This is a genomic window from Streptomyces sp. NPDC058741 (assembly GCF_042746715.1).
Taxonomy (GTDB): domain Bacteria; phylum Actinomycetota; class Actinomycetes; order Streptomycetales; family Streptomycetaceae; genus Streptomyces.
The window spans coordinates 24,380-80,452 of sequence record NZ_JBHYQH010000005.1 but is presented as its reverse complement, the minus strand read 5'-3'; the positions used below and the strand labels follow the sequence as shown (position 1 = coordinate 80,452).

Here is a 56,073-nt window from a genome sequence, read left to right as displayed (position 1 = left end):
GATCGCGGCCGGCATCAAGGTGCAGAACGGGCAGCTGGCGATTCCGCAGCTGTTCGAGACGATGTTCCCGGACTGGTTCGCGGGGGTGGCCTTCGCGGCCATCGGCATCGGCGCGCTGGTGCCGGCGGCCATCATGTCCATCGCGGCCGCGAACCTGTTCACCCGCAACATCTACAAGGACTTCCTCAAGCCGGACGCCACGCCCGAGCAGGAGACCAAGGTCTCCAAGCTGGTGTCCCTGCTGGTGAAGGTGGGCGCCCTGGCCTTCGTCCTCACCATGGACAAGACGGTCGCCATCAACTTCCAGCTGCTCGGCGGCATCTGGATCCTGCAGACCTTCCCGGCCCTGGTCGGCGGCCTGTTCACCCGCTGGTTCCACCGCTGGGCGCTGCTCGCGGGCTGGGCGGTCGGCATGGTCTACGGCACGGTCGCCGCGTACGGGGTGGCCTCCCCGACGCAGAAGCACTTCGGCGGTTCGGCGAAGGAGATCCCGGGCATCGGCGAGATCGGCTACATCGGCCTCACGGCGTTCGTGCTGAACGTGGTGGTGACGGTGGTGCTGACCTTCGTCCTCAAGGCCGTGAAGGCTCCCGACGGCGTCGACGAGACCAAGCCGGAGGACTACACGGCGGACGCGGGCGACCCCGGGGTGCAGGTCGAACTGCCGCCCGCCACCGCCGGTTCCTCGCACTGACCCCGGGCGGTTCCCCGCACCGACCTCAGGGGCGCGGGGAACCGCGTGACACACCGCCGGCACCTCCCAGCGGGCCGCCGTGAGAACGCGTCACGGCGGCCCGCTGCCGTATCCGACACAACATCTGGGGGTGCGGCCGGAACCCGACACAAGATGTATGCTCATGCTCGCTGTCGCCGCAGGGGAATCCGGTGCGAATCCGGAACTGTCCCGCAACGGTGTACCGAGGCCTGTTCCCACGGGCCCGGGCCAGTCCGAGGACCTGCCGACAGCGCACCCGGCCGACCGGCCGGTGTGCCCAGACGTCCGGGCCTCGTGGAATGGGCCGGTGGACGCGACGCCGCGTGCGCTCGTGTGCTGCCCCCTGCCCTCGACGAGGCCTACGTGCCGAGCGAGGGAGAGCCCCACGTGACCATCGCGCCAGCCGATCCGGTCTCAGCCGCCGAAGAAGAGCCCGACGCTCCCGGTGCCGCGCTGCTGCGGACCCTGACCGAGCTGACCGCCGACCTCCCCGACGCCGACCCCGGCCGGGTCGTCGCCGCCGCGCTGCGCGGCCGGTCGGCGGAGGCCGACGAGGCGGAGTTGCGCGAGCTGGCCACCGAGGCGGCCGCCGGACTGATCTCCGAGGACCCCGCCTACTCCCGGCTTGCCGCCCGGCTGCTCACCCTCGGCATCCGCGAGGAGGCCGCCTCCCAGGGCGTCACGTCCTTCACGGAATCGGTCGCCGTCGGCCACCGCGAGGGCCTCATCGCCGACCGCACCGCGGAGTTCGTCCGGCTGCACGCCGCCCGGCTCGACGCCCTGATCGACACCGGCGCCGACGACCGCTTCGGCTACTTCGGACTGCGCACCCTGCACAGCCGCTACCTGCTCCGGCACCCGATCACCCGCAAGGTCGTCGAGACGCCCCAGCACTTCATGCTGCGGGTCGCCGCGGGCCTCGCCGAGGACGACACCGGCCGCTCCGTCGACGAGGTCGCCGACCTCTACGGGCTCATGAGCCGCCTGGACTACCTGCCCTCCTCCCCCACCCTCTTCAACTCCGGCACCCGGCACCCCCAGATGTCGTCCTGCTACCTCCTCGACTCCCCCAAGGACGAGCTGGACTCCCTCTACGACCGCTACCACCAGGTCGCCCGCCTGTCGAAGCACGCCGGCGGCATCGGCCTCTCCTACTCCCGGATCCGCGCCCGCGGTTCGCTGATCCGCGGCACCAACGGCCACTCCAACGGCATCGTCCCGTTCCTGAAGACCCTCGACGCCTCGGTCGCCGCCGTGAACCAGGGCGGCCGCCGCAAGGGCGCCGCCGCCGTCTACCTGGAGACCTGGCACGCCGACATCGAGGAGTTCCTGGAGCTGCGCGACAACACCGGCGAGGACGCCCGCCGCACGCACAACCTGAACCTGGCGCACTGGGTCCCGGACGAGTTCATGCGCCGCGTCAACGCCGACGCGCGGTGGTCCCTCTTCTCGCCCTCGGACGTGCCCGAACTGGTCGACCTGTGGGGCGAGGCGTTCGACGCCGCGTACCGCGCCGCCGAGGCGAAGGGCCTGGCCCGCAAGTCCCTGCCCGCGCGCGAGCTGTACGGCCGGATGATGCGCACCCTCGCGCAGACCGGCAACGGCTGGATGACCTTCAAGGACGCCGCCAACCGCACCGCCAACCAGACGGCCGAGCCGGGCCACGTCGTGCACTCCTCCAACCTCTGCACGGAGATCCTGGAGGTCACCAGCGACGGGGAGACGGCGGTCTGCAACCTGGGCTCGGTGAACCTCGGCGCGTTCGTCGACACGACGACCGGCGACCTCGACTGGGAGCGGCTGGACGCCACCGTCCGCACGGCCGTGACGTTCCTCGACCGGGTCGTGGACATCAACTTCTACCCGACCGAGCAGGCGAGCCGCTCCAACGCCCGCTGGCGTCCCGTCGGCCTCGGCGCGATGGGCCTGCAGGACGTCTTCTTCAAGCTGCGCCTGCCCTTCGACTCGCCCGAGGCGAAGGCCCTGTCGACCCGCATCGCGGAGCGCGTCATGCTCGCCGCGTACGAGGCCTCCGCCGACCTCGCCGAGCGCCCCCAAGCACCTACGACAAGCTCCGGTGCAGGGGGGACCCCCATCGGCCCGCTGCCGGCCTGGGAGAAGACCCGCACGGCCCGGGGCGTGCTGCACCCCGACCACTACGACACGCAGCCGACCTGGCCGGAGCGCTGGGCGGCCCTGCGCGAGCGCATCGCCGCGACCGGTCTGCGCAACTCCCTCCTCCTCGCCATCGCGCCCACCGCGACCATCGCCTCCATCGCGGGCGTGTACGAATGCATCGAGCCGCAGGTGTCCAACCTGTTCAAGCGCGAGACGCTGTCCGGTGAGTTCCTCCAGGTCAACTCCTACCTGGTGGACGAGCTGAAGCGGCTCGGCGTGTGGGACGCCCGTACCCGGGAGGCCCTGCGCGAGGCGAACGGCTCGGTGCAGGGCTTCGCCTGGATCCCCGAGGACGTCCGCGCGCTCTACCGCACGGCCTGGGAGATACCGCAACGCGGCCTGATCGACATGGCGGCGGCCAGGACCCCGTTCCTGGACCAGTCCCAGTCCCTGAACCTCTTCCTGGAGACGCCGACCATCGGCAAGCTCTCATCGATGTACGCCTACGCCTGGAAGTCCGGGCTGAAGACGACGTACTACCTGCGCTCGCGCCCGGCGACCCGCATCGCCCGCGCCGCCCGGGCCACCGTCCCCGTGCAGGCCACCCCCGACCCCGACGCGGTCGCCTGCTCCCTTGAGAACCCCGAGTCCTGCGAGGCCTGCCAGTAATTCCCGACCGCCACCCGACCGCAACCGCTGGAGGACGGCGCTTCGCGCCGACTGCTATGACTCAGAACCTTCTCGACCCCGGCTTCGAACTCACCCTGCGCCCCATGCGCTACCCGGACTTCTACGAGCGCTACCGGGACGCCATCAAGACCACCTGGACCGTGGAGGAGGTCGACCTGCACTCCGACGTCGCCGACCTCGCCAAGCTGTCCCCCGCGGAGCAGCACCTGATCGGCCGGCTGGTCGCCTTCTTCGCGACGGGCGACTCGATCGTCGCGAACAACCTGGTGCTGACGCTGTACAGGCACATCAACTCCCCCGAGGCGCGGCTGTACCTGAGCCGCCAGCTCTTCGAGGAGGCCGTGCACGTCCAGTTCTATCTGACGCTGCTCGACACCTATCTCCCCGACCCGGAGGACCGCGCGGCGGCCTTCGCGGCGGTGGAGAACATCCCGTCCATCCGCGAGAAGGCGGAGTTCTGCTTCAGGTGGATGGACTCGGTGGAGAAGCTCGACCGGCTGGAGACGCAGGCGGACCGCCGCCGCTTCCTGCTCAACCTCATCTGCTTCGCCGCGTGCATCGAGGGCCTGTTCTTCTACGGCGCCTTCGCCTACGTCTACTGGTTCCGCAGCCGGGGCCTGCTGCACGGTCTGGCCACCGGCACCAACTGGGTGTTCCGCGACGAGACGATGCACATGTCCTTCGCGTTCGACGTGGTCGACACCGTCCGCAAGGAGGAGCCGGAGCTGTTCGACGACCGGCTGCGGCAGCAGGTGACGGACATGCTCCGGGAGGCCGTCGAGGCCGAGCTGCAGTTCGCGCGCGACCTGTGCGGTGACGGCCTGCCGGGCATGAACACCGAGTCGATGCGGCAGTACCTGGAGTGCGTCGCCGACCAGCGGCTGACCCGCCTGGGCTTCGCCCCGGTGTACGGCTCCGAGAACCCGTTCTCCTTCATGGAGCTCCAGGGGGTTCAGGAGCTGACCAACTTCTTCGAGCGGCGGCCCTCGGCGTACCAGTTGGCGGTGGAGGGCACCGTCGACCTGGACGAGGACTTCTGAGCCGCGGCGCCTTCGCGGGCCTCCTGGGCCTCCCGGATCCGACGGTCGATGCGCCGGTCGCGCACCAGGCCGATCACGGACGGGAGGACCAGGAGGACCAGCGTGCCGAGGACGGCGCTCATTCCGACGAGTGCTTCCATCTGGTTCGTGTTCATGGACACCACTGTCGCGCCGATCGCTCCTCACGGTCAGTGGCAGTACTGCCGTAGACCCTCGAATTACTGCCAGCGGCGGGGCACACTGGGGACATGCTGCAGAACGTGGCCGTCGCTCTGCTCGACGGTGTGAACCCCTTCGAACTGGGTGTGGTGTGCGAGGTCTTCGGCACCGACCGCAGCGACGACGGCCTGCCGGTGTACGACTTCGCGGTCGCCTCGGCCGAGGGCCCGTCCCTGCGCATGAACTCGGGCTTCTCCCTCCAGGTCGAGCACGGCCTGGAGCGGCTGGAGTCGGCCGACCTGATCGCGGTGCCGGCCGGGCAGGGCTTCGCGTCCCGTGCGTTCCCGCCGGAGCTGCTGGACGCCCTGCGGCGCGGGGTGGACCGCGGTGCCCGGGTGCTCAGCGTCTGCTCCGGCGCCTTCGTACTGGCCGCCGCCGGGCTGCTGGACGGCCGCCGCTGCGCCGTGCACTGGAAGCACGCCGAGGACCTCGCACGGCGGTACCCCCGGGTGGCCGTGGAGCCGGACGTGCTCTACGTCGACGAGGACCCGGTGATCACCTCCGCCGGCACGGCCGCCGGCATCGACGCCTGTCTGCACCTGGTCCGCAAGGAGCAGGGCAGCGAGGTGGCCAACAGGATCGCCCGGCGCATGGTGGTGCCGCCGCACCGCGACGGCGGCCAGGCCCAGTACATCGAACGCCCGCTGCCGCGTACCGCGGCGGACACGATCGGTGAGGTGCTGGCGTGGATGGAGCGGCATCTCGACGAGGAGGTCACCGTCGAGCAACTGGCCGCCCACGCCCACATGTCCCCGCGTACGTTCGCCCGCCGCTTCCAGCAGGAGACGGGGACGACCCCCTACCGCTGGATCCTGCGCCAGCGCGTGCTGCTGGCCCAGCGGCTGCTGGAAGCCACGGACGAGACGATGGACGCGATCGCCGGCCGGACCGGGTTCGGCAACGCGGCCGCGCTGCGCCACCACTTCGTCCGGGCGGTCGGCACCACGCCGAACACCTACCGGCGGACCTTCAGGGGCCCGGAGGCCGCCTGACGGTCACGGTCGCCCGGCGCTCATCTCGGCACCGCGCGCACCCGCAGGTCGTGCGGCCTGAGCGTGATGCCGACCCGGGTGACGTCCTTGGACCCGGGCACCTGCTCGAACCGGTACCTGCCGGCCAGCGCCGCCGTGACCAGCGTCAGCAGGGCCATCGAGAAGTGGTCGCTCGGGCACTTGCGGTTGCCCACGCCAAACGGGGTCATGGCGAATTTCGGGATGTCCTTGGCCCGCTCCGGCAGCCAGCGGTCGGGGTCGAACTCCAGATGCCGGTCGTACGACCCGGCATCGCGCTGGATGGCGTACGGGCTGTAGATGATGTCCGCACCGGCCGGAATGCGGTGTCCGCCGAGTTCCGTGTCCCGTACCGCCCGGCGCGTCAGAATCCAGACAGCCGGACTCAGACGCATGCACTCGATGATGACATTGTTGGTGTGCCTGAGTGCTCGGACGTCTTCGAATGCCACCGGCCGCCCACCGGTCACGGCTTCCACTTCGTCACGCACCCGGTCGCCGTGTTCGGGATGTTGCGCGAGCGCGTGCAACAGCCACATGATCATGGAGGCCACGGTTTCGCTGCCGGGGGTGAGGATGGCGACGACCTGGTCGTGGATCTCCTGTTCCCCGATGGGGTCGCCATTCTCGTCCTTCGCCTCCAGCAATGCCGTCAGCAAATCGTCCGGCTTTTGACCGGATGTGCGGCGTTCGGCGACGATCTCGTCGACCAGGAGATGCAAATCGGCCAAAGCCCGGTTGAATTTCCGGTTCGCCGGGAGGGGCAGCCTGTGGAGCGGTCCGAGCGGGACCACCATCCGCCGGTACATCCCGCGGAAGACGGTCGCGAGGGCCCCGCCCAGCCGCTCGGCCCGTTCGTCCATGAAGTCGCCACGCAGCAGGCAGCGGGCGGCGATGCGCACGGCCACCCGGAACGACTCGGAGGTGCAGTCGATGGTCTCCCCCGCCTTCCACCGCTCGGTGAGGGCGTGCGCCTCCTCCTCCATGATCGGGCCGTAGGCGGGGATGGCGTCGAGCCGGAAGGCGGGCTGGATGGTACGCCGCTGGCGCCGGTGGAGCGGGCCGTTCGCGGTGGCCACGCCCTCCTTGCCGAGCAGGTCCTCCAGTGACTCCCACAGCGGCCCGGAGATGATGTAGTCGTTGCTCAGCGCCAGCGCGCCGGTGAGGTCGGGGGTGGTGACGGCGTAGACCGTCTTCGGCCCGAGCTTCAGGCGCACCACGTCCCCGTGCGCGCGCAGCCCGGACATGAACGCCAGCGGGTCGCGCGCCAGCTTCCAGCCGTGTCCGAGACCGGGCATCCCGCCGCCCGCCCGGGGCGGCTCGCGCAGCTCGGCGGCCGGGGCGGTCTCCGGCTTCACAGACTCGACGGTCATTTCTCACCTGCCGCTTCGTTGTTGACGTACGGGGGCGTGGACCGGTCGTCCCAGCTGTCGACCATGTACCGGCCGGACTCGTGGTGGAACCAGTAGACGGAACTGAACCAGTTCCGCATATTGCTCAGGCAGGCCCGCACGGCGGCGCTCAGTTCCTTTCCCCGGACGCTGCCGTCTTCGAGTTCGTCGGCGAACCGCAATGCCTCCCGCTCCCGGTCGAGGAATTCCGTGATGCATTCCTCGACCCGGTGCCTGACTTCCGCGACTGCTTTTTCCAGGGTCAGCTCCTCATGGGTGATGAGGCTGATTCCGAGATTGTGCACCTCGTCGCCCGCTATTTCCTTCGGGAGCGAACAGAGGTCGTTGTACCAGGCGGCGAATTCCTGGCTGAGCAGGGCCGCCCGCCGGTAGGCCGGGTGTTTTCGCACCGCGTCCGGGAGTTCGTATCCGGCGGTCGGCTCCAGCAGGTCCGTCCAGATCCAGTGCGCGAAGGTGAGCCGGCGCAGTCGGAGGTACTCGTCGACCGTGGGGACGATTCCGTGCGTGCGGTTGTGGAACTCCCGGTCGTAGGCGTCGATCACGTCGTGGAAGTGCCGGGCGAACCGGAGGTTCCACGTCCGGGACAGGAACCCGTACAGCCGCAGCACGCTGTCCGCGAACCCGGCGACCAGCGGGTCCTCGTGGTGGAGGTGCTCCCCGGGCTCGTCGAGCGCGGTGTGCAGCCGGTCCTCGAGCCGCTGCCAGGCGGCCGGACGGCCGTGCACGATGTCGCGGTCGTGACGGTCGTCCCAGACGAAGAACCAGGCGCTGTAGTCGGCGATCGCCTGTATGACCTCGTCGGGGGCGCCGACGTAGTAGCCCGCCATGAGGTCGGTGTAGCACAGGCCGTCGGCATGTTCCTCGACCGTGTCGGCGGGCATGAGCCGCTTTTCGAGCAGCCAGGCCCGCGTCTTCTCCTGGCACGTCGGCCCATACGGATGGAGTTGCCGGGGAAACGCCCTCTCGACCAACGGGAGACGGAGCGACGGCGGAACTGCGATCGTGGCCGATGCCGATGTGGTGCCGTGTGACAAAGCATGCACGAACTAACCCCTCTCAGACGCCAGTTGGCGCGGGCGCCCCTCCCTTCGTGCCGGGCGTGCGCCGTTGCATACCCCGCTCATCCCATTCAGCACTACAACTGGCCCGTCTGGGAACGTATTTGCTTCATTCACTACCCCCGGGGTCCGGGATCCTCCCGGCGTGCGACGTGACCCGGACCACCAGAGGTGCGGAGGCGACCACCCTGCGGCCGACAGGCGAACGGCGCCTGTACGGGCCGGGGAACCCGAACAGGCGCCGTTCGCCTGGTGCGTGTGGGGTGTCAGTCGTTGGCGACGACGGGATAGCGGGGCTCGCTCTCGGCCATCTGGCGCAGCGCGTCCTTGCGCTCGCGCTTGGAGAGCCGGTCGATGTACAGGTAGCCGTACAGGTGGTCGGTCTCGTGCTGCAAACACCGCGCGAAGTACCCGGTGCCGCGGACCTTGATCGGGTTGCCCCGCTCGTCCTGCCCGGTCACCTCGGCGTAGTCCGGCCGGGCGAGCGGCGCGTACGCGGTGGGCACGGACAGGCACCCCTCGTTGCTGTCGTCCAGCCGGCGCCTGTCGGCGGGCAGTTCGACGAGCCGGGGGTTGCAGACCACGCCGACGTGCCGGACGCCCTCGTCGTCCGGGCAGTCGTAGACGAAGACCTTGGCGTCGACGCCGATCTGGTTGGCGGCGAGGCCCACGCCCTCGGCGGTGCGCTGGCTGGCGAACATGTCCGCGACGAGCTGCTGGAGCTCCTCGCCGAACTCGGTGACGTCCTCGCACTCCTTGTGCAGCACCGGGTTCCCGACCACCGTGATCGGCCGCGAGGTGCCGCGCTCCCGCCAGGCCGCCTCGCGCTCCTCGCAGTCCTCCGTGTCGATCACGTACCCCTCGTCGTCGACGGGGAGCACACCCGCGTGCTGCTGATCGGTGTCCTGCTGAGCCATGACGTTTCGTACGCCTTCCTGAACCTGACGAGCTGAGACGCGATACAGGGTACGCGGGTGAAACGCCCTGCTTCAGGGGCGCGGGGAACTGGGCCGGCGACCACGGCGCACCCGCACCCGCACCCGCACCCGCACCCGCACCCGCACCAGGGACTAGCAGACCTCTTCCAGGTCCCGCCAGCCCCGGGAATCCGGACTGTCGGCCACCCACCCGTCCAGCAGCCCCCTCACCAGCGAAACCGGTGCGGCCAGCCCGCACTCCCGCTCCGGCACCCACAGCTGCCCGTCCGTCCGGTGCCCGAGCGGCCCGGGATGCCCCGGCTCACTGTGGTCGTGCGGGTCCAGATGCTCCCCGTCGCCCTCGTCGGACGGCATGCGGGACTCCGAGCACATCCGGCACAGCAGCCGCACCGAGGAGGACCAGTCCTCCGCGGCGAACCCGGCGTCGGCCGCGAGCTGCTCCAGCGCGTCCCGGTCGGCCTCCGTGGCCGCCTCCAGCAGGACCACCCAGGTCGGCACCGGCGAGGGCGCCCACAGCTCGATCTCGTCGAACACCGGGTACGTGTGCCCGGCCTCCGTGCTCCGCTCCCCGTGCGGCACCCCGTCGTGCAGGACGACCTCGCCCCAGCGGCGCCCCGACGAGGGCAGCGGGATGGACAGCACCTCGATCCGCGCGGGGTCCAGCCGCCGCCCCCACACGACCTCGGCCTCCCCTTCCGGGGACAGCCGTACGGCCGCGCTGCCGAGGTCCATGCCCACGGGCTCACCCGAGTCGTTGGCGGCCCCCGGCACCTTCAGTCCGTAGGCCTGCCAGGCGCGCCGGGCCAGCGGCCAGTCCTGCAGCGCGGTGGCGGCGATGGCGACGTTCCACCAGTCGGGGGCGCCGCTGTCCCGGTCGAGCAGCGCCACGGCCCGCAGGCCCGCCGCCCGGGCCTGCTCCCAGTCGTGGCGGAACTTGTGCAGGAGGGCGAGGTTGAACCACGACTCGGCCAGCCAGGGCTCCAGATCGGCGGCGCGTGTCAGCAGTGCGCCCGCGTCCTCGTACCGGCCGTCGCCGATGAGCGTGAATGCCCGGTCTGTGGCCTGCCGCCAGGAGGCGGAGGGCCGGTGCCGTCCCTTGCCGAAGATCCTCACGATTCCCGCCTGCCAGTTCCGTGCGGTGGGCTGGCCGTAGCTGTGTTTCGAGCCCCCGGACACCTTCTCCTTCGCATCCAACCACGTACGGCCTCCAGGGCGCTCATTACCCATGGGTTACCCAGCCGCGGACCGGGTCAGACTGCCTCTTGCCAGTACCCGGGCCAGCGATTCCACCACCGGGGGCGCGTATTCCCCGGCGGTGGCGAGCCGGAGTTCCTCCAGCGCCGTCAGTGGCCCGCCCAGCCCGCCTTCCCGGGACTTCTCCTCGTACGCGTTCACGGCCCGGACGATCCGCGCGGCCAGCGGCTGCTCCGCGCAGGGGTCGGCCTGCCGCTCCACGACGACGGCGACCGCCTCGTCGACGCCCGTCTGCCGGACGACGGCCCCGCCGAGCAGGGCGATCCGCCGCTGTTCCGCCGCGGGCAGGCCCGCGGTGGCGCCCGCCGGCACGGGGTCGACGAGGCTCAGCTGGCCGATGTCGTGCATGAGCGCGGCGTACTCCAGCACGGCCAGCTCGGGCTCCGTGAGACCGAGGTCACGCCCGACCGCCCGGCTGAGCGCGGCGACGCGGCGGGCGTGCCCGGCCGGGGTGCAGCCGGCGACCTCGGTGGCCCGGGCCAGGGAGGCGATGGTCTGCCGGTAGGTCGTCCGGACGGCGGCGTAGCGCCGGAAGGACATCTGGGCGAGCAGCAGCGGCACGGAGAAGACGGGCAGTGCCCACAACCCCACCACGGCCACCGCGAGGGCCATCACCGCCCCGGTCGCGATGACGGCGGCCCCGATGCCGCACACGGCCCGCAACTCGTCCCGCAGCACCGGCCCGAAGGGCCAGCCGGTGCGGGAGTGGGCCAGGGCGGCGGCGAGCACCGCGTCGCACAGTGTGGTCAGTGACAGCAGCGCGAGCAGCAGCAGGGCGTAGGCGGGGCCGCCCCAGTCGTCGAACATGCCCCGGTTGTACGGGGGCTGGAAGCACACGGCGCCGAAGCCGACGGTGAGCACGCGGCACGCCAGGTGGTCGAGCGTGGGTCCCCGGCCGTGGGCGACGTGCGGCACGCTGCCCAGCAGCGAGGCGGCCAGGACGACGGCGACGACCTGGGCGGGACCGTGGTGCGTGGCCCGCCCCCCGGCCTCGCCGAGCAGCGCGTAAGACAGCGCGGCGGCGGCCCCGAGGGGTGCCGGTTCCCGGACGCCGGCGCCGTCGCGGCGGGTGAGCTCGCCGACGGCGACGAGGACGCCGAAGGCGAGGGCGACGCCGCGTTCGTGCACCCCGCCACAGAGGGTGACGGCGAGGGAACCGGTGGCGACGAGGGCGGCGCAGGCGTGGACGAGGGTGAGGAGCGGGGGCGGCCGGTCGTCGCTCATCGGTGCGCTCCCGGCCGGCCGGCGGGGGTGCCGGACGGAGGCACGCGCGACGCCGGGACGTCCTCGGTGTCGTCGGCGGTCACGGCGGGGCGCCACCCGGCCCGTCGCACGGCCTCGGTCAGGGCCGCCACCATCACGGGGTCGAACTGGCTGCCCGCGCACCGCTCCAGCTCGGCCAGCGCCACCGCGACGGGCCGGGCCCTGCTGTAGCAGCGCGTGGAGGTCATGGCGTCGAAGGCGTCGGCCACGGCCACCACCCGGGCGGACTCGGGGATCTGACGGCCCTCCAGGCCGTAGGGGTAGCCGCTGCCGTCCAGCCGCTCGTGGTGGTGCAGCACGGCGGCCCGGGCCTCCCCGAGGAAGCCGATGCCGCGCACCATCTCGTGGCCGTACTCGGGGTGCAGCTCGATCACCCGCCGCTCCTCGGCCGTCAGCGGCCCGTTCTTCCTGAGCAGCCGGGTGGGCACGCCGAGCTTGCCCACGTCGTGCAGGATGCCGGCGAAGCGCAGGACCTCCACGCGCTCGTCGTCCATGCCGAGCTCCCGCGCGATCATCATGGAGGCCTGCCCGACGCGTTCGCTGTGCCCGCGCGTGTAGCCGTCCTTGATGTCGACGGCCTGCACCAGCGCCCGGATGGTCGCCTGATGGGCGGCCCGTTCCCGGTGGTACTGCGCGAACGCCCACCAGGAGACGCACATCGGCAGCAGCACCAGCAGCGCGGCCACGGGCCCGTACGGACTGCGCCACAGCACGGCCATCATCAGTCCGGCGAGCCCGTGCACGGCGACGGGCGCGAGGGAGGGCGCCAGCAGCCCGCGCCAGGCCCGCCGCAGCGGCACCCGTTCGGCGACGGCCAGGATCCCGCCGTCGAGCAGCGCGAGCACCAGGCAGAACGCCAGCACGGCCGCTCCGGCCGGGCCGAGCGCACCGGGGACGTCGCCCGCGACCACGGCGTCCCTGCCGCCGAGCGCGCCGTGCACCCTGGAGGCGGCCCAGACGGCGAGGACGAGCTGGGCGGCCCGCCAGACCCGCCGCAGCGCGACGGGCCGGTGCGCCACCTGGGAGAGCAGCGCGCCGGGCACGGCCACCAGGGCGGCGGCCGGCGCGGGCAGCAGGAAGGCGGCGGAGAGCAGGACGGGGTGGAAGGTCCCGGCCGGGTGGGAGATGCCGACGTACCGGGACCGGGCGACGCGCTCGCAGCCCGCGCACAGGGCGGCTAGCAGCGCTACGGCCCACCAGGGGGAGTGGACGCCCGGCAGCGGCAGCAGACACAGCACCGCGACCGCGGCGACAGAGGCGACGCACCCACGTGTCCGTGCCGGTACCGCTTCCATGAGCCCCTCCCCCCGGCCATGTCCGTCAGCCGGAGCCTAGGACGGGGGCAGGGGGGTCCGCGGTCCGATCACCCGCGGGTTAGCACGTTCGAGTGACGCGCCCGAGGAGAGCGGGGCGCGGGGCTCAGGACTCCCGCGGTGTGGCGGGCGCGGCCGTCACGTCCTGCTCGGGGACGGCCTGGCCGGAGCGGATCAGGTCGATCCGCCCCATGACCTTGGCGCGCAGGTCGCCCGGCACGTCGTCGTGCCCGCAGCAGCGCTTGACGAGCTTCTTCACGGCCTGCTCGAGGCCGTACTTCTCGAGACAGGGCGAGCACTCCTCGAAGTGGTGCTCGAACTTCACGCAGTCCGAGTCCGGCATCTCACGGTCGAGGAACTCGTAGAGATGATCGAGGATTTCGCTGCAATCCGTCTCGTGCGGCTCTCCGCAGCTCATGACCCCGAGCCTTTCGCTTCGTTCGACTCTCCGGCGCCGGCCGGGACCATCCCGCGCTCACGCGCGTAGTCCTCCAGCATGCCGCGCAGCTGGCGGCGGCCCCGGTGCAGCCGGGACATCACCGTTCCGATGGGTGTCCCCATGATGTCGGCGATCTCCTTGTAGGCAAAGCCCTCGACATCCGCCAGGTAGACGGCGATGCGGAAGTCCTCGGGGATCGCCTGGAGCGCTTCCTTCACGTCCGAGTCGGGCAGGTGGTCGAGCGCCTGCGACTCGGCGGAGCGCAGACCCGTCGACATGTGCGACTCGGCGCGGGCGAGCTGCCAGTCCTCGATCTCCTCGGCCGCGGAGCGCTGCGGTTCCCGCTGCTTCTTGCGGTAGGAGTTGATGAAGGTGTTGGTGAGGATCCGGTACAGCCACGCCTTGAGATTGGTGCCCTCACGGAACTGGTGGAAGGACGCGTACGCCTTGGCGTACGTCTCCTGCACCAGGTCCTCCGCGTCGGCCGGGTTGCGCGTCATGCGCAGCGCGGCCGAGTACATCTGGTCGAGGAACTCGAGCGCGTCACGCTCGAAGCGCGCGCTGCGCTCCGCGTCGGTCTCCGCGCTCACGCCGCCGCCCTGGCCCTCGGGCTGCTCCGCCTGGCCGTTGTCGGTCCCTGCGTCGGTCCCAGTGACCGGACCCACCTCCTCCGGAGTTCTCGTGAGACCGAGAGCGGTCTCACCCGAATCGGAGGATAGACGACGATCCGGTCCGCCCGCCGCCCGGACCGGGGCTGTCTTCGCCGCGTGCAGCACCGTCCAGTCCAGGTCGGCGCTGCTGCTGCGGGTCGGGCATACGGTCGAGCCCATGCGGCGGACTTCCTCTCCTACGGCGTCGGCGCTGGTCTCCAGCACGTACGTCCCGCACAACAGTGCGTCCAGCCCGGGCATTCCCGGCGCCTCACCCGAGTGACCCGGTCCAGGCCACGACGGCGTCCGTGATGACCGCCACGGCCTCGTCCTGCGTGATCTCCGCCCGCTTCGGCACGGCGAAGCCGTGATCCCCGTACGGAACCTCCACGAGGTCGTACGCCCCCTCGGGGAACTCGGCGGGCCTGCCGAACGGGTCGTTTCCGCCCTGGACGACCAGCGTGGGCACGCCGGAGCCCAGCAGTTCCGCGGCGCGGGACTTCTCCGGCTTGCCGGGCGGGTGCAGCGGGAAGCCGAGCGCGAGCACGGCCCGGGCGCCGAGTTCGACGGCGGTGCGGCAGGCGACGCGGGCCCCTGCGCTGCGCCCGCCGGAGACCACCGGCAGCCCGTGCGCGGCCAGCGCGGGCCACACGCCCCGCCAGCCGGCGTCCAGCGTCTTCGGCGCGGGCGCGAGCTTCTTCCCGGCCACCCGCCAGGGCTGCTCCACCCGTGCCACGGTCACGCCGTGGGCGGGCAGGACGCCGGCGAGGGCCTTCAGGTCGCGGGCCTCGATGCCGCCGCCCGCTCCGTGGCCGACGGCGAGCACGAGACGGGCCCTCGCGGCCTCGTGCCAGGTGATGCGTGCGGTGCCGGCGTCCGTCTCTGCGGTCTCGGTGGTCACGTGGGTCACGTCAGAAGAGTGTGCCCTCCTCGGGCGCCTCCAGCTCCTTCAGCAGCTCCGGTCCGTTGTTGCGGACGTTGCTGACGGCGGTGGAGACCGGGTAGGCGCGCATCAGCCCGCCGGGCGGCGGGGCGAGCAGCTCGCGCAGGCTCTCCGCCTCGGAGCGGGCCGGATCCAGCCAGGCGTCCCAGCGGTCGGGCGTCAGCATCAGCGGCATCCGGGGGTGGATGTCCGCCAGCGCCCGGGGCCCTTCGGCCGGGGCCGCCGCGAGCGGGCCGCTCTCGGCCTCCGTCGTGATGACCGAGCACGTCACCCACCAGGCCTGCGGGTGGTCGTCCGGCAGCGTCCTGTCCCGCCAGAACTCGTAGAGGCCGGCCATCGCGAAGACCGTCCCGTCCGCGGGCGTGACGAAGTACGGCTGCTTGCGGGGCCGCTTCTTCCTGCCCTCGACCTCCAGTTCGCGCTCCTGGGTGCCGGTGACCCACTCGTAGTAGCCGTCGGCGGGCAGGATGCAGCGCCGGGAGGTGAAGGCTCGGCGGTAGGAGGGCTTCTCGTGGACGGTCTCCGCCCGGGCGTTGATCATCCGGGCGCCGCCCTCGGGCGTCTTCGCCCAGGACGGGACGAGCCCCCACTTCAGCCTGCGCAGCTGGCGGACCGGCCGCGGGTCGTCCACGTCCTTCAGGGGGCGGTCCAGGACGGCGTAGACCTCCTTGGTGGGCGCCACGTTGTAGTCCGGTTCGAGGGTCTCCGCGGGCTCCCACCGCTCGACCTCGAAGATTCCGGCGAGATCCTCGGGCCCACGACTCGCTGCATACCGTCCGCACATACGTGCCACACTGCCAGATTCCATCCGACCTCAGGGAGCCAACGCCGCACATGGACAGCACCGCAATCGCCTCGCTCGCCTCCCTCTGGGACGAGGTCTCCGGCACCCAGCCCGACCCCGACCTGTGGGTGGTGCTGGGGACCCTGGCCGCCGCGCTCGCGGTGGTGATCCCGCACGGCCTGTGGCGCATATCCCGCAACGCCGTCACCATCGCCCACGAGGGCGGCCACGGGCTCGTGGCCCTGCTGACCGGCCGCACCCTGACGGGCATACGCCTGCACTCGGACACCAGCGGTCTGACGGTCAGCCGCGGCAAGCCGCACGGCATCGGCATGATCCTCACGGCCGCCGCCGGTTACACCGCCCCGCCGCTGCTGGGCCTCGGCGGCGCGGCCCTGCTCGGCGCCGGCCGCATCACGCTCCTGCTGTGGGCGGCCACGGCCCTGCTGCTGGCCATGCTCGTGATGATCCGGAACGCCTACGGCGCCCTGACCGTGATCGTCACGGGCGGGCTGTTCGTGGTGGTGTCCTGGCTGGCCGGCGCTCAGGTGCAGGCGGCGTTCGCGTACGCGGTCGTGTGGTTCCTGCTGCTGGGCGGGGTGCGCCCGGCGTTCGAGCTCCAGGTGAAGCGGGCGCGGGGCGGGGCCGGGGACTCCGACGCCGACCAGCTGGCGCGGCTGACGCACGTGCCGGCGGGGCTGTGGTTCTTCCTGTTCCACGCGGTGTCGCTGTGCTCGCTGATCGGCGGGGGACGCTGGCTGCTGGAGCTGTGAGCCGGGGTCGGCGGGCCGTGTGGGCGGGCGGCTCCTCCGTGCGGGCGCGACCAGCTCCGACGGCACTGCACCCGGGAGACGTCCGCCTTATAAAGTAAAGGCATGGCACCGAACCCCACCGCCCTCTGGCCCGCCCCGCACGCGAGCGGAGCCGTCGACGCGACGGTCCACGTGCCCGGGTCCAAGTCGGTCACCAACCGCGCCCTGGTCCTCGCCGCCCTCGCCTCCGAGCCCGGCTGGCTGCGCCGCCCGCTGCGCTCGCGCGACACCCTGCTGATGGCCGGCGCGCTGCGGGCGATGGGCGTCGAGATCGAGGAAGGCGTCGGCCCCGACGGCACCGGCGAGGCCTGGCGCGTGCTCCCCACCGGCCTGCGCGGTCCGGCCACGGTCGACGTCGGCAACGCCGGCACGGTGATGCGGTTCCTGCCGCCGGTCGCCGCGCTCGCCGACGGCCCCGTCCGGTTCGACGGCGACCCCCGCTCCTACGAACGCCCGCTGAACGGCGTCATCGACGCGCTGCGCGTGCTCGGTGCCCGCATCGACGACGACGGCCGCGGCGCGCTGCCCCTGACCGTGCACGGCAACGGCGCCCTGGAGGGCGGCCGGGTGTCGATCGACGCCTCCTCCTCGTCGCAGTTCGTCAGCGCCCTGCTGCTGTCCGGCCCGCGCTTCAACCAGGGTGTGGAGGTCCGCCACACCGGTGCCACCCTGCCGTCCATGCCGCACATCCGTATGACCGTCGACATGCTGCGGGCGGTCGGCGCCCAAGTGGACACGCCCGAGTCGGGCGGCGAGCCGAACGTCTGGCGGGTCACGCCGGGGGCCCTGCTCGGCCGGGACCTGGTGATCGAGCCGGACCTGTCGAACGCCCAGCCGTTCCTGGCGGCGGCGCTGGTGACCGGCGGCAGGGTCGTCGTCCCGGACTGGCCGGCGCGCACCACGCAGCCCGGTGACCGGCTGCGCGAGATCTTCACCGAGATGGGCGGTTCCTGCGAACTGACCGAGTACGGGCTGGTGTTCACCGGCTCCGGCGCGATCCACGGCATAGACGTCGACCTGAGCGAGGTCGGCGAGCTGACGCCGGGCATCGCGGCCGTCGCCGCCCTCGCCGACTCCCCGTCGACGCTGCGCGGCGTGGCCCACCTGCGGCTGCACGAGACGGACCGGCTGGCCGCGCTCACCAAGGAGATCAACGAACTCGGCGGTGACGTGACCGAGACGGCCGACGGTCTGCACATCCGGCCGCGCCCGCTGCACGGCGGGGTCTTCCACACCTACGACGACCACCGCATGGCCACGGCCGGTGCGATCATCGGCCTCGCGGTGGAGGGCGTGCAGATCGAGAACGTCGCGACGACGGCCAAGACCCTGCCCGGTTTCCCCGACCTGTGGACCGGGATGCTCGGGGCGTAGGACGCGGGGATACCGTCATGCGCCGCTACGGCAAGCACACCGACGAGGACGACATCCGCACCCGCCCGGGCCGCCGGAACACCCGCCCCCGGACCAACATCAGGCCCAGGCACGAGGACGCCGCCGAGGGTCTCGTCCTCACCGTCGACCGGGGCCGTCTGACCTGCCTTGTCGAGGACCGCGTGGTCATGGCGATGAAGGCCCGTGAGCTGGGCCGCAAGGCGGCCGTGGTCGGTGACCGGGTGGCGCTCGTGGGCGACCTCACCGGCAGGAAGGACACCCTGGCGAGGATCGTCCGGATCGCGGAGCGGACCTCCGTGCTGCGCCGCACGGCGGACGACGACGATCCGTACGAACGCGTGGTCGTCGCCAACGCCGACCAACTGGCGGTCGTCACCGCCCTGGCGGACCCGGAACCCCGGCCCCGCCTCATCGACCGCTGCCTGGTCGCGGCCTACGACGGCGGCCTGGAGCCGCTGCTGGTGCTGACCAAGTCGGACCTCGCCCCGCCCGACAGGCTGCTGGAACTCTACGGCGACCTGGACATCCCCCACGTCGTCACCAGCCGTGAGCAACTGGAGAGCGGTGCCGCGATCGACCGGGTGCGCGAGCAGCTCGACGGCAGGATCACCGCGTTCGTCGGCCACTCCGGCGTCGGCAAGACGACCCTGGTCAACGCGCTGGTGCCACGGGGTCGGCGGCGTACGACCGGGCATGTCAACGCGGTGACGGGCCGGGGCCGGCACACCACGACCTCGGCGCTGGCCCTGCCCCTGTCCGGCGGTGACGGCTGGGTGATCGACACCCCGGGCCTGCGCTCCTTCGGACTGCACCACGTCGATCCGTCCCGGGTGATCCACGCCTTCCCCGACCTGGAGCCCGGCACCGAGGGCTGTCCACGCGCGTGCAGCCACGACGAGCCCGACTGCGCGCTGGACACGTGGGTGGCCGAGGGGCACGCGGACCCGGCACGGCTGTACTCCCTGCGGCGGCTGCTGGCCACACGGGAGCGCAAGGAGGGCGACTGACCTCCGCGTTGTTTGTGAGGGGGCGCGGACGGCAAGTGCATAATCGCACCACGTCGGATGCGGCGGTCTGTAGCGGTCACCGGACGTGGGACACGGGAGGAACGACTCATGGCGTGGCTGCTGGTCATCGTGGCCGGATTGCTGGAGACCGGCTTCGCCGTGTCGCTGAAGCTGTCGCACGGCTTCACCCGGCTGTGGCCCACGGTCGCGTTCTGCGCCTTCGCGCTCGGCAGTTTCGGACTGCTGACGCTGTCGCTGAGGAAGCTCGACGTGGGGCCCGCCTACGCCGTGTGGACGGGCATCGGGGCGGCGGGGACGGCCATCTACGGGATGGTGTTCCTGGGCGACCTGGTCTCGACGCTGAAGATCGTGTCGATCAGCCTCGTGATCGTCGGTGTGATCGGGCTGCAGTTGTCGGGCTCCACGCACTGACGCCCTGTCAGGCGGGCTGCCCCCGAAGGGCACTGCGGACCAGTGCGGCGACGCCGCCCTCGCGCGGGGGAGCGGCCACGCAGGACAGGGCGAGCCGCACGGCGAGTTCGCAGGAGCGGGCCAGGTCGGCGGTGCCGGGCCCGGGGCGGCCGGGACCGGCCAGGACGCCCACGGCCCGGTCGCGGACCAGGGCGACGAGGTCGCCGGGTGAGGGCAGGGGGCCGTCGGCGCGGCGCTGGGCCGGTACGGCGGAGGCGGACGGGACGGACGACAGGATCGGCGACGGCAGGCGCTCGCCCCAGCAGCCGGTGAGCAGGGCGCGGACCAGTGCGTTGTCACGGGCAACCGCCGTGGTCCACTCGGCGGCGGCGGTGAGCCGGTCCTCGAGGTCGCACGGTCCGGCCAGGGCGCGGTCCACCCCGGCGAGGTAGGCGTCGGCCTCTCGCCTCACCAGGGCCCGGGCGAGCCCGTCCTTGCTGCCGAACTCGTTGTACAGCGTCTGCCGGGACACTCCCGCCGCCGCGGCCACGTCCACCATCCGCACGGCGGTCCACGGCCTGCACGCCAGCGCCGTGAAAGCGGCGTCCAGCAGGGACTCCCGCGCTGCAGGCATCATCGCCTCCCCTTGGGGCGAACGGCTCTGCGCCCCAGATTTGACGCGCGCAGAACCACTGTCAAGGGTTCGTGAGCGCACACCGGGGGGCGCGTTTCAGCCGTCCTGCGCGGCGTCCCGGGCGCGCGTCGCGGCGGGTGGTGTGCCGGCCGCGCGCGGTGCGCGCACCGCGCCCCGCCGAGCGCCCCACGCGACACCTCCCCCACCCTCACAGGCCCCCTGTAGCCCCGGCCCACCTCGGCAGATAGGTTCGTCACATGCCCGACTACCTCGACGACCTACGCCTCGCCCACGTCCTCGCCGACGCCGCGGACGCCGCGACGACGGACCGGTTCAAGGCCCTCGACCTGAAGGTCGAGACCAAACCGGACATGACCCCGGTGAGCGAGGCGGACAAGGCCGCGGAAGAACTCATCCGCGGCCAGCTGCAGCGCGCCCGCCCCCGGGACGCCATCCTCGGCGAGGAGTACGGCGTCGAGGGCACCGGCCCCCGGCGCTGGGTGATCGACCCGATCGACGGCACCAAGAACTACGTCCGCGGCGTGCCCGTCTGGGCCACTCTCATCTCCCTCATGGAGGCCGGCGAGGGCGGCTTCCAGCCGGTGGTCGGCGTCGTCTCCGCTCCCGCCCTCGGCCGTCGCTGGTGGGCCGCGAAGGGTCACGGGGCCTTCACCGGCCGCAGCCTCACCAAGGCCTCCCGGCTGCACGTCTCCCGGGTCTCCAAGCTGTCCGACGCCTCCTTCGCGTACTCCTCGCTCAGCGGCTGGGAGGAGCAGGGCCGCCTGGACGGCTTCCTGGACCTCACCCGCCAGGTGTGGCGCACGCGCGCGTACGGCGACTTCTGGCCGTACATGATGGTCGCGGAGGGTTCGGTGGACATGTGCGCCGAGCCGGAGCTGTCCCTGTGGGACATGGCCGCCGCCGCGATCATCGTCACCGAGGCGGGCGGCACCTTCACCGGCCTCGACGCCCGCCCGGGCCCCCACAGCGGCAACGCGGCGGCGTCGAACGGCCTGCTCCACGACGAGCTGCTGGGATACCTCAACCAGCGCTACGGAGAGGTCGGGAACCAGCGCTGCTGAGGGGGCGGGCGCCGCCCGCCCGGTGACGCCGGCCTGGTCGGCTAGCGGTCCGTCGAGAGCCGCTCGAAGGGATCCGTGCGCTGTCTCCGGTCGCGGTAGTCCTCGGCCCACCGGTAGGACCGGTCACCGACGACCGGCAGGATGACCTCGACCTTCTCATCGGGGACGCCGACGTCGCGGAGTACGACGCGGAGGTAGGCGCGTGCTTTCGTGGGGTAGGCGTGGCGGCGCGGGCGCAGCACGTCGGAGTGACGCGTACGGGGTCCGGCCGGAGCGCGGGCCACGGGTGTCCGAGTCGTCATCACGGCCTCCCGGACGACCAGCCGCGTGCCTCACGACCGGGCGTCTGTTCCGGATGCACGGAAGGCCTGCTGTGCGCCACCAGTGCCGAAGGTCCTTGCCTTCCGCCCCTGTTGACCCATGCGGCACACGTGCGCCCGCAAGCCGCCGCATTCGCTCCGCACGCCCCCTTGTTGACCCTCCCTTTGCCTGCCACTCTGAGGATCCCCCACTTGTGAACTTGTGAATCACCGAACAAGGTGGGGTACTCCCAGGAGGTGGCTCGATCCATGCTCGTCCGTGACGCCATGAGCACCGTCGTCCTCACCATCGGCCCCACCCACACCCTTCGCCAGGCCGCGACACTGATGTCCGCCCGCAAGGTCGGCGCGGCCATCGTCCACGACCCCGACGCCGGCGGCATCGGCATCCTCACCGAACGCGACATCCTCAACTCCGTCGGCATGGGCCAGGACCCGGACACCGAACACGCCCACGCCCACACCACGACCGATGTGGTGTTCGCCGCTCCCACCTGGACCCTGGAGGAGGCGGCCGGCGCCATGGCGCACGGCGGTTTCCGTCATCTCATCGTGCTGGACCGCGACGAGCCCGCCGGTGTGGTCTCGGTCCGCGACATCATCCGCTGCTGGGCACCGGCGCGTCAGCGGGTGCCCGCCTGACAGTGACGGCGCGCATCGCCGGAGGCAGCACGAACGGGCCGGGTCCACCTCGGGAGCCCCGGCCCGTCCTCTACCGCAAGCGGTCCAGCGCTGGAGTTCAGCCGCACAGGGCCTGCACCGCGGCCTCCAGCCGCTTGCCGTAGTCCCCGCCCGCTCGACGATGTCGTCGCGCGACACCTCGGCGATGAAGCCCGCCAGGTTGGCGATCAGACGCTCCTTCCCGTCCTCCGACATGAGCCGGTAGAGGTTGCCCGCCTGGACGAAGTCGTCGTCCTCGGCGTGGACGGGCGCCGGGTGGCTGCCCCTGACGCCGTTCACGGCCGTGGCGCACCAAGCGGACGGTCCGTCTGGAACGGCCCGCCGAAGCTGTTCGGCCCGTAGTTCTTCGCGCCCCCGTGACGGTCGTCGTACAGGTACCCGTCACGCGAGTTGGTGCGCGGCACGGTCGCGTGCGGACGGCTCACCGGCAGATGGTCGGCGTTGGTGCCGACGCGTTGGCGGTGGGCGTCGCCGTAGGCGAAGAGGCGGCCCTGGAGCATCTCGTCCGGGGACGGGCCGATGCCCGGCACGAAGTGGGCGGGACCGAAGACCGACTGCTCGACCTCGGCGAAGATGTCCTCCGGGTTGCGGTTGAGCTCCAGCCTGCCGATCTCGATCGGCGGGTAGTCCGCGTGCGGCCAGACCTTGGTCAGGTCGAACGGGTTGAAGCGGTACGCGGCCGCGTCGGCCTCCGGCATGATCTGCACCTGCACGGTCCAGGACGGGAACTCACCGCGCTCGATGGCCTCGCACAGGTCGCGCTGGTGGGAGTCGAGATCCCCGCGAGCCGGTCGGCCTCCTCCTGCGTGAGGCAGTTGACCCCTGGTCCGTCCTGAAGTGGTACTTGACCCAGAAGACCTCGCCGGCCTCGTTCTGCCCTCGGTAGGTGTGCGAGCCGAAGCCGTCCACGTGGCGGCAGGAGGCCGGGATGCCGCGGTCGCCGAACAGCCAGGTCACCCTGGTGCGTGGACTCGGGAGACAGGCTCCAGAGGTCCCGGACGTCGTCCGCCTCGGTGGAGCCGGTGTACGGGTCGCGCTTCTGGGTGTGGATGAAGTCCGGGAATACCCGAGTGGGACGGCTTTCCGCTGCGCGAGGCCCTGGCGGGGCGGCTGGGGGTGCCGGTCGTCGTCGACAAGGACACCAACGCCGATCGCGTCCTTGACGAAGAACACCGGGGTTTGGTTGCCGACGAGGTCGTCGTTGCCCTCCTCGCTGTAGGACTTCAGCGCGAATTCCTGCGGATCGCGCACGGTGTCCGGCGCTCCCAGGTTGCCCGCCACGGTCGAGAAGCGCAGGAACGTCTCCGTCCGCTTGCCGACCTCGGAGAGGAAGGCCGCGCGGGTGTACGGGGTGACGTCGGCGGTCACGGTGAAGGTCCCGTACGCACCCGCGCCGCGCGTGCACCACGCGCTCCGGGATCCGCTCCCGGTTGAAGTGGGCCAGCTTCTCCAGCAGGAGCTGGTCCTGGACGAGCACCGGGCCGTCGACGCCCGCGGTCTCACTGTCCTGGTTGTCGGCAACCGGAGCACCGGCCTTCGTCGCGAGCGGCCCCTGCGGTACGTACGCCTCCTGCACCATTCCCGCCGTTCCTGCCCCTTGGCCAAAGCCGTTCCTGGTCCTAAAATAGATAATGTCTAATTCAAGTAAAGCTCTAACTTCACACCTGTTCGGGACCTGGTCCCCTTAGCTGTTAGGCTGGTGGCCATGAGTGACCTTCTGGAACGGCTGCGCGGACGCGGATGGCGGATGACCGCGCAGCGACGTGTCGTGGCCGAGGTCCTCGACGGCGAACACGTCCATCTGACGGCCGACGAGGTCCACGCCCGGGCCGTCTCCAAGCTGCCCGAGATCTCCCGGGCGACCGTCTACAACACGCTCGGTGAGCTGGTCAGCCTCGGCGAGGTGCTCGAGGTCTCCACGGACCGGCGCGCCAAGCGGTACGACCCGAACGCCCACCGGCCGCACCACCACCTGGTCTGCGCCCGGTGCGGTGCGATCCGCGACGTGCACCCCGGCGGCAACCCGCTGGCCGACCTCCCGGACTCGGAGCGCTTCGGATTCACCGTCTCGGACGTCGAGGTGACCTACCGGGGTGTCTGCCCGAACTGCGCGGCGGCGTAGCCTTCTCGCACCGAAGCCCCGGCGCCGATGGGCGCTGGGGCTTCGTGCTGCGCGCGGAGGCGGCGAGCCACCTCCGACACAAACACCGAGGGCCGGAACCCTTTCGGATTCCGGCCCTCGGCTTTCAGTAGCGGGGACAGGATTTGAACCTGCGACCTCTGGGTTATGAGCCCAGCGAGCTACCGAGCTGCTCCACCCCGCGTCGTTGAATGCAACGTTACGTCACCGACAAGGGCGGATGCAAATCACTTCAACCCCAGGGCCACGCGTGTGACCAGGAGCACCTTCCGGACGGACCCGCACCTTCCTACGCCGACAGCTCCTGCCGCAACGCGTCCCGCAGCCGCTCCGCGCGCTCCGTCACGGACGTCGGCCCCAGCTCCACGGCCCGGTCGGCCCACCGCTGCCCTTCCGCCAGCTCACCCCGACGCGCATAGACCAGGGCCAGCCGCAACGCCGCCCGGCCGTGCCCCGCGTCGGCCGCGCGCGTCCACCACACTGCGGCTTCCGGCTCGCTGCCCTCCCGGGCCAGCAGCAGCCCGAGATTGAACGCGCCGTTGCGCGACCCGGCCTCGGCCGCCTGCCGGTACCACCGTGCCGCCTCCACGACATCGCCCCGCGCGGCGGCCAGCATGCCCACCCGGACCTGCGCCCGCCGGTGCCCCTGGGAGGCGGCCCGCTCGTACCACTCCTCGCACTCACTGCGCCGGTGCACCGGCTCGCCGAGCTCGTGCGCCGGCTCCGGCGGCCGCCGCGCGTCCAGCAGGGTCGCCAGCCGGTACGCGCCCTCCGCGCTGCCGCCCCCGGCCGCGCACCGCAGGTGCCGCTCGGCCTCCTGCTCGTCGCCGTCCCGCAACCGTGCGATGCCCACCTGCAGCGCCGCCTCGGTGTGCCCCGCGGCCGCGGCCCGCTCGTACCAGCCGAGCGCCGCCTTCACCTCGCCCCGTCCGGCGTGCAGGATGCCCAGGTTGAACGCGGCGTCCACGCTCCCGGCCTCGGCGGCCTTGGAGAACCAGGGCTCGGCACCCGTCTCGTCCCCGCCCTGCAGCAGCAGGATCGCCAGCGCGTTGGCGGCCTCCCGGTGCCCGGCGTAGGCCGCGCGCCGGTACCACTGCTCGGCCTGCTGGGTGCGGCCCTGCTCGGCGCAGAGCAGCCCGAGGTTGTACGCGCCGTTCACGTCGCCCGCGTCCATCGCGGCCCGGTACCACCGCTCGGCGGTCTGGGTCTCGCCCCGCTCGGCGTGCAGGGCGCCCAACGCGTTCGCCGCGTTGCCGTCGCCGTCCTGCGCGGCCCGCAGCCACCACACGGCCGCGTTCTCCGTGTCGCCCGCGTCGCGCAGCAGGAACCCGAGCGCGCAGGCGGCCCGCGCCTCGCCGTCCTTGGCGGAGGTCAGGTACCACCGCCCGGCCTCCTTGAGCTCGCCCCGCCGCTCCAGGATCGTCCCCAGCTGCAGGGCGGCGTGCCGGTGGCCGCGCGCGGCGGCCTGCCGGTACCACTGCTCCGCCTCCTCGAGCCGCTGGACACCGTTGTCACCACCGGTCTCGCGCGCCGCCTTCCGGTCGAGCGCCCGGGCCAGCCGGTAGGCGGCCTCCCGGTGCCCGCGCTCGGCGGCGACCCGCATCCACTGCCCGGCGCGCGCGTCGCCGCGGTGCTCCAGCAGGTCGGCGAGGGCATAGGCGCCCAGGGTGTGGCCCTGCTCGGCGGACTGGCGCAGCCAGTACTCGGCGGCGGGCTCGTCGCCGCGCTCACGGTGGTACCGGCCGAGGGCGTGCGCGGCCGGCGCGGACCCGGCGACGGCGGCGATCCGCCACCATCCGGCGGCCTCGTCGGCGTAGCCCCGCTGATGGAGGAGGACACCCAGGTTGTTGGCCGCTGCACGGTCGCCCGCAGCGGTCGAGGCACGCAGATGGGGCTCCGCGCCGTCGAGGTCGCCGCGGCGCAGGAGCATGGCGCCGAGGACGCTCATGGCCTCGACGTCACCGGCCTCCGCGGCGAGCCGCTGACGCAGCTCCTCGGCCGCGTCGTCGGCGAGCACCCCGGCTTCGTCCGGGGTGTCGGTCTCTTCCCGGCGGGAAGGCTGCACAAAACGCCCTGTCTCGAACAGAGTTCCCTTGTCCCCCATAACGTCCATCGTCGCACCACCTGCAACCTGGGTACACCTGGTATACCGCAGCCAGTGAGGTCACTACAGCGTTTTGTCGACATGCCCACAGAGAGACAAGTCAAACACAGATGGCGCAACTCCCAACGCCGACACGGCCACAGGGGCTTCAGCACATGCGTTCACACATCACGAAGGCCCGGATTCCTGTGTGGAATCCGGGCCTTCGTGGTCGCTCCGTCTTCGGACGTCGCGATATGAGTAGCGGGGACAGGATTTGAACCTGCGACCTCTGGGTTATGAGCCCAGCGAGCTACCGAGCTGCTCCACCCCGCGCCGTTGTGTTCACAACCGTATCACGGCGCGGGACGGGCATCGGACGAGGCCGGCGGCTCAGCCGCTCGGCTTCGGGCTGGGGCTGCCGCTGGGGGCGGCACTGGGCTTGCTCTCGCCGCCTCCGGCTCCACCGGACGCCTGTGCGTCCTCGGCGCTCCGCAGGGCGTCCTCCAGGTCCTTCTGCGCCCGGCCGTACGCCTCCCAGTCGTTCTTCTTCAGGGCCTCCTGGCCCGCGTCGAACGCCTTCTGGGCATCCTCAAGGGCCTGTTGGACCGTCGGGTTCTCGGACGTCGGCGGCGGTGTCGTCGTGTCGCCCTCGTCCGGCGGCGGTTGCGGTGTCCCGCCCTTGGCACCGAAGACCTTGTCGAGGGCCTCGTCGAGCGTGTTCTCGAAGGCCGTCTCGCCTCCGTAGGTCACCAGCACCTTGCGCAGCAGCGGGTACTTCAGACCGCCGCCGCGGACGTAGACCGGCTCCACGTACAGCAGGCCTCCGTCGAGCGGCACCGTGAGCAGGTTGCCGTACTCCACTTCGGAGTCGCCGCCTCTCAGGAGCCTGATGGACTCGGCGATGTCCTCTTGGGAGTTGAACTGGCTCTGGACCTGCTTGGGTCCGTTGACCGTCGTGTTGGTCGGCAGTTTCAGGATTCTGATCTTGCCGTAGCCCTCGGTGCCCGCCTCGGCGTCGACCGCCATGAACGCGCTGAGGTTGTCCCGGCCGTTGGGCGTGAAGGTCGTCGTCAGCGAGAACGCCTGCGCCTGCTGGTCGGGCATCTTCATGCTCAGGTAGTACGGCGGCACCGCGCTGCCCGACCGGTTCGTCGGGTCGTCCGGCACCTGCCACACCTCGCTGCCGCTGAGGAACGTCGTGGCGTCCTTCACGTGGTAGCGCGTGAGCAGCTCGCGCTGGACCTTGAACAGGTCCTGCGGGTAACGCAGATGGTCCATCAGGCCCTGCGAGATCTCGCTCTTGGGCTTGACCGTGTCCGGGAAGGCCTTCATCCAGGTCCTGAGGACGGGGTCCTTCGTGTCCCACTGGTAGAGCTTGACCTGGCCGCTGTAGGCGTCGACGGTCGCCTTGACCGAGTTGCGGATGTAGTTGACCTGGTTCTGCTGGGCCACCACCGCGCGGTTGTCGTTGGTCGCGGTCAGCGAGTCGGCCGTGGTGTCACCGAGGGTCGTGCGCGAGGAGTACGGGTAGCCGTTCGTCGTGGTGTACGCGTCGACGATCCACTGGATCCGGCCGTTGACCACCGCCGGGTAGGCGTCGCCGTCGATGGTCAGCCAGGGGGCGACCGCCTCGACGCGCTCCTTGGGCGTGCGGTTGTACAGCACCCGCGAACCCTCCCCTATGGCACCGGAGTAGAGGATCTGCGGTTCGCCGAACGCCACCGCGTACGCGGCCCGGTTGACCGGGCTGGAGAGGTTGACCCCGCTGTCGCCCTTGTAGCTGGTGGTCTTCTCCCCGTTGTCGTCGGAGTAGTCGATCTCCTTCTGGGGACCGCCGACGATCGAGTACGTGGTGGTCTTCTCGCCGTAGTAGACCCGCTGCTCGTACGTCCCGAGGTCGCCCTTGGAGGGGAGGTCGGACTCCGTGAAGACCGGGCGCCCCTGGGCGTCGGCGCTGGTGCCCTCGGCGGCGACCACTCCGTATCCGTGGGTGTAGCGGAAGTGGTTGTTGATCCAGTTCTTCTTCGGGATGCCGTCGAGGTTGATCTCACGCAGACCGAGGACCGTGTCCTGGTCCTTGCCGTCCTTGGCGTAGCGGTCGACGTCAAGGTTGTTCGGGAACGCGTAGTAGTTCCTGATCTGCTGGAGCTGCTGGAACGTCGGCGAGACCACGTTCGGGTCCATGATCCGGATACTCGCAGTGGAGCCGACGTCGTCGCGCAGCTGGGACTTGTCCTCGGTCTTGCGGGTGCCCGAGTAGTCCGTGACCTGGGTGCCGTCGATGCCGTAGGCCTTGCGCGTCGCCTCGAGGTTCTTCTCGACGTACGGCGCCTCCTTGGCCTGCTCGTTCGGCTGGACCTGGAACTTCTGCACGATCGCCGGGTAGAGGCCGCCGATGAGGATGGCGGAGAGCACCATGAGGCCGAAGCCGATCACGGGCAGCTGCCAGGTGCGCCGCCACAGGGTGAGGAAGAACAACAACGCGCAGATCACGGCGATGCAGAACAGGATCGTCTTGGCCGGCAGGTAGGCGTTGGCGTCGACGTAGCGCAGGCCGGTCCAGTTGTCGGTCGCGCGGAAGTCACTCGACTTCACCGCGAGCCCGTACCGGTCGAGCCAGTACGCGACCGCCTTCAGGGCCACGAAGACGCCGATGAGGACCGACAGGTGCCCGGTGGCCGCGGCCGTGGCGCGCGCGCCGGGGCTGGTGACGCGCAGCCCGCCGTACAGGTAGTGGGTGAGCGCGGCGGCGATCACGGAGAGGATCACGGCGGCGAAGCCGAAGCCGAGCAGGAACCGGTACCAGGGCAGGTCGAAGGCGTAGAAGGAGACGTCCAGCTTGAACTGGGGGTCCTTCTGGCCGAAGGGCACGCCGTTGACCCACATCAGCCACGTCCGCCACTGGCCGGACGCGGAGGCACCGGCGATCAGGCCCACCAGGGCGGTGATCGCGAGCAGCAGCCACTTCTTGTAGGGCGCGATGCTCATCCGGTACCGGTCGAGGTTCTGCTGCTCCATCGACATGGCGCTCAGCGGCGGGCGGAGCCGGTGCGCCAGCCAGATGTTGAAGCCGACCGCGAGCGCCATGAGCAGACCGAAGACGAAGAAGAGCCCGATCTTGGTCCACAGGGTGGTGGTGAAGACCGAGGAGTACTTCACCGACCGGTACCAGAGCCAGTCCGTCCAAAAGCCCGCGAACATGGTGAACGCCATGCCGAGGACGGCCAGGACGCCCAGCGTCATGAGCAGGGTCCGGACACGCCGGGACGGGCGGCCCACTCTCATCCGCGGCCCTGTCGGGCCTCCGCCGCGGTCCGGCATCTGGAAAGCCAAGGTGCGCACCTCGAAGTTCGCTGTTGATGGTCAGGCCCGCGTCTTCACGGACCGTGTGTGGCCCCCGAGATCGTGGGCCCCCACCTATGCAACTTACTCACCGTTTACTCGGTTCCCGATTCCGGTCGGGAACGAGGCAGGATTGTGACCATGTCCAACACTCCCATGGCTGCGAACCCGCTCACCCGGGCCGTTCTCGAGATCGACGAGTACGTCTCCGGCCTCGGCTGGGACCAGCCGGCCCGCCTTTTCGCCCTCGTCGACACCGCACGGCTGCGGGCCGAACAGCCCTCGCTCGCGGACCGGCTCGGCCTCGGGGACCAGCCAGACGGCCCCGGCCTCACCCCGATCGAGCAGGACGAGGTGCCGACGGGCAAGCCGCTCGACGAGTTCCTCGCCACCATCGCATGGCCCGACGCGGTGGCCGGCTGCGCCCTCACCGTGGAGCGTCTGATGCTGCCCCCGTCCGCGGAGGCCCAGGTCCCGAAGGACCTGGACGAGGCCGCGCTGACGAAGTGGGTGGCGGACCATCCGGACCGGCAGGAGGTGCGGATGACGGTCGCGGTGCTGCGCGACGGCACCCGGGACTCGGCCCTGCGCCTGCGGGAGAAGGACTCCCCCACGGAGGTCCTGACCGGATCGGACCTCGTGCCGGGGCTGGCCGAGGCCCTGACGGCCACGTTCGCGGAGTAGCGGGGCGGGCGCGTCCCCTGGTTCGCCCTCCCTCGGGGTCCGGGGGGCGACCCGGCGGTCCGTGCCGCCGCCGGGCCGCCGGCCCCTCGCGTCACTCAGCGCACGTGGGCAGGTCCGCGGTGTCGCCGCTGCGCAGGTCCTTCAGGGCGCCGAGGGCGTCGCGGATGGTGTCCACCTTGATGAGGGTGAGGCCCTCCGGGGTGTCCTTGGCGGCGGTCGCGCAGTTCTCGGCGGGCGTGAGGAAGTACTGGGCGCCCTTCGCCCGTGCGCCCACGGTCTTCATCTCGATGCCGCCGATGGGCCCGACCTTGCCCCGGTCGTCGATCGTGCCGGTGCCGGCCACGAACTTTCCTCCGGTCAGGCTGCCCGGGGTGAGCTTGTCGTAGATGCCGAGCGCGAACATCAGACCGGCGCTGGGGCCGCCGACGTCGGCCAGCTTGATGTCGATGGTGAACGGGAAGGTGTGGTCGGTGCCGGCGGAGATCCCGACGATGGCGCGCTTCCCGCCGGCGTCGTCGGACGTCGTGGTGGTGATCGTGACGTCCCGCGTCCTGGTCGGGGTCCGCTTCTCCTTCTCGGCGGCGGCCTGTTCCTTGGCGGGCACGATCGTGAAACGGACGTCCTGGCCGGGCTCATGCCGGGTGACGAGCTCGGCCACGTCGGTCGGCTCCTTCACGGCCGTGCCGTCGACGGCCTTGATCACGTCTCCGGCGTGCAGCTTGTCCTGGGCCGGAGAGCCCTTGACGACCGTGGAGACGATCACCCAGGACTTGACCGGGACGTCGAGCTCCTTCAGGGCCGCGACCTTGGCGCTCTCCTGGGACTGGCTGAACTCCTCCGCGTTCTCCTGGGTGGACTGCTCCTCGGTCTTGCCGTCCGGGTAGAGCGTCTCGTGCGGCACGACCTTGTTGTCGTGCGCCAGCCAGCCGTAGACGGCCTCGACGAGGTTCATCCGGTAGTCGGCGCTCGTGACCCGGACCGTGGTCATGTTCAGGTGCCCGCTGGTCACGTACGTCTTGCGGCCGGCGATCTGCAGGACCGGCTCGCCGTCGTGATCGCCGAGCGTGTTCACGGTCGGCCCCGGGGACATCTCAGAGTACGGGACGGGGATGAACACACCCGCGCACAGAAGCGCGATCAGCATCAGGGTGGAGGCGAGCATCGTCGCGGTGCGGCGTGGCATGACTCGACAGTACGGGACGGGTCTGTCAGCGCACCGTCAGGGCCGCCCGTCCGGGGCGGCCCTGCGCGCTAGCACGCCTGTGACCTGGCGTTTCAATGACCGTCAGCTCCCCGGCCCGGGCCTCTCCATGGCCTCGCGGAAGCGGGCGTAGCCGATGAGCTCCGGACCGTCGCCGCGGACCTTGCGGGTCCGGTTGGCCCAACTCCCCCAGAGGCCCGCGCCGATCGCAGCCACAAGCGGAATCAGCAGCCAGACGAGCACCGCCATGCCGACCTCCAACCCCATTGAGCGTCCGCAATTGACTGATCAGCAGATTAACCATCCGCACTGACAACGCTGGTCTCAGGGGTGCGGTTACGCAACCGGAGACCGGCTTCTCGGATCAGCAGGCGCCGACCCACTCCTCGGTGCCGTCGGAGAACTTCTGGTGCTTCCAGATGGGCACCTCGTGCTTGAGGTCGTCGATGAGCTTCCGGCAGGCCTCGAAGGCCTCCCCGCGGTGCGGGCACGACACGGCGACGACCACCGCGAGGTCCCCGACCCGCAGGTCGCCCACCCGGTGCACGGCGGCCAGGGCCCGGACCGGGAACTCGGCGGCGGCCTTCTCCGCGATCCGCCGCATCTCGGACTCGGCACTGGGGTGGCACGAGTAGCCCAGCTCGTCCACGTCGGCGCCGCCGTCGTGGTTCCGGACGGTCCCCACGAAGAGCACCGTGCCGCCGGACGCGTCGTCGCCGACGGCCCGGAACACCTCGTCCACGGAGAGGGCCGTGTCCCGAATCCCGATCAGCTTGATCGGGTCCTGCGCGGCCTGCTCACCGGGGTGATCGTTCGTGGATGCCATGGCTCCATCGTGCCGCACGGGGCCGGCAGCGGGGAATAGAGCTATCGACCGGCACGCGCGCGTGCCCGTTGGACCCTCCTACAGAGGGGTCGCGTCCTCAGATCCGCCGCCGGGCCTTCCGCGCACGCCGGACCACCGCCGCCGCGCCCAGCAGGGCGACCGTGGCGCCCGCGGCGCCCGCCGCCGTGGCGTCCTTGCGGCCCAGCCGGCGCCCGGCCACCGTGTGCCGGCCTGAGACCTCCTCCAGGAGTTCCGCGAGCACCTCCTCGTTGGTGTACCGCGGCCGCCATCCGGCGTCGTGCAGCCGGCTGCCGCTCACCACCCAGGGATACATCGTGTAGGCCAGGTCGCCCGCCGGGGACGGGGTGAGCCCGATGCGGTGCAGGCGGGCCGCCGCGCCCAGCGCCACCGCCGAGGGCAGCTCCATCCGGCGGATCCCGCTGAGCTCCTCGACCTCCTCCTGCTCCAGCCACCCGTCGCACCCGACGGCGAGCTCCCCGTCGACCTTCTCCAGGACGGCGTACTCCAGCGCGCCGCACAGGTCCTCGACGTGGCAGAACTGCCAGGCGGGCCGCGACCCGGCGACGACCAGCAGCCGCGGGGACTCGAAGTACCGGGTCAGCGCCGTGTCGGTACCGCCGCCGACCAGGACGGCGGGACGGACCACGGTGACGTTGAGCCCGGGGTGGGCGCGCGGCGCCCGACGCGCCAGCCGCTCGATCTCCAGGAGGTCGCCGACGCCCGTCGCCTCCGCCGTCGCCCGCAGCTCCGCGTCCTCCGACAGCGGCAGCTCGTTGTCCGGCAGCGCCCCGTAGACCATCGCGGAGGTGCACAGCACCACCCGGTGCACTCCGGCGGCCGCGGCGGCCGTCAGCACGGTCTGCGTCCCCCGTACGTTGTAGGCCGTTCGGGCGGCGGCGTCGGTCTCCAGATCGAGGTCCAGCGCCAGGTGCACCACCACGTCGGCGCCGCGCAGCTTGTCGGCGACGGCCGGATCCCGGACGTCCAGGATGTGCCACTGGGCCGCGTCGCAGTCGCCGCGCCGCTCGTCGATGGCCACGACCCGCCTGACCTCGTCGGACGCGGCGAGCCGCTCGGTGATCAGGGCACCGACGCCGTACGCGGCACCGGTGACCGCCACGACGGGCCCGCGCGGCGCGGGGCTCGCGGAACTGGTTGACTGGTTTCGCGCTGCGCGAACCTGCGGATCTGGGGAACTCACCGGGCGTCTCCAGCGGTTGTCTTCAGTACGAGCGCGAGCGACGCGTGCGTACCAGGTGGCATCCATCCTGCCGCAGGCGGTCAGTCGGCGAAGCACCGAGGCCCGATCCGTTCCAGGTGTCTACGCTGGGTGGTGTTGTCGGGCAGCCGTGCCGCCGGAAAGAACCGGCGGCCCTACCAGCCGAGGAATCCCGTGAGTGACACCCCATTCGGATTCGGCCTTCCGCCGGAGGAGCCGGACGACGGCGACGAAGGCAAGAAGAAGGACCAGCAGAGCGGTGGTGGTCAGGGACCGGCCAACCCGTTCGGCTTCGGCACGCCCGGAGCCGGAGGCTTTGGCGGCGGCCCGGGCGGCCCAGGCGCGGACAATCCGTTCGCCGCCATGTTCGGCTCGCTGAACCCCACCGACCTGGGCGCCGCGTTCCAGCAGCTGGGCCAGATGCTCTCCTACGAGGGCGGCCCGGTGAACTGGGACATGGCCAAGCAGATCGCCCGCCAGACGGTCTCCCAGGGCTCCCCCGACGGCACCAAGGACGCGAGCGTCGGCCCCGCCGAGCGCCGGGCCGTCGAGGAGGCCGTCCGCCTGGCCGACCTGTGGCTCGACGACGCCACGTCCCTGCCGTCGGGTGCCGCCTCCGCCGTGGCCTGGAGCCGCGCGGAGTGGGTGGAGGCCACCCTGCCCGCCTGGAAGGAGCTGGTCGACCCGGTCGCCGAGCGGGTGGGCACGGCCATGGGCGACGTGCTGCCGGAGGAGATGCAGGCCATGGCCGGCCCGCTGATCGGCATGATGCGCTCGATGGGCGGGGCCATGTTCGGCACGCAGATCGGGCAGGCCGTCGGCGTGCTCGCGGGCGAGGTCGTCGGCTCGTCCGACATCGGCCTGCCGCTCGGTCCGGCCCGCAAGGCCGCGCTGCTGCCGGTCAACATCGACTCCTTCGGCAGGGACCTGAGCGTCCCCCAGGAGGAGGTACGGCTGTATCTCGCCCTGCGCGAGGCCGCGCACCAGCGCCTCTTCGCGCACGTGCCCTGGCTGCGCTCGCACCTGTTCGGCGCGGTCGACGGCTACGCCCGCGGCATCAAGGTCGACACGGCCAAGCTGGAGGACGTGGTCGGCCAGTTCGACCCGCAGAACCCGGAGCAGCTGCAGGAAGCGCTCCAGCAGGGCATGTTCCAGCCGGAGGACACGCCCGAGCAGAAAGCCGCCCTGGCCCGTCTGGAGACGGCTCTGGCGCTGGTCGAGGGCTGGGTCGACGCCGTGGTGCACGCCGCCGCGAAACCGCGTCTGGGGTCCGCCGACGCGCTGCGCGAGACGCTGCGCCGCCGGCGCGCCTCGGGCGGTCCGGCGGAACAGACGTTCGCCACGCTGATCGGCCTGGAGCTGCGGCCCCGCCGTCTGCGTGACGCCTCCCGCCTGTGGGCCTCGCTCACGGACGCGCGCGGTGTCGACGGCCGGGACGCCCTCTGGCACCACCCGGACATGCTGCCGACGGCGACCGACCTGGACGACCCGGACGGCTTCGTGCACCGCGAGCAGATCGACTTCTCCGAGCTGGACAAGATGCTCGGCGAGGCGGCGGACAAGCCCGACCTGAAGAAGAAGGACGAGGGCGAGAAGAAGGGCGACGACGCCGGGTGAGCCTGTACGACGACGCGGTCCTCGTGCTGAAGGGGTACGAGGACCAGCCCGAGCTGCGCCAGGCCTATCTGGACCACCTGGCGGATCACCCGGACGGCCTCTGGAAGGCCTGCCACGCGGGCCACATCACGGCGAGCGCCCTGGTGATCGACCCCGAGGGCGGCCGGGTGCTGCTGACGCTGCACCGGAAGCTGCGCATGTGGCTGCAGATGGGCGGCCACTGCGAGCCGGGCGACGCCACGCTGGCGTCCGCGGCCCTGCGTGAGGCGACGGAGGAGTCCGGCGTCTCGGGCCTCTCCCTGCTGCCGGGCGGCCCGGTCCGCCTGGACCGGCACCCGATCCCGCCGCCCTGCCACTGGCACCTGGACGTCCAGTACGCGGTCCTGGCACCTCCGGACGCCGCGCACTCGGTCAGCGACGAGTCCCTCGACGTGCGCTGGTTCGCGTACGACGAGGTGGCGGACGTGGCCGAGGCGTCGGTCCTCCGGCTGCTGGAGGCGACCCGTGCGAGGCTCGCGGCCTGAGCACGGGTCTCGCGGCCCGAGCACCTCCGGGGGCGACCGCCCCCCGGAGGTACGGGGAACTGGGCGACGGGCGGCCACGGGGCGGCCCGCAGCCCGAGGCGATCCGGACAAGCCCCCGCGGCCTGACCCGCGGAGCGCTCAGCTCCAGACGTTGCCCTGGTTCTGACCGCGCGCTCCCTGCTGCCCCATGCCGTACTGCGCGGCGAGGCCCGAGCCGATCTGGGCGTTCTGCGGCGGCAGCAGTTCGCTGGGCTGGACGAGCGCGAAGCCGGTGCCCATGAAGCTCAGCTCCCAGCCCTCGCCGGTGTTGCCGCGCCGCCGCCACACCCCGGAGGAGTGCGTCTGGGCCTGCATCTGCACCCGCAGGCCCGTCGACCAGGCGACGATCGCGTCGGCGTCGCAGTTGACGTACTTGTCCGGCGTCACGTGCATCAGCAGCGGCATGCCCGAGGTCATCAGCGCGACCTTGCCCCGGCCGCTGATGTTGAGCTGGTACTTCCCGGAGCCGGAGATGCCGTAGAGGCTGTCCACCGCGACGACCTCGTGGTGCAGGGAGGAGTCCATCGCCAGCACGTAGCTGCTGTCGACGGTGAGGCCGTCCTGGTCGACGTCCATGACGTGGACGTGCTGCTTGAGGTTGGCGAGGTAGACCGTGCCCTGCCCGTGGCAGCGCATCAGGTCGAGTCCCTCACCGGTGTGCGCACGCGCGCGTGCCTGCTGGTTGCTCTGGAACTCGGCGTCGAACTCGACGAGGCCCTGGTAGGCGACCATGGTGCCCTTGCGGGCCAGGATGTCGTCGTGGCCGTCCAGGGCGACCCGCAGCATCTGCTTGTTCTGCAGGCTCCAGCGTTCCTGGGACTGCTGCTCGCTGTAGGCGAAAATCGGGCTCTGCATGACGTTCTGGCTTCCCCTCAGCCCCGGAACCGGAGGCGGTCGGTGCTGTCCTCGCTGGGCTGGACGACGACGATGCCCTGACCGGAGAAGGCCATCTGGTAGGCCTCGCCGCTGCCGCGGCCGATCAGCGACTGGGCCCGGAAGCTGCGCTTGCCCTTCACCTTGAGGTTCGGGGACCAGGCGACGAGCGCGTCGGGGTCGACGTACGTCTCGTCCTCGCCGCCTCCGCAGTCGACGACGATGGGCTTGCCCCGGGAGGTCAGCGCCACCCACCCCTGCCCGGAGATCTTGGTGTTCCACAGACCCTGCCCGGCGAACTTCGCCAGGCCCTTGACCCGCTCCACCCCCCAGGTGAGGTGGGCGTCGAAGGCGAGCAGGCTCGTGGCGTTGACGGAGATGCCGTCGCCGTTGAGGTTGATGACGACGACGTTGGCCCCGTAGTCGGCGAGGTAGAGCAGGCCGTCGCCGGAGCACTTCATCAGGGGCGCGCCCTCGCCGGTCAGCCAGTCCTTGGCGATCTGGCGCACGGCCGGCGGGTTGGGCTCGTACTGGACGAACCCTTCGTAGGCGACCATCGACCCCACGCGGGCGAGGAGGTCGTTGCCGGTCTGCATGGCGACCTTCAGCATGTGGTTGCCGTGGTTGTCCATGCGGGCGGTGACGGGGGCGGGGGCGTGGCCCGCGAGCTGCTGTGTCATGACGGGCTCCCTCAGACCTCGTACGGCTGGACGACGATGAAGTTGCCGGGTGCTCCCCGGAACTGGAGGTTCACGCTCTCGCCGGTGTCGCCCGGGTAGGCGTTGCGGCGCATCCGCACCTGGCTGGAGACGACGACCTGGGCGGCGGCCGACCAGGCGACCACGGCGTTGCAGTCGGCGAACGTGGTGGGCGTGACGGGCAGCACGACGGGCGTGCCGTGCGTCTTCACGACGATGGTGCCGGTGCCCTGGAACTGCATGGTGTACAGGGCGCCTCCGGGGATGCCGTGCCCCTCGATGCGGCGGACCTCGTAGGTGAGGCCCTCGTCGAACGCCAGGACGTTCTCGGCGGAGACACAGACGGCGTCGCCCTGGAGCTCGACGGGGTGCAGCATCGTCGAGTTCTCGGCGAGGAACACCTGGCCCTGACCGGTGCAGCGCATCAGCTGCATCTCCTGGCCGGTCGCGTTGCCCACGATCCGGCCGCCGAAGCCCGCGCCCTTGTAGCTGAAGTCGACCTTGCCCTGGTAGAGCACCATGCTGCCCTGCCGGGCCAGCACGGGCTGCCCGCCGATGCCGAGGTCGACGCGGACGAGCTTCTTGTTCTGTTGCGTCCAGCGCTGCCCGGTCGGGGTCTCCTTGAACTGCTGGAGAGCGGCGGTGACGCCCGGTCCCTGGGGGGCATCGGCCTGCGGACCACCCTGCGGGGCTCCGTAGGGGGCCTGGCCGAAGGACGGCTGCTGCCCGTAGCCCGGGGGCGGGGTGGGCTGGCCGTAGCCCGGGGGCGGGGCCGGGGCCTGGGGTGCCTGGGGCTGGCCGTAGCCGGGGGGCGGGGCCGGGGCCTGGGGTGCCTGGGGCTGGCCGTAGCCGGGGGGCGGGGCCGGGGCCTGGGGTGCCTGGGGCTGGCCGTAGCCGGGGAGCGGCGGAGCCGTCTGGCCGGGGGCCTGTCCGTACGGCGGCGGCTGCTGGCCGGGGTGCCCGGGCTGACCGTACGGGGCGGGCGCCGGGGCCGGCGGGGGTACCGGGGAGCCGCCGGGCGGGGTGTGCAGGGGCGCGACGATGGTCGGGGCGGCGTGCACCTGGGGCGCGGGCGCCGGAGCCGGGGGCGGGGTGGATCCGGGCGGGGGCGCGAAGCCCTGTGCGGGCTGGGGCGCGGGCGCCGGGGCAGGAGCCTGGGCGGGTTCCGGGCTTCCGGGGACGGCGAAACCGGGCGGGGCAAAGCCCGGGGCTGCTCCGGCCTGGGGCTGCTGCGGGGCGGGCGCGGGGGTCTCTTCCTCGGCCACCTCGCCGCCGAAGTTCTTCAGCAGCGCGTCGAGACCACCGTCGAAGCCCTGGCCGACCGCGGCGAACCGCCACACGTCCTTCAGGTAGAAGTCGCCCAGCATCACGGCCCGCTCGGTGGAGAACTCCGAGCCGCTGAAGGGGTAGCGGGCCACTTCCTCGCCGCCCGCGACGATGCGGATGTAACCGGGGCCGACCTGCGCCATCTCTCCGGCGCCGTCGATCGTCGCCGTGAACGACAGCTTCTGGATCTGCGGCGGGATCCGGTCGAGCGTGACACGGAAGGACTCCGTGTCACCCGCCTGGGCACCCAGCAGCTGAATGGCTTCCTCGGGGGACTTCGGCTGGTTGTAGAAGATGAAGTACCGGTCGTCCGAGAGCCGTTCGTCGGCGTCGAGGCCGAGGCAGCTGATGTCGAAGCCGAGCCCGGGGCCGGAGATCTGCACGCCTACGTACAGATCCGTGCCCGCGGTGAGGTCACTGATCCTGGCCTTGTGGCCGCGTTGGAATTCCCTGGCCATGCGTAACGACCGTCCCCCATCCAGAACGTGAGTGCGTCGCGCCAGGCTAACCGCACATCCGGACATCGGACGAGGTCGGTACAGAGCCGGTACACAACCAGCGCTCAGCCGTATCCGCAGCTCGCTCCCGCAAAGGGGGCACTCACTCCGCGGGGGTCCCACCCGGTGCGCCGGGCACGTGCGGCAACCGCTCGGCGGCGACCACGCCTTCGAGGTAACCCCGGGCGCGCTCGGTCCGCGGGTAGGCCTTCAGCAGTTCCCAGAAGCGAGGCCCGTGCCCCGGAACCAGCAGATGGGCGAGCTCGTGGGCCAGGACGTAGTCGATGACGTACTCGGGCATGCCCTGCAGGCGGTGCGAGAGGCGGATGCTTCCCTGGGACGGGGTGCAGGAGCCCCAACGGGTGTTCTGGTTGGTCACCCAGCGCACCGACGCCGGCCGGGCCCGCCCCCCGAAGTACTGGTCCGACAGGCGCCGGGCCCGCTCGGTCAGCTCGGCGTCGCCCAAGGCCCGCCTGCTCTCCTGCGCGGCCAGCTTGTCGAGCATGACCCCGACCCAGCGCTGCTCCTCCGCCTCGGACATCCGGGCGGGGATGAGCACCACGGTGCGATCGCCCTCGCGGTACGCGGAGACCGTCCTGCGGCGGCGGGAGCTCCTGCGGATCTCGATCGCGCTCGCCCCCGAGCCGCTCGGCGGCTGGCTCGTCGTGCTGCGCTGTGGTTTTCCGGCACGGTGCAGTGGGTCGGCGGGCACGCCCCGACGGTACCCGCTGCGCTCGGGGAAGTCCCGGCTCCGGGGCGCTTCGGTGCCGACAGTGCCATCGGCCGCCACAGTTATACGACGAATTGTCCCGCCTGTGGACAACTTTCTGCAGCGAGCGACGGGTTTGGGCATGCTGGGTCGCGTCGGCGGAGCGGCGAGCAGAACCGGTCGAGACCGGGACGGGAGCTGCGGGCAGGTTTCGCTGCGCCCGGCTGCGCCCCGCGCGGGGTGACCGGCTGCGGTGCGACCGGCCGCCGCGACGCATCGCGGACCGGGACTTCGCATCACCGACACACGGGGACGAACCACGACTCACGGGGGTTGGCATGCATCCGATGGTGAAACCCGCGCTCCGGCGCGGCTGGCGGGACCTCAACACCGTGCAGTTCGGCATGACACCGGCGCACGCGATGACGCTCGGCCCGATGGACCTGGCGACGGGCAGCTTCCTCGACCTGCTGAACGGCACGCGGGGCATGGAGCTGCTGCGCGAGGAGGGACGCCGGATGGACCTGCCCGACGGTCATGTCGACGCCCTGGTGCGGCGGCTGGCCCGGGCCGGGCTCCTGGACGACGCGCGCGGCGGCGGACCGGCCGCCGACGCCCTGCGGCGCGAGAAGGAGACCCTCGACCGGCTACGCCCCGACCTGGCCACTCTGTCCCTGACCGCGTCGGCACCCGGTGACGCGATGACGCGGCTGGCCGCCCGGCGCGCACAGCGCGTCCAGGTCCGGGGCGCCGGCCGGGTGGGCGCCGTGCTGGCCTCACTGCTGGCGGGAGCCGGTGTGGGCGAGGTCGCCGTGCGCGACGGCGGGCAGGTGGAGCCGTGGGACGTCGCTCCCGGCGGGCATCCCGCGGAGGCCGTCGGCGACCGTAGGGAGGAGTCGGCCCGCCGTGCCGCGCGGCGAGCCGCCCCGGGCCGGCGGCCACGCCGTGCGGAGCCCCCGGCGTCTGCGGCGGAGGGCGATGTGGGATTCTCCCTGGTGATCCTGGCCCCACGGGACGACGTCGCGGTGCACGCGCCCGACCCGACCGCCGCCGCGCCTCTGATGTCCTCGGGGACACCCCATCTGTACGCCGGTGTCGTGGAGGGGACCGGCGTGGTCGGCCCGCTCGTTCTGCCCGGGGAGACGGGCTGCGCGAGATGTCTGTACGAGAGCCGCACCGATCGCGACCCGACCTGGCCGCGTCTGGTCGCTCAGTGGCGCTCCGGCAGACAGCGCCAGGTGCGCCCCTGTGATGTGATGCTCGCCACAACGGTGGCAGGCTTGGCCGGTGCCCACGCGCTGGCTTTCCTGGACGGCGGAGTTCCGTCAAGCGCCGGGGCCCGCTGGGAGGTTTCCGTCCCTGGGCTGGACTGGCACGCCCGTCCGGTGTGGGCTCACACCGCATGCCCGTGCGGGGCGGCCGAGAAAGGAAACAGGGAGCACCTCTCGGAGGATGGGGAGCAAGGGGAGACAATGGCGGTGCAACGGCCGTCGGAGCAGTGCCGTGAGGCAGCGACGGAGCGGCCGGCTGGGACTTGGAGGGCGCATGTCTGATCTTCCCCGCAAAGCGGTCACCCGGACCGCCAAGCTCGCCGCGCTCCCGCTCGGCATCGCCGGGCGGGCGACCTGGGGATTCGGCAAGCGGATCGTCGGCGAGTCCGCCGAACTCGTCGGCCGCGAGCTGCAACAGCGCACGGCGGACCAGCTGTTCAAGGTGCTCGGCGAGCTCAAGGGCGGTGCGATGAAGTTCGGGCAGGCCCTGTCCGTCTTCGAGTCCGCGCTGCCGGAGGAGGTGGCAGGTCCCTACCGGGCCGCCCTGACCAAGCTCCAGGAAGCGGCGCCGCCGATGCCCACCCGCACGGTGCACGGCGTGCTCGCCGAGCGGCTCGGCGAGGACTGGCACGAGCTGTTCCTGGAGTTCGAGGACAAGCCCGCCGCGGCGGCCTCGATCGGCCAGGTGCACCGAGGGGTGTGGCACGACGGCCGTGAGGTCGCGGTCAAGGTGCAGTACCCGGGCGCCGGCGAGGCCCTGCTGTCCGACCTGAACCAGCTGAGCCGCTTCTCCCGCCTGCTCGGCCCGCTGATCCCCGGCATGGACATCAAGCCGCTGATCACGGAGCTGAAGGACCGTGTCTCGGAGGAGCTGGACTACGGCTTGGAGGCCCAGGCCCAGCAGTCCCACGCGGAGGAGTTCACGGACGACCCGGACGTCCTGGTGCCCCAGGTCGTCCACCAGTCCGAACAGGTCCTGGTCACCGAGTGGATCGACGGCATCCCGCTGTCGGAGATCATCTCCGACGGCACCCAGGAACAGCGCGACCGCGCCGGCCAGCTCCTGGCCCGCTTCCTCTTCTCCGGCCCCGCGCGCACGGGCCTGCTGCACGCCGATCCGCACCCGGGCAACTTCCGGCTCCTGCCCGGCGGCCCCGGGGGCGAGGACGACTGGCGCCTGGGCGTTCTGGACTTCGGTACGGTCGACCGTCTCCCGGGCGGTCTGCCGGGCACCATCGGCGAGTCCCTGCGCATGACCCTGGACGGCGAGGCCGAGTCGGTCTACGAGCTGCTGTGCGCGGAAGGGTTCGTCAGGGAGACCATAGAGCTGGACCCCGACGCCGTTCTGGACTACTTGCTGCCGATCATCGAGCCGGCCCAGGTGGAGGAGTTCACCTTCACTCGCGGCTGGATGCGCAGCCAGGCGGCCCGCGTCGCCGACCCCCGCTCCCCCGCCTACCAGCTCGGCAAGCGGCTCAACCTGCCTCCGTCGTACCTGCTGATCCACCGCGTGACCCTGAGTACGATCGGCGTGCTGTGTCAGCTGGGGGCCACGGTCCGGCTGCGCGAGGTGTTGGAGGAGTGGCTGCCGGGGTTCGTCGCGGAGGACCCGGCAGCCGGTGAGGTGCCGGCGGCCGAGGCGTGAGCCCGTCCCCCGGGTCCGGCCTCACCACCAGTCCGAGTCCAGTCGCCCCTCGATCGGCCTGAGGTTCTCCCGGGAGCAGACCTCGCAGACGTGGCGCCGGGCGCCGTGCTCCACGGAGAGGGCCCACCCGGGCGGCGGGGCTCCGCCCGGGGTCTCGGCCGACGCACCACAGCGAGCGCACGCCACATGCCGGGACTCCTCGGCGGAGCCGTCGTCACCGTCCCGCGGAGCAGGTGTCGGACTCGTCATCCGCCGACGACAGCTCCGCGCCGGTGGCTCCGCACGCACCGTGCGGCAGCCTCGCCGGCACGGCGAAGCAGCCTCGCGGAACCGTACCGACGCACCGCTGGGGCCGGACCGTCGGTACGGAACGGCCCCAGCGGGGAAGAGTTCGGCCTCCCTGCCGGGAGGCCACCGCCTCAAGTGCGGTCGGTCACCGCATGACCGCTAGTGCATGACCGCCATGGCGAGCGCCCGGCGGGCACGCCGGGAGGCGCGCTCCGCCCTGCGCTGCATCCGGCGGGCGGACACCAGGCGCACGGCCAGGCGTTCCCGCTCTACCTCGTGCAGGCGCTCGCGCATATGCGCGCGAGCCAAGGCTTCTGGAATGAGTTGCATCTCTCGGGTCCTGTTCTGACGCGAGTCGGTCGCGCCGGTGGTGGTGACGTCTGGGGTCGCGGAGCCTGCGGGCTCGTCAGCGGACGGCTTCATCGGGGCCTGCTTCTGGGGGTCGTGCGTGAGGGGACGGTCGATCGTTCCTGCGGTGTTCATGCCGTGACCGGGTTCTTGCGCGGGCGGCCACGCGGCCGCTTCCGGGCGACGACGACACCCTGGACGAACAGCTCGCCACCCCAGACCCCCCAGGGCTCGCGCCGCTCCTTGGCGCCGGCGAGGCAGGCCTCGATCAGCGGGCAGGTGCGGCAGAGGGACTTGGCGTACTCGACGTCCGCGGGCGACTCGGCGAAGAAGACCTCCGGGTCGTAGGAGCGGCACGGAACCGGCACGCCGAGGGTCTCGATGGCGTCGTCGAGCGCGGTGAGCGCGGTGAGCGCGGTGAGGGGGGTGAGCGCGGTGAGGGGGGTGAGGGGGGTGAGGGGGGTCAAGGCGGGGTCCTCCGTGGAGCCGGGCTTGGGGATCGTTTGCGAAGGCGGTACGGACGGGGCGTGCGCTTCGAGTTGCACGGGTCGTCTTCCTCGTCTGGTCGTTCCGGCCTGTTGGCCGGGGGCGGCTGGTACCGGGTTCTTTTCTTGTCCCGAGGCTCCTTCGGTCTGCCGTCCCTGGTCGGGGACAAACAGAAGGGCCGCGGATCCCGGATGGGGTTCCGCGGCCCTGAAGGCGCCGGCCTGATCGGCGATCAGGCTGGATCACTCCAGGGTTCTGGCCCACGGAAGGCCCACATCAGGTGGTGCTGCGTCGTCTGCTTCCGGAATCCGGCACCGGTCGCCGCAAAGGCATAGGCCTGGGCCTGTGCCTCTACTGCCGCTTCCAGTGCCTCGGTCGGTCGCTCGTTGCGCTCGCGGGCAGGAAGGCCGGCGAGGGCAACGGAGGGGGACGCCGGACGCACGGCACGAATGCCGGACAGACCGGTGCCCAGGTTCGAAACGCCGAGCATGCACGCGGAGACGGCCGAGCGATCGGTCATTTTCACGGTGCTGATGGAGCTGGTGTTGATGCTGATCACTGGGCTCGCCTCCTCTCGGCGTCTCGGGGGACCGGGTGAACCGGCCCGACGGATATGCAAGTAGAACACGAAATCGGGGCCTCAGAGAAGGCCGCTGCTCTCGTGGCTAAGAACCTATGGGGGTTGCTGGGGCATGCGCAAACTATTTTTCCGACGAGTTCGTTTCAGTCCGGACCCGTGTCCGCTCCGGGGTACTGGCCTGCGCAGATGGCCAGTACGTCAGCCCCGTAGCGGGTGAGCTTGCGCATGCCGACGCCGGGGATGCGTGCCAGCTCGTGCTCGTCGTCCGGCACCGTCTCGGCGATCGCCATCAGCGTCCTGTCGGTGAAGACGCAGAAGGCGGGCTGGCCACTGCTCTTCGCCTGTTCGGCGCGCCACTCGCGCAGCCGCTCGTACAGGCCCTCGTTCATGTCGGAGGGGCAGTCGTCGCACCGCATCAGTTTCATCTCGCCCGCGTCGGTCAGCGTACGGCCGCAGACGCGGCAGCGGGCGGGGGTTCGCTGGACCCGTCTCGGGGCGGACCCCCTGGTTCCGGGGATGCCGCGCTCGATTCCGCCCGTGCCGCCGGCGCCGGTGCGGGCGGTGGTGGCCGTCGAACCGGGGCGCAGCCCGTCGAGGAAGCGGCTGGGGCGGCGGTTGGGGCGGCCGCCGGGCGAGCGGGCGAGCGCCCAGGAGACGTGGAGGTGCTCCCGCGCGCGGGTGACGCCGACATAGAGGAGGCGGCGCTCCTCCTCGATCTGTTCGTCCGTCTTCGCGTAGGTGATCGGCATCATGCCCTCGGCGACGCCGACGAGGAAGACGACGTCCCACTCCAGGCCCTTGGCCGAGTGCAGGGAGGCGAGGGTGACGCCCTGGACGGTGGGGGCGTGCTGGGCGTTCGCCCGCTCGTCCAGCTCGGCGACGAGATCGCCCAGGGTGACGCCCGGGCGGGCGGCGGCGAAGTCCTGGGCGAGGTTCACCAACGCGGCCAGCGACTCCCAGCGCTCCCGTACGGCGCCGGAGCCGGCCGGGGGCTGGGACGTCCAGCCCTCTCCCGACAGCACGGCGCGCACCTGGGAGGGCAGGTCGACGACGTCGTCGAGGAGGGAGTCGTTGCCGCCGAAGCGGGCCGCTCCGCGCAGGGCGACGCCCGCCTTGCGCACCTCGGGTCGGTCGAAGAACCGCTCGGCACCGCGCAGCTGGTAGGGCACGCCCGCGTCGGCGAGGGCCTGCTCGTAGGTCTCGGACTGCGCGTTCGTACGGAACAGGACCGCGATCTCGGCGGCCGGGACCCCGGAGTCCATGAGTTCGCGGATGCGGCGGGCGGCGCCCTCCGCCTCGGCTGGCTCGTCGGTGTACTCGGCGTAGACCGGTTCGGGTCCCGGAGCGCGCTGGGAGACGAGCTCGAGGCGATGCTCGGCGGCGCGGCCACTGGCCTGGGAAAGCAGGCCGTTGGCGAGGTGCACGACCTGGGGGGTGGAGCGGTAGTCGCGGACCAGCTTGACGACGGTGGCGCCGGGGTGGCGGGTGCGGAAGTCGAGGAGGTGATCGGCGGTCGCTCCCGTGAAGGAGTAGATCGTCTGACTGGCGTCGCCGACCACGCAGAGGTTGTCCCGCTCGCCCAGCCACAGGTCCAGCAGGCGCTGTTGGAGGGGGCTGACGTCCTGGTACTCGTCGACGACGAAGTGCTGGTACTGGGCGCGGACCTGTTCGGCGATGTCGTGCCGGTCTTGCAGAACGGCCACGGTCAGCAGCAGCACGTCCTCGAAGTCGATGACGGAGCGCTCGCGCTTGACGTCCTCGTAGGCGGCGTAGAGCTGGGCGACCTCGGCGGGGGCGCGGGGGGCCTCGCGGCCGGCCTTGGCGGCGGCGGCCGCGTAGTCGGCGGGGACGGTCTGGGTGACCTTTGACCACTCGATCTCGGCGGTGACGTCACGCAGTTCCCCGCGGTCGAGCCGGACGCGGCAGGCGGCGGCCGCGTCGGCGACGAGCTGGATCTTGCGGTCGACGAGCCGGGGCATGGAGCCGCCGATCGCCTTCGGCCAGAAATACTGGAGCTGGCGCAGGGCTGCCGCGTGGAAGGTGCGGGCCTGGACGCCCCCGGCGCCGAGCTGACGCAGCCGGCCGCGCATCTCCCCGGCGGCCCGGGCGGTGAAGGTGACGGCGAGCACGCTGGAGGGCTGGAGGATGCCGGCCCGCACCCCGTAGGCGATGCGGTGGGTGATCGCCCGGGTCTTGCCCGTGCCGGCGCCCGCCAGGACGCACACCGGACCGTGCAGGGCCGTGGCGACCTCGCGCTGCTCGGGGTCGAGCCCGTCGAGCACCGCGTCGGCCGTGTCCGGTACCTGCGGGAACAGGGTGGAGTGCGTTGCTGCTGTCACACGGCCATGCTGCCAGGTCCCGTGAGACGGCCGCGCCGGTTGTCCACAGGCAGGCGCTGATAGTCGTACCGATGCGGCGGGCATCACATGGAGGCCCGGGGCGGTACGGGGAATGGTGGAGGATCCACATGCGTTCCTCCCACTGCGTAGGACCCGTCCCCGAGCCGTTGAAGGAGCACGAGAGACATGCCGGGCACTGTGACGATGTACAGCACCACGTGGTGCGGCTACTGCCGTCGGCTGAAGAGCCAGATGGACCGGGAGGGCATCGCGTACACCGAGGTCAACATCGAGCAGGACCCGGAGTCCGCCGCGTTCGTGGAGAAGGCGAACGGTGGAAACCAGACGGTGCCCACCGTCCTGTTCCCTGACGGCTCCACCCTCACGAACCCGTCGCTGGCTCAGGTGAAGCAGAGGATCGGCTCGTAGCCGACCGCGCTGATGTGTCGGAAGGCGGCTCCTGAGACTACTCAGGGGCCGCCTTCTCGTGGTGTGTTGACCTCGTCGGGCGCCGTCCGCATCGGGCGGCCCTCTGTCAGGCGGTGCTCCTCGTCGGGAGCGGCTTGCCGTACCAGAGTTCGATCAGGCGGGCCGCGATCGAGATGCCGTAGGGCGGCAGCACCTCGCCGGATTCGAAGGCGGCGCGCAGTTCCTCCCGGGAGAACCAGCGGGCCTCGTGGATCTCGTCGCCGTCGACGTCGATCTCGGTCGTGGTGGCGCGGGCCAGGAAGCCGAGCATGAGGCTGGACGGGAACGGCCAGGGCTGGCTGGCGACGTACTCGACCTGGCCGATGGTGACGCCGACCTCCTCGTGCACCTCGCGGCGCACCGACTGCTCGATCGCCTCGCCGGGCTCGACGAAGCCGGCGAGCGTCGAGAAGCGGCCCTCGGGCCAGTGCACCTGGCGGCCGAGCAGGATGCGGTCGTCCTGGTCGGTCACGGCCATGATCACAGCGGGGTCGGTCCGCGGGTAGTGCTCGGCGCCGCAGGCCGGGCAGCGGCGGATGTGGCCGGCCGCGGCGATGACCGTGCGCTCGCCGCAGCGTGAGCAGAAGCGGTGGGTGCGCTGCCAGTTCTCCAGGCCCACGGCATGCACCATCAGGCCCACGTCACGCGCCGACAGCAGCAGTCCCGCTTCCCGCAGGCCGGCCGGGCGTGCGGACTGGTCCATCCGGCCGGGCAGCGAGTCCTTCTGCAGGGCGAAGTAGCTGACACCGTCCTCGTCGATGCCGAGGAAGTAGCGGTGCGCCTCGGTGAGGGGGGCCTCGAAGGAGGGGGTCATGACGAGTTCGGTGCGCCCGTCCGCCGTCTCGTCGATGAGGACCTGGCCGCCGGAGACCACGAAGCAGCGCGTGGAGGGGTGGCTCCACGCCGCCGCGAGCCAGGCCTCGTCGAGCCGGTGGTGGGCGGCCCGGTCGATGCCGCTCGGGTCGGTGAGCGAGATGGGTCGCTCGGCGTTCTGGTCGGTCCTGATGGTCACGGGTGCTTCCAACTCCCCGGTGGAACGGTCGGGTTCGGCAGGCTGATCAGCGGGACGTACGGCGGGAGGGGACCGGTTTGCGGTGGCTCGGGCGGTGCGGCGGCTCCTCAAGTGTGCCCCGCGCGCGTGCCCGGTCCGTACGGCAAGAAGGGCCTCAGGGCGCGTGGCGCCAGTGCTCGGCGAGGTCCCCCCACAGGTACGCGGTGGTCTCGACACCTTTGAGGAGCAGGTCGAGCTCGACCTTCTCGTTCGGGGCGTGCCAGCCGTCGGACGGGACGGAGATGCCGAGGAACAGCACGGGGGAGCCGAGGACGTCCTGGAGGTCCGCAGCCGGCCCGGAGCCGCCCTCGCGGGTGTAGCGGACCGGCTTGCCGAAGGCCCTGCCCATCGCGCGGGCGACCGACTTCAGGGCCGGGTGGTCCAGCGGGGTCAGGCACGGGCGCGTGGCGCCGCTGAAGGTGATCTCGCCGCGGATCCCGTCGGGCACCTGCTGCTCGGCCCAGGCACGGACGGCCTTCTCCACGTGGTCGGGGTCCTGGCCCGCCACCAGCCGGAAGGACAGCTTCACCAGGGCGGAGGACGGGACGATCGTCTTGCTGCCGGGGCCCTGGTAGCCGCCGCCGATGCCGTTGACCTCGGCGGTGGGGCGGGCCCAGACGCGCTCCAGTGTGGTGTAGCCGGCCTCGCCGTGGGTGGCGTGGGACCTGGCCGCGCGCAGCCACTGGCGCTCGTCGAAGGGCAGCTCGGCGAAGAGCTCACGCTCGCGGTCGGTCACTTCGACGACACCGTCGTAGAAACCCGGGATCGCCACGCGCGCGTGGTCGTCGTGGAGCGCGGCGACCAGGCGGGCGGCGGCCGTCGCGGGGTTCGGCACGGCGCCGCCGAAGGAGCCGGAGTGGATGTCCTGGTCGGGGCCGGACAGCCGTATCTCGCACTCGGCGAGGCCGCGCATGCCCGTGCAGACCGTGGGGGTGTCCTCGGACCACATGCCGGTGTCGGAGACGATCACGGCGTCGGCCGCGAGGCGCTCGGCGTGCTGCTCGACCAGGTCCCGGAAGTGCGGGGAGCCGGATTCCTCCTCGCCCTCGATCAGCAGCTTGAGGTGCACGGCCGGGGCGGTGCGGCCGGTGGCGGCGAGGTGGGCGCGGACGCCGAGGGTGTGGAAGAAGACCTGCCCCTTGTCGTCGGCCGCCCCGCGCGCGTAGAGGCGGTTCCCGCGGACGACGGGCTCGAAGGGCTCGCTGTCCCAGCCGTCCTCCCGGGCCGCGGGCTGGACGTCGTGGTGACCGTAGACCAGCACGGTGGGCGCCTGCGGGTCGTCGGAGGGCCACTCGGCGTAGACGGCGGGCGCGCCGGGGGTCTGCCAGACCTCGGCCGTCGGGAAGCCGGTCTCCCCGAGCTTGGCGGCGAGCCAGTCGGCGCTGCGTCGTACGTCGGGCGCGTGGTCCGGCTGGGCCGAAACCGAGGGGATGCGCAGCCACTCGGCGAGGTCGTCGAGGAAGGCGGCGCGGTGGTGCTGGATGTACGTACGGACGACGCTGTCCGGGGTCTGGCTCATGGTCACGAGCCTATCGGCCCGCACCGACGTCCTCGGAGTGCGGTTCCTCACCGGACCGCTCACCGGAGAGCTCACCGGGGTGCGGCTCCTCCAGCAGCAGCCGCTCCAGCGCGGCGCGGTCCGGCAGCGCGCGCGGGCGGACGATTTCTCCGGTCCGCACGTACAGGAACGCCGCCGTGACCGACTCCGGGGGAACGCCCTGCTGCTCCGCCCAGGCCAGGCGGTAGACGGCGAGCTGGAGCGGGTCCGCGGTGCGGGAGCGGTTGGTCTTCCAGTCCACGATCTCGTACGTCGCCTCGTCTCCCTCGCCCTCCTTGTAGACGGCGTCGATGCGGCCCCGGACCACCCGGCCGGCGATCGCAAGCTGGAAGGGTGCCTCGACCCGGTGGGGCGTGCGGTGCGCGTACTCGGTGCGCTCGAAAGCGTCCTTGAGGGCCTCGAGGTCCCGTTCGTCGGCGATCTCTGCGTCGCCTCCGGGCAGTTCATCCGGCTCCAGCAGGGGCAGGGTGAGCTCTTCGAAGCGGGCCTCGACCCAGGCGTGGAAGCGGGTGCCGCGGCGGGCGGCGGGCTGGGGCGGGCGGGGCATGGGGCGGGCCAGTTCCCGTGCGAAGCCGTCCGGGTCGGCGGCCAGGTGCATCAGCTGGGACGCTGTGAGCGACGCGGGGAGGGGGACCTCGGTGACCCTGTCGCGGGCGCGCAGCAGCTCGCCGGCGAGGGCGTCGAGGTCACGGTCCCAGGAGGCGACGGTGCGGGCCTCCTCCGGGGTGAGGCGGGGGTGGTCGCGGGCGTTCCGGGGCTCCGGTGGGGCGGCTTGGCGGGGGACGACGGGGCGGTGATCCGTGGGCCGGCGGTCCCCGTCCGCCGGAGTCTCGCCGGAACCGTCCCGGGAGTCGCCGAAGGGGGCGTCGCCGAACGGGTCCTCACCGAACCGGTCCGCTTCGTCGTACGGAGGTTCGTCGTAAGAGAGTTCCTCATACGGAGGCCCGTCGTCCTCCGGCGGCGGGGGCCACTCCGGGTCGTCGACGACGTCCTGGTCGTGTACGGCCATGGGGTGCCCGTGCTCGGGACCGAGCCCGTGCTCGTGGGAGCGGAGGCCCTCCAGGTGGGCCAGGACGGTCTCCGCGGCGGCGCGGCGTCGGGCCAGGGCCGTCTCGTCCAGGGGCAGGGGCCAGGCCTGGTCGGCGGTGGCCTGGTGCAGGGCCGGGTTCTCCTCGTCCTCGGCCGGTTCCTCCGCCCAGGCCTCGATCTCGCCGTACCCGGCCTCGCAGTGCTCGTAGAGGGCCTGGAGGAACGCGGAGGGGCCGCGGCGCTTCTTCTGGGTGGGTCCCCACCAGTGGCCGGAGCCCAGCAGCAGCGAGCGGGGGCGGGTGAAGGTGACGTAGCCGAGGCGGAGTTCCTCGGTGTGCTGGTGGTCCTTCATGGCCTCGTGGAAGGCCTTCAGGCCCCGGGTGTCCCAGGACGCGACGTCGGGCAGGGTGTCGGCGTCGCCGCGCAGTCGGTGCGGCAGGACCTTGCCCTGGGAGGTCCACTTCTCGCGGCCCTGGCTGCTGGGGAAGGTGCCGGTGACCAGGCCGGGGACGACCACGACGTCCCACTCCAGGCCCTTGGACCTGTGGGCGGTGAGCACCTTGACGGTGTTCTCGCCGCCGGGGAGGGCGTTGTCGAGCCCCTTCTCGTACTGGGCGGCGGTGCGCAGGAAGCCGAGGAAGGCGAGCAGGGTCGCCTCGTTGTCGCCGACGGCGAAGGAGGCGGCGATGTCGAGGAAGTTGGACAGCGTCTCGCGGCGGCGGGCGGCCAGGGCGTGCGGGGAGGCCGACAGCTCGACCTCCAGGCCGGTGACGGCGAGGACGCGGTGCAGGACGTCCATGAGCGGGTCGGCCAGGGAACGGCGCAGCTCGCGCAGTTCGGTGGCCAGGCGGGCGAAGCGTACGCGCGCTTCGGGCGAGAACGGCAGTCCGTCGTTGTCCCCGTACCCGTCCAGGGGTGTCTCCAGGAACGTGTCGAGGGCGTCGGCGAGGGAGATCACCTCGGCCGGGTCGACCCCCTCGACGGCCTCGGCGAGACGGCGGTCCGGGTCGTCGTCGCCCTCCACGCGCGCGTGGGACACCAGGAGCCGGGCACGCCGTCCGAGGAGGGCGAGGTCGCGCGGGCCGATGCGCCAGCGCGGGCCGGTCAGCAGGCGCACCAGGGAGGCGTTGGCGCCGGGGTCCTGGAGCACCTCGCAGACGGCGACGAGGTCGGCGATCTCGGGCAGGTGCAGCAGACCGGACAGGCCGACGACCTCGACGGGGATGTCCCGGACGACCAGGGCGCCCTGGATCTCGGCGAAGTCGGTAGCCGTGCGGCACAGCACGGCGATCTCGCCGGGTGGTGTGCCGGTGCGCACGAGGTGGGCGACGGAGTCGGCGGCCCAGTCGATCTCCTCGGCATGGGTGCGCAGCAGGGCGCAGCGCACGAGGCCGTCCCGTTCGGCGCCGGGGGCCGGGCGGAGGGCCTCCACGCCCGCGTGCAGGGCGCGCAGGGGCTCGGCGAGCCCGTTGGCGAGGCCGAGGAGGCGGCCGCCGCTGCGGCGGTTCTCGCTGAGGGCCTGGCGGGTGGCGGGGCGGCCGTCGGCGTGGGCGAAGTGCTCGGGGAAGTCGTCGAGGTTGGCGACGGAGGCGCCGCGCCAGCCGTAGATGGCCTGGCAGGGGTCGCCGACGGCGGTGACGGGGTGGCCGGTGCCGTCGCCGAAGAGGCCCGCCAGGAGGACGCGCTGGGCGACCGAGGTGTCCTGGTACTCGTCGAGCAGGACCACCCTGAACTCGTCGCGCAGGGCGCGGCCCACCTCGGAGACCCGCGCGAGCTGCGCGGACAGGGCGATCTGGTCGCCGAAGTCGAGCAGGTCCCGCTCGCGCTTGGCGGCCCGGTAGCGGGTCACCAGCTCGGCCAGTTCACGGCGGGCGGCGGCGGCCTCGGGCACCTTGCGCAGGTCGGCGTTGGTGAGCTCGGCGCCGCGCAGGGTCAGCAGCAGCTCGGCGTCGTGGGCGCGCAGCGCCTCCGGGCGTACGAGGTGCTCGGCGAGTTCGGCGTCGAGGGCGAGGAGGTCGCCGACCAGGTCCGGGAAGGACCGGGTCAGGGCAGGGTACGGCCCTGAGGACTCGCGCAGCACCCGCGCGGCCAGCTGGAAGCGGGTGGCGTCGGCGAGCAGCCGGGACGTGGGCTCGAGCCCGATGCGCAGGCCGTGGTCGGTCAGCAGGCGGCCCGCGAAGGCGTGGTACGTGGAGATCACCGGCTCACCCGGCGGATGGTCGGGGTCGATGACGTCCGGGTCGGTGACGCCCGCCTTGACGAGCGCCTTGCGGACGCGCTCGGCGAGTTCGGCGGCGGCCTTGTTGGTGAAGGTGAGGCCGAGCACCTGTTCGGGGGCGACCTGGTTGGTGCCGACCAGCCACACCACGCGTGCCGCCATCACCGTGGTCTTGCCCGAACCGGCCCCGGCCACGATCACCTGCGGGGCGGGCGGCGCGGTGATGCAGGCCGTCTGCTCCGGGGTGAAGGGGATACCGAGGAGCTCCTTGAGCTGATCGGGATCGGTGATACGGGCGGGCACATCCGAGAGGCTAGCGGCGGACACTGACAGAGGTGGCCGGATCGGGCCTACGAGGCGGAAGAACCGCAGGTCAGCAGAGGGGGTGCGATGGGTCACTCCAGCACGTGATCACTCCACCACGTGGTCACTCCAGCACGTGGTCACTCCACCACGTGGCGCCCCTCCTGGCGCGCGCTGCACGAGGCCTGGAACGCACAGTGGGTGCAGTGCTGCCCGGCGGTCGGCGTGAAGCGCTCGTCGAGGACCTTGCCGGCGGCGGTGGCCAGCAGGTCGCCGACCCACTCCCCCTCCAGGGGCTGCTGCGCCTGCACCTTGGGCAGGGTATCGCCGCCGTCGCGGCGGGCGGCTCCCTGGCGCAGGTGGACGAGTTCGGCGCCGCCGGGTTCGGGGCGCACTCCGTCGAAGGCGTCGTCGAGGGCGCCCTCGCGCACGGCCAACTGGTAGACGGCGAGCTGCGGGTGGCGCTCCACCTCCTTGCCCGTGGGCGCCTGTTTGCCTGTCTTGAAGTCGACGACGTAGGCGCGGCCGTCGCCGTCCGCCTCGACGCGGTCCATCTGGCCGCGGATGCGCACCCGGAGGTCGCCCGCTTCGAGGGTGACGTCGAAGTCGTGCTCGCTGGCCACCGGGGTGCGCCCGCCGCGGTCCATGACGTGCCACTGGAGGAACCGCTCCAGCGCCACGCGCGCGTTGTCCTTCTCCTGCTGCGACTTCCATGGGGCGTCGAAGGCGAGGGCGTTCCACACCGAGTCGAGGCGCTCCATGAGGACGGACAGGTCGGCCGGGGTGTGCCCGGAGGCGACCTCGTCGGCGAGGACGTGCACGACGTTGCCGAAGCCCTGGGCCGCCGTCGCGGGGGCGTCGGCCTTCACCTCGCGGCCGAGGAACCACTGCAGGGCGCAGGTGTTGGCCAGTTGGTCGAGGGCGCTGCCGGAGAGCACGACGGGATGGTCGCGGTCGCGCAGCGGCACCTCGGACGCGGTCGGCTCGAACATCCCCCACCAGCGGTAGGGGTGCGCGGACGGCACCAGGGGGCGGCCGTCCTCGTCTGCGAGGGCGGCGAGCCGGGCCAGGCGCCGGGCGGCCGCCGCGCGCAGGGCGTCGGAGACGCGCGGGTCGACCGTGGTGGCGCGCAGTTCGGCCACGAGTGCCGTGACGGACAGCGGGCGGCTCGGGCGACCCGTGACGTCCTTGGGTTCGACGCCGAGTTCGGTCAGGAAGCGGGAGGGCTGGTCGCCGTCGTCCGCGGGGGCCTTGACCGCGGTGACGACGAGGCGTTCACGCGCACGCGTGGCGGCCACGTAGAACAGGCGGCGCTCCTCGGCGAGGAGGGCGCCGGGGGTGAGGGGTTCGGCGAGTCCGTCGCGGCCGATGCGGTCGGCTTCGAGCAGGGAGCCGCGGCGGCGCAGGTCCGGCCAGAGGCCCTCCTGGACGCCCGCGACGACCACGAGGCGCCACTGAAGGCCCTTGCAGCGGTGGGCGGTCATCAGGCGGACGGCATCGGGGCGTACCGCACGCCGGGTCAGGGTGTCGGCGGCGATGTCCTCGGCGTCGATCTCCTCCAGGAAGTTCAGCGCGCCCCGGCCGCCGGTGCGTTCCTCGGCGCGGGCCGCGGTGGCGAACAGCGCGCAGATGGCGTCCAGGTCGCGGTCAGCGTTGCGCCCGGCCGCGCCGCCGCGGCGCGCGGCCCGCTCAAGGCGCGTGGGCCAGGGCGTGCCTTCCCACAGGTCCCACAGCGCCTCCTCGGTCGTGCCACCGCCGGCCAGCCGCTCCCGGGCCTTGCGCAGCAGCGCGCCGAGCCGCTGGGCGCCCCGCGCGTACGCGGGGTCGTGCACGGTGAGCCGCTCGGGCTCGGCGAGCGCGCGGGCGAGCAGGACGTCGGAGGGCGGCGGCAGCGGATTGCCGGCGGCCCGCTCCTCATCGCGGAGGGCGCGGCCGAGGCGGCGCAGGTCGGCGGCGTCCATGCTCGCGAGGGGCGAGCTGAGGAGCGTGAGGGCGGTTTCGGTGTCGAGCCAGCAGCCGTCCGGCTCGCCGGCCGGGGCGTCGCCGTCCTCAGTGACTCCCTCGGCGGCCCGAGTCCCGGCAGGTACCGCTTCTGTCGTTCCGGGCCCAGGATGTACCGCCTCTGCCGTCCCGGGCCCGTAAGGCCCCGTCTGCGCCGTCCCGGGTTCAGCAGGTACCGCCTGTGCCGTTGCATGCCCAGGATGTACCGCCTCTGCCGTCCCGGGCCCGTAAGGCCCCGTCTGCGCCGTCCCGGGATCGGAAAGCCCCGTCTGCGCCGTCCCGGGTTCAGCAGGTACCGCCTCTGCCGTTCCATGCCCAGGATGTACCGCCTCTGCCGTCCCGGGCCCGTAAGGCCCCGTCTGCGCCGTCCCAGGCTCGGGAGATACCGCCTCTGCCGTTCCATGCCCAGGATGTACCGCCTCTGCCGTCCCGGGCCCGTAAGGCCCCGTCTGCGCCGTCCCAGGCTCGGGAGATACCGCCTCTGCCGTCCCATGCCCA

49 protein-coding genes, 2 tRNA genes, 2 pseudogenes and 1 riboswitch (1 of these 54 running past the window's edge) are annotated in these 56,073 nt (G+C 71.9%); of the genes and pseudogenes, 17 read left to right on the top strand and 36 right to left on the bottom strand.

Going from position 1 to position 56,073, the window contains the following annotated elements:
- The 3 genes from mctP to ACFW6P_RS05755 form a co-directional block, all read left to right on the top strand.
- Positions 1–694: the final stretch of a monocarboxylate uptake permease MctP gene (gene mctP / locus ACFW6P_RS05765; protein WP_386355607.1), read on the top strand. Its footprint begins 935 nt before the window's first position; the window shows 694 of its 1,629 coding nt (coding positions 936–1,629); the start codon falls outside the window, past its left edge; the stop codon is at positions 692–694.
- A 182-nt stretch (positions 695–876) separates the two neighbouring features.
- Positions 877–957: riboswitch (cobalamin riboswitch) on the top strand.
- Between the two features lie 145 nt (positions 958–1,102).
- Positions 1,103–3,502, top strand: coding sequence for a ribonucleoside-diphosphate reductase subunit alpha (locus tag ACFW6P_RS05760; RefSeq protein WP_386423015.1), 2,400 nt, complete (start codon positions 1,103–1,105; stop codon positions 3,500–3,502).
- Positions 3,503–3,558: 56 nt separating this feature from the next.
- Positions 3,559–4,563 (top strand): ribonucleotide-diphosphate reductase subunit beta, encoded by a 1,005-nt coding sequence (locus ACFW6P_RS05755; RefSeq protein ID WP_386423013.1) that lies wholly within the window; start codon positions 3,559–3,561, stop codon positions 4,561–4,563.
- Here the strand turns inward: ACFW6P_RS05755 and ACFW6P_RS05750 are convergent.
- On the bottom strand, positions 4,476–4,718 hold the full coding sequence (locus ACFW6P_RS05750; protein WP_386423011.1) for a hypothetical protein: 243 nt from the start codon (positions 4,716–4,718) through the stop codon (positions 4,476–4,478). The genes ACFW6P_RS05755 and ACFW6P_RS05750 overlap by 88 nt on opposite strands.
- A 93-nt stretch (positions 4,719–4,811) precedes the next feature.
- On the opposite strand from ACFW6P_RS05750, the gene ACFW6P_RS05745 reads away from it, so the two are divergent.
- Positions 4,812–5,774: a GlxA family transcriptional regulator gene (locus tag ACFW6P_RS05745; protein WP_386355596.1), complete on the top strand. Its 963-nt coding sequence runs from the start codon at positions 4,812–4,814 to the stop codon at positions 5,772–5,774.
- A 20-nt stretch (positions 5,775–5,794) separates the two neighbouring features.
- Here the strand turns inward: ACFW6P_RS05745 and ACFW6P_RS05740 are convergent, their stop codons facing one another.
- The 10 genes from ACFW6P_RS05740 to ACFW6P_RS05695 form a co-directional block, all read right to left on the bottom strand.
- The gene (locus ACFW6P_RS05740) at positions 5,795–7,165 is read right to left on the bottom strand and encodes a cytochrome P450 (RefSeq protein ID WP_386355594.1); all 1,371 of its coding nucleotides are present in this window, start codon (positions 7,163–7,165) and stop codon (positions 5,795–5,797) included.
- Complete coding sequence (gene cyc1 / locus ACFW6P_RS05735) at positions 7,162–8,247, bottom strand: epi-isozizaene synthase (RefSeq protein WP_386423009.1); 1,086 nt, start codon at positions 8,245–8,247, stop codon at positions 7,162–7,164. The genes ACFW6P_RS05740 and cyc1 overlap by 4 nt, the downstream gene beginning before the upstream one ends.
- A 281-nt stretch (positions 8,248–8,528) precedes the next feature.
- Positions 8,529–9,179, bottom strand: a complete 651-nt coding sequence (def, locus tag ACFW6P_RS05730; protein WP_386355588.1) for a peptide deformylase — start codon at positions 9,177–9,179, stop codon at positions 8,529–8,531.
- A 153-nt stretch (positions 9,180–9,332) separates the two neighbouring features.
- Positions 9,333–10,313, bottom strand: a complete 981-nt coding sequence (locus tag ACFW6P_RS05725) for a tetratricopeptide repeat protein (RefSeq protein WP_386355661.1) — start codon at positions 10,311–10,313, stop codon at positions 9,333–9,335.
- 117 nt (positions 10,314–10,430) lie between these two features.
- Complete coding sequence (locus ACFW6P_RS05720) at positions 10,431–11,678, bottom strand: HD-GYP domain-containing protein (RefSeq protein WP_386355585.1); 1,248 nt, start codon at positions 11,676–11,678, stop codon at positions 10,431–10,433.
- Positions 11,675–13,012, bottom strand: a complete 1,338-nt coding sequence (locus ACFW6P_RS05715; RefSeq protein ID WP_386355582.1) for an HD-GYP domain-containing protein — start codon at positions 13,010–13,012, stop codon at positions 11,675–11,677. Before ACFW6P_RS05715 ends, ACFW6P_RS05720 begins: the two co-directional genes overlap by 4 nt.
- A 124-nt stretch (positions 13,013–13,136) precedes the next feature.
- Positions 13,137–13,448: a mycothiol system anti-sigma-R factor gene (gene rsrA / locus ACFW6P_RS05710; RefSeq protein WP_386355579.1), complete on the bottom strand. Its 312-nt coding sequence runs from the start codon at positions 13,446–13,448 to the stop codon at positions 13,137–13,139.
- On the bottom strand, positions 13,445–14,134 hold the full coding sequence (gene sigR, locus ACFW6P_RS05705; RefSeq protein WP_386355658.1) for an RNA polymerase sigma factor SigR: 690 nt from the start codon (positions 14,132–14,134) through the stop codon (positions 13,445–13,447). Before sigR ends, rsrA begins: the two co-directional genes overlap by 4 nt.
- Before the next feature lie 256 nt (positions 14,135–14,390).
- Complete coding sequence (locus ACFW6P_RS05700; protein WP_386355576.1) at positions 14,391–15,029, bottom strand: alpha/beta family hydrolase; 639 nt, start codon at positions 15,027–15,029, stop codon at positions 14,391–14,393.
- Between the two features lies 1 nt (position 15,030).
- A complete protein-coding gene (locus ACFW6P_RS05695) occupies positions 15,031–15,846 on the bottom strand; it encodes an SOS response-associated peptidase (RefSeq protein WP_386355573.1) in 816 nt (271 codons plus the stop codon).
- 50 nt (positions 15,847–15,896) lie between these two features.
- Between ACFW6P_RS05695 and ACFW6P_RS05690 the strand changes: the two genes are divergently transcribed.
- The 4 genes from ACFW6P_RS05690 (at position 15,897) to ACFW6P_RS05675 (ending at position 19,492) form a co-directional block, all read left to right on the top strand.
- Positions 15,897–16,619 carry a M50 family metallopeptidase gene (locus tag ACFW6P_RS05690; protein ID WP_386355570.1) on the top strand — a complete coding sequence of 241 codons (723 nt, stop codon included), beginning with the start codon at positions 15,897–15,899 and terminating at the stop codon, positions 16,617–16,619.
- 102 nt (positions 16,620–16,721) lie between these two features.
- A complete protein-coding gene (gene aroA, locus ACFW6P_RS05685) occupies positions 16,722–18,032 on the top strand; it encodes a 3-phosphoshikimate 1-carboxyvinyltransferase (RefSeq protein WP_386355568.1) in 1,311 nt (436 codons plus the stop codon).
- 17 nt (positions 18,033–18,049) lie between these two features.
- The gene (gene rsgA / locus ACFW6P_RS05680) at positions 18,050–19,060 is read left to right on the top strand and encodes a ribosome small subunit-dependent GTPase A (protein WP_386423007.1); all 1,011 of its coding nucleotides are present in this window, start codon (positions 18,050–18,052) and stop codon (positions 19,058–19,060) included.
- 108 nt (positions 19,061–19,168) lie between these two features.
- Positions 19,169–19,492, top strand: a complete 324-nt coding sequence (locus ACFW6P_RS05675; RefSeq protein ID WP_386355563.1) for a DMT family transporter — start codon at positions 19,169–19,171, stop codon at positions 19,490–19,492.
- Between the two features lie 7 nt (positions 19,493–19,499).
- On the opposite strand, the gene ACFW6P_RS05670 is transcribed toward ACFW6P_RS05675, so the two are convergent.
- Positions 19,500–20,108, bottom strand: a complete 609-nt coding sequence (locus tag ACFW6P_RS05670) for a TetR/AcrR family transcriptional regulator (RefSeq protein WP_386355561.1) — start codon at positions 20,106–20,108, stop codon at positions 19,500–19,502.
- Positions 20,109–20,362: 254 nt separating this feature from the next.
- Between ACFW6P_RS05670 and hisN the strand changes: the two genes are divergently transcribed.
- Positions 20,363–21,187 (top strand): histidinol-phosphatase, encoded by an 825-nt coding sequence (gene hisN / locus ACFW6P_RS05665; protein WP_386355559.1) that lies wholly within the window; start codon positions 20,363–20,365, stop codon positions 21,185–21,187.
- A 41-nt stretch (positions 21,188–21,228) separates the two neighbouring features.
- On the opposite strand, the gene ACFW6P_RS05660 is transcribed toward hisN, so the two are convergent.
- Positions 21,229–21,489 carry a hypothetical protein gene (locus ACFW6P_RS05660; protein ID WP_386355557.1) on the bottom strand — a complete coding sequence of 87 codons (261 nt, stop codon included), beginning with the start codon at positions 21,487–21,489 and terminating at the stop codon, positions 21,229–21,231.
- 267 nt (positions 21,490–21,756) lie between these two features.
- On the opposite strand from ACFW6P_RS05660, the gene ACFW6P_RS05655 reads away from it, so the two are divergent.
- Positions 21,757–22,149, top strand: a complete 393-nt coding sequence (locus ACFW6P_RS05655) for a cyclic nucleotide-binding/CBS domain-containing protein (RefSeq protein ID WP_386355554.1) — start codon at positions 21,757–21,759, stop codon at positions 22,147–22,149.
- A 97-nt stretch (positions 22,150–22,246) separates the two neighbouring features.
- Here the strand turns inward: ACFW6P_RS05655 and ACFW6P_RS05650 are convergent.
- Together ACFW6P_RS05650 and ACFW6P_RS05645 are read right to left on the bottom strand one after the other, a co-directional pair.
- Positions 22,247–23,251 (bottom strand): annotated as a pseudogene (locus ACFW6P_RS05650) (catalase); the annotation flags it as partial.
- 82 nt (positions 23,252–23,333) lie between these two features.
- Positions 23,334–23,767, bottom strand: a pseudogene (locus ACFW6P_RS05645) (catalase); the annotation flags it as partial.
- Positions 23,768–23,893: 126 nt separating this feature from the next.
- On the opposite strand from ACFW6P_RS05645, the gene ACFW6P_RS05640 reads away from it, so the two are divergent.
- Positions 23,894–24,310, top strand: coding sequence for a Fur family transcriptional regulator (locus ACFW6P_RS05640; protein WP_386355551.1), 417 nt, complete (start codon positions 23,894–23,896; stop codon positions 24,308–24,310).
- A gap of 128 nt (positions 24,311–24,438) precedes the next feature.
- Here the strand turns inward: ACFW6P_RS05640 and ACFW6P_RS05635 are convergent.
- The 4 genes from ACFW6P_RS05635 to ACFW6P_RS05620 all read right to left on the bottom strand — a co-directional run bounded on the left by ACFW6P_RS05635 (position 24,439) and on the right by ACFW6P_RS05620 (position 29,735).
- Positions 24,439–24,512 (bottom strand) — tRNA-Met (locus ACFW6P_RS05635).
- A gap of 105 nt (positions 24,513–24,617) precedes the next feature.
- Entirely contained in the window at positions 24,618–26,441 is a 1,824-nt protein-coding gene (locus tag ACFW6P_RS05630; protein ID WP_386355548.1) for a tetratricopeptide repeat protein, read from the bottom strand.
- A 232-nt stretch (positions 26,442–26,673) separates the two neighbouring features.
- Positions 26,674–26,747, bottom strand: a tRNA-Met gene (locus tag ACFW6P_RS05625).
- Positions 26,748–26,804: 57 nt separating this feature from the next.
- Positions 26,805–29,735 (bottom strand): UPF0182 family protein, encoded by a 2,931-nt coding sequence (locus ACFW6P_RS05620; protein ID WP_386355655.1) that lies wholly within the window; start codon positions 29,733–29,735, stop codon positions 26,805–26,807.
- A gap of 162 nt (positions 29,736–29,897) precedes the next feature.
- Between ACFW6P_RS05620 and ACFW6P_RS05615 the strand changes: the two genes are divergently transcribed.
- Positions 29,898–30,440 (top strand): PPA1309 family protein, encoded by a 543-nt coding sequence (locus ACFW6P_RS05615; RefSeq protein WP_386355546.1) that lies wholly within the window; start codon positions 29,898–29,900, stop codon positions 30,438–30,440.
- 91 nt (positions 30,441–30,531) lie between these two features.
- Here the strand turns inward: ACFW6P_RS05615 and ACFW6P_RS05610 are convergent, their stop codons facing one another.
- From ACFW6P_RS05610 to ACFW6P_RS05595, 4 genes are all read right to left on the bottom strand, one after another.
- Positions 30,532–31,623: a PDZ domain-containing protein gene (locus ACFW6P_RS05610; RefSeq protein WP_386355543.1), complete on the bottom strand. Its 1,092-nt coding sequence runs from the start codon at positions 31,621–31,623 to the stop codon at positions 30,532–30,534.
- A 102-nt stretch (positions 31,624–31,725) separates the two neighbouring features.
- Positions 31,726–31,908 (bottom strand): hypothetical protein, encoded by a 183-nt coding sequence (locus ACFW6P_RS05605; RefSeq protein ID WP_386355667.1) that lies wholly within the window; start codon positions 31,906–31,908, stop codon positions 31,726–31,728.
- 97 nt (positions 31,909–32,005) lie between these two features.
- The gene (locus ACFW6P_RS05600; protein ID WP_386355541.1) at positions 32,006–32,467 is read right to left on the bottom strand and encodes a molybdenum cofactor biosynthesis protein MoaE; all 462 of its coding nucleotides are present in this window, start codon (positions 32,465–32,467) and stop codon (positions 32,006–32,008) included.
- A 97-nt stretch (positions 32,468–32,564) separates the two neighbouring features.
- Positions 32,565–33,689, bottom strand: a complete 1,125-nt coding sequence (locus ACFW6P_RS05595; RefSeq protein WP_386423005.1) for an SDR family oxidoreductase — start codon at positions 33,687–33,689, stop codon at positions 32,565–32,567.
- 192 nt (positions 33,690–33,881) lie between these two features.
- Here ACFW6P_RS05595 and ACFW6P_RS05590 point away from each other — a divergent pair, with 192 nt between their 5' ends.
- Both ACFW6P_RS05590 and ACFW6P_RS05585 read left to right on the top strand, forming a co-directional pair.
- Positions 33,882–35,324: a zinc-dependent metalloprotease gene (locus tag ACFW6P_RS05590; protein ID WP_386355536.1), complete on the top strand. Its 1,443-nt coding sequence runs from the start codon at positions 33,882–33,884 to the stop codon at positions 35,322–35,324.
- Positions 35,321–35,848, top strand: a complete 528-nt coding sequence (locus ACFW6P_RS05585; protein ID WP_386355533.1) for an NUDIX hydrolase — start codon at positions 35,321–35,323, stop codon at positions 35,846–35,848. The genes ACFW6P_RS05590 and ACFW6P_RS05585 overlap by 4 nt, the downstream gene beginning before the upstream one ends.
- A 138-nt stretch (positions 35,849–35,986) precedes the next feature.
- On the opposite strand, the gene ACFW6P_RS05580 is transcribed toward ACFW6P_RS05585, so the two are convergent.
- The 4 genes from ACFW6P_RS05580 to ACFW6P_RS05565 all read right to left on the bottom strand — a co-directional run bounded on the left by ACFW6P_RS05580 (position 35,987) and on the right by ACFW6P_RS05565 (position 39,993).
- Entirely contained in the window at positions 35,987–36,742 is a 756-nt protein-coding gene (locus ACFW6P_RS05580; protein ID WP_386423003.1) for an AIM24 family protein, read from the bottom strand.
- A gap of 17 nt (positions 36,743–36,759) precedes the next feature.
- Positions 36,760–37,440 (bottom strand): AIM24 family protein, encoded by a 681-nt coding sequence (locus tag ACFW6P_RS05575; RefSeq protein WP_386355528.1) that lies wholly within the window; start codon positions 37,438–37,440, stop codon positions 36,760–36,762.
- A gap of 11 nt (positions 37,441–37,451) precedes the next feature.
- Complete coding sequence (locus tag ACFW6P_RS05570; protein ID WP_386355525.1) at positions 37,452–39,242, bottom strand: TerD family protein; 1,791 nt, start codon at positions 39,240–39,242, stop codon at positions 37,452–37,454.
- Positions 39,243–39,384: 142 nt separating this feature from the next.
- On the bottom strand, positions 39,385–39,993 hold the full coding sequence (locus ACFW6P_RS05565; RefSeq protein WP_386355522.1) for a M48 family metallopeptidase: 609 nt from the start codon (positions 39,991–39,993) through the stop codon (positions 39,385–39,387).
- Between the two features lie 335 nt (positions 39,994–40,328).
- Here ACFW6P_RS05565 and ACFW6P_RS05560 point away from each other — a divergent pair, with 335 nt between their 5' ends.
- Together ACFW6P_RS05560 and ACFW6P_RS05555 are read left to right on the top strand one after the other, a co-directional pair.
- Positions 40,329–41,543, top strand: a complete 1,215-nt coding sequence (locus tag ACFW6P_RS05560; RefSeq protein ID WP_386355519.1) for a ThiF family adenylyltransferase — start codon at positions 40,329–40,331, stop codon at positions 41,541–41,543.
- The gene (locus tag ACFW6P_RS05555) at positions 41,536–42,906 is read left to right on the top strand and encodes an ABC1 kinase family protein (RefSeq protein ID WP_386355516.1); all 1,371 of its coding nucleotides are present in this window, start codon (positions 41,536–41,538) and stop codon (positions 42,904–42,906) included. The genes ACFW6P_RS05560 and ACFW6P_RS05555 overlap by 8 nt, the downstream gene beginning before the upstream one ends.
- A gap of 21 nt (positions 42,907–42,927) precedes the next feature.
- Here ACFW6P_RS05555 and ACFW6P_RS05550 read toward each other — a convergent pair whose 3' ends face one another.
- The 5 genes from ACFW6P_RS05550 to ACFW6P_RS05530 all read right to left on the bottom strand — a co-directional run bounded on the left by ACFW6P_RS05550 (position 42,928) and on the right by ACFW6P_RS05530 (position 47,031).
- The gene (locus ACFW6P_RS05550; RefSeq protein ID WP_386355513.1) at positions 42,928–43,155 is read right to left on the bottom strand and encodes a hypothetical protein; all 228 of its coding nucleotides are present in this window, start codon (positions 43,153–43,155) and stop codon (positions 42,928–42,930) included.
- A gap of 198 nt (positions 43,156–43,353) precedes the next feature.
- Positions 43,354–43,677 carry a hypothetical protein gene (locus ACFW6P_RS05545; protein ID WP_386355510.1) on the bottom strand — a complete coding sequence of 108 codons (324 nt, stop codon included), beginning with the start codon at positions 43,675–43,677 and terminating at the stop codon, positions 43,354–43,356.
- Positions 43,674–44,087: a WhiB family transcriptional regulator gene (locus ACFW6P_RS05540; protein WP_386423001.1), complete on the bottom strand. Its 414-nt coding sequence runs from the start codon at positions 44,085–44,087 to the stop codon at positions 43,674–43,676. The genes ACFW6P_RS05545 and ACFW6P_RS05540 overlap by 4 nt, the downstream gene beginning before the upstream one ends.
- Positions 44,088–44,260: 173 nt before the next feature.
- Complete coding sequence (locus ACFW6P_RS05535) at positions 44,261–44,587, bottom strand: hypothetical protein (protein ID WP_386355504.1); 327 nt, start codon at positions 44,585–44,587, stop codon at positions 44,261–44,263.
- A 164-nt stretch (positions 44,588–44,751) separates the two neighbouring features.
- Positions 44,752–47,031, bottom strand: coding sequence for an ATP-dependent DNA helicase UvrD2 (locus tag ACFW6P_RS05530; RefSeq protein ID WP_386355502.1), 2,280 nt, complete (start codon positions 47,029–47,031; stop codon positions 44,752–44,754).
- A 102-nt stretch (positions 47,032–47,133) separates the two neighbouring features.
- On the opposite strand from ACFW6P_RS05530, the gene ACFW6P_RS05525 reads away from it, so the two are divergent.
- Complete coding sequence (locus tag ACFW6P_RS05525) at positions 47,134–47,376, top strand: mycoredoxin (RefSeq protein ID WP_386355499.1); 243 nt, start codon at positions 47,134–47,136, stop codon at positions 47,374–47,376.
- A gap of 106 nt (positions 47,377–47,482) precedes the next feature.
- Here the strand turns inward: ACFW6P_RS05525 and nudC are convergent, their stop codons facing one another.
- From nudC to ACFW6P_RS05505, 4 genes are all read right to left on the bottom strand, one after another.
- Complete coding sequence (gene nudC, locus ACFW6P_RS05520) at positions 47,483–48,427, bottom strand: NAD(+) diphosphatase (RefSeq protein WP_386355496.1); 945 nt, start codon at positions 48,425–48,427, stop codon at positions 47,483–47,485.
- A gap of 154 nt (positions 48,428–48,581) precedes the next feature.
- On the bottom strand, positions 48,582–49,985 hold the full coding sequence (locus ACFW6P_RS05515; protein WP_386355493.1) for a dipeptidase: 1,404 nt from the start codon (positions 49,983–49,985) through the stop codon (positions 48,582–48,584).
- Positions 49,986–49,995: 10 nt separating this feature from the next.
- Positions 49,996–53,574 (bottom strand): ATP-dependent DNA helicase, encoded by a 3,579-nt coding sequence (locus ACFW6P_RS05510; protein ID WP_386355490.1) that lies wholly within the window; start codon positions 53,572–53,574, stop codon positions 49,996–49,998.
- Between the two features lie 140 nt (positions 53,575–53,714).
- Positions 53,715–56,073 (bottom strand): PD-(D/E)XK nuclease family protein (locus tag ACFW6P_RS05505; protein WP_386423000.1); only part of this gene is annotated, 2,359 nt, incomplete at its 5' end.

Coding starts and splice junctions, on each gene's coding strand:
- ACFW6P_RS05755 (WP_386423013.1), top strand. CDS start 3,559: ATGACTCAGAACCTTCTCGACCCCGGCTTCGAACTCACCCTGCGCCCC.
- ACFW6P_RS05750 (WP_386423011.1), bottom strand. CDS start 4,718: ATGAACACGAACCAGATGGAAGCACTCGTCGGAATGAGCGCCGTCCTC.
- ACFW6P_RS05745 (WP_386355596.1), top strand. CDS start 4,812: ATGCTGCAGAACGTGGCCGTCGCTCTGCTCGACGGTGTGAACCCCTTC.
- ACFW6P_RS05740 (WP_386355594.1), bottom strand. CDS start 7,165: ATGACCGTCGAGTCTGTGAAGCCGGAGACCGCCCCGGCCGCCGAGCTG.
- def (WP_386355588.1), bottom strand. CDS start 9,179: ATGGCTCAGCAGGACACCGATCAGCAGCACGCGGGTGTGCTCCCCGTC.
- ACFW6P_RS05720 (WP_386355585.1), bottom strand. CDS start 11,678: ATGAGCGACGACCGGCCGCCCCCGCTCCTCACCCTCGTCCACGCCTGC.
- ACFW6P_RS05715 (WP_386355582.1), bottom strand. CDS start 13,012: ATGGAAGCGGTACCGGCACGGACACGTGGGTGCGTCGCCTCTGTCGCC.
- rsrA (WP_386355579.1), bottom strand. CDS start 13,448: ATGAGCTGCGGAGAGCCGCACGAGACGGATTGCAGCGAAATCCTCGAT.
- ACFW6P_RS05695 (WP_386355573.1), bottom strand. CDS start 15,846: ATGTGCGGACGGTATGCAGCGAGTCGTGGGCCCGAGGATCTCGCCGGA.
- ACFW6P_RS05690 (WP_386355570.1), top strand. CDS start 15,897: ATGGACAGCACCGCAATCGCCTCGCTCGCCTCCCTCTGGGACGAGGTC.
- aroA (WP_386355568.1), top strand. CDS start 16,722: ATGGCACCGAACCCCACCGCCCTCTGGCCCGCCCCGCACGCGAGCGGA.
- rsgA (WP_386423007.1), top strand. CDS start 18,050: ATGCGCCGCTACGGCAAGCACACCGACGAGGACGACATCCGCACCCGC.
- ACFW6P_RS05675 (WP_386355563.1), top strand. CDS start 19,169: ATGGCGTGGCTGCTGGTCATCGTGGCCGGATTGCTGGAGACCGGCTTC.
- ACFW6P_RS05670 (WP_386355561.1), bottom strand. CDS start 20,108: ATGATGCCTGCAGCGCGGGAGTCCCTGCTGGACGCCGCTTTCACGGCG.
- hisN (WP_386355559.1), top strand. CDS start 20,363: ATGCCCGACTACCTCGACGACCTACGCCTCGCCCACGTCCTCGCCGAC.
- ACFW6P_RS05660 (WP_386355557.1), bottom strand. CDS start 21,489: ATGACGACTCGGACACCCGTGGCCCGCGCTCCGGCCGGACCCCGTACG.
- ACFW6P_RS05655 (WP_386355554.1), top strand. CDS start 21,757: ATGCTCGTCCGTGACGCCATGAGCACCGTCGTCCTCACCATCGGCCCC.
- ACFW6P_RS05640 (WP_386355551.1), top strand. CDS start 23,894: ATGAGTGACCTTCTGGAACGGCTGCGCGGACGCGGATGGCGGATGACC.
- ACFW6P_RS05630 (WP_386355548.1), bottom strand. CDS start 26,441: ATGGACGTTATGGGGGACAAGGGAACTCTGTTCGAGACAGGGCGTTTT.
- ACFW6P_RS05620 (WP_386355655.1), bottom strand. CDS start 29,735: ATGCCGGACCGCGGCGGAGGCCCGACAGGGCCGCGGATGAGAGTGGGC.
- ACFW6P_RS05615 (WP_386355546.1), top strand. CDS start 29,898: ATGTCCAACACTCCCATGGCTGCGAACCCGCTCACCCGGGCCGTTCTC.
- ACFW6P_RS05610 (WP_386355543.1), bottom strand. CDS start 31,623: ATGCCACGCCGCACCGCGACGATGCTCGCCTCCACCCTGATGCTGATC.
- ACFW6P_RS05605 (WP_386355667.1), bottom strand. CDS start 31,908: ATGGGGTTGGAGGTCGGCATGGCGGTGCTCGTCTGGCTGCTGATTCCG.
- ACFW6P_RS05600 (WP_386355541.1), bottom strand. CDS start 32,467: ATGGCATCCACGAACGATCACCCCGGTGAGCAGGCCGCGCAGGACCCG.
- ACFW6P_RS05580 (WP_386423003.1), bottom strand. CDS start 36,742: ATGCAGAGCCCGATTTTCGCCTACAGCGAGCAGCAGTCCCAGGAACGC.
- ACFW6P_RS05575 (WP_386355528.1), bottom strand. CDS start 37,440: ATGACACAGCAGCTCGCGGGCCACGCCCCCGCCCCCGTCACCGCCCGC.
- ACFW6P_RS05570 (WP_386355525.1), bottom strand. CDS start 39,242: ATGGCCAGGGAATTCCAACGCGGCCACAAGGCCAGGATCAGTGACCTC.
- ACFW6P_RS05560 (WP_386355519.1), top strand. CDS start 40,329: ATGCATCCGATGGTGAAACCCGCGCTCCGGCGCGGCTGGCGGGACCTC.
- ACFW6P_RS05555 (WP_386355516.1), top strand. CDS start 41,536: ATGTCTGATCTTCCCCGCAAAGCGGTCACCCGGACCGCCAAGCTCGCC.
- ACFW6P_RS05550 (WP_386355513.1), bottom strand. CDS start 43,155: ATGACGAGTCCGACACCTGCTCCGCGGGACGGTGACGACGGCTCCGCC.
- ACFW6P_RS05545 (WP_386355510.1), bottom strand. CDS start 43,677: ATGAACACCGCAGGAACGATCGACCGTCCCCTCACGCACGACCCCCAG.
- ACFW6P_RS05530 (WP_386355502.1), bottom strand. CDS start 47,031: ATGCCCGCCGCATCGGTACGACTATCAGCGCCTGCCTGTGGACAACCG.
- ACFW6P_RS05525 (WP_386355499.1), top strand. CDS start 47,134: ATGCCGGGCACTGTGACGATGTACAGCACCACGTGGTGCGGCTACTGC.
- ACFW6P_RS05515 (WP_386355493.1), bottom strand. CDS start 49,985: ATGAGCCAGACCCCGGACAGCGTCGTCCGTACGTACATCCAGCACCAC.